At 74.7% G+C, this 56284-nt stretch carries 51 protein-coding genes and 1 tRNA gene (2 of these 52 running past the window's edge); 23 read left to right on the forward strand and 29 right to left on the reverse strand.

Annotated features, from left to right (window positions below; translation table 11 throughout):
• Window positions 1-595, forward strand: partial view of an enoyl-CoA hydratase/isomerase family protein gene (locus tag CHF16_RS11255; RefSeq protein WP_425427488.1) — the 3' portion only. The gene continues 197 nt to the left of window position 1, outside the view; the window shows 595 of its 792 coding nt (coding positions 198-792); its start codon lies off the left edge, out of view; it ends in the stop codon at window positions 593-595.
• 60 nt (window positions 596-655) lie between these two features.
• On the opposite strand, the gene CHF16_RS11260 is transcribed toward CHF16_RS11255, so the two are convergent.
• On the reverse strand, window positions 656-2587 hold the full coding sequence (locus tag CHF16_RS11260; protein WP_089325913.1) for a Xaa-Pro dipeptidyl-peptidase: 1932 nt from the start codon (window positions 2585-2587) through the stop codon (window positions 656-658).
• Between the two features lie 230 nt (window positions 2588-2817).
• Between CHF16_RS11260 and CHF16_RS11265 the strand changes: the two genes are divergently transcribed.
• Window positions 2818-4743: an ABC transporter ATP-binding protein gene (locus CHF16_RS11265; RefSeq protein ID WP_089325914.1), complete on the forward strand. Its 1926-nt coding sequence runs from the start codon at window positions 2818-2820 to the stop codon at window positions 4741-4743.
• A gap of 37 nt (window positions 4744-4780) precedes the next feature.
• On the opposite strand, the gene CHF16_RS11270 is transcribed toward CHF16_RS11265, so the two are convergent.
• Window positions 4781-5743 (reverse strand): sulfotransferase family protein, encoded by a 963-nt coding sequence (locus CHF16_RS11270; protein WP_089325915.1) that lies wholly within the window; start codon window positions 5741-5743, stop codon window positions 4781-4783.
• Between the two features lie 132 nt (window positions 5744-5875).
• Between CHF16_RS11270 and CHF16_RS11275 the strand changes: the two genes are divergently transcribed.
• From CHF16_RS11275 to CHF16_RS11290, 4 genes are all read left to right on the forward strand, one after another.
• Entirely contained in the window at window positions 5876-6112 is a 237-nt protein-coding gene (locus CHF16_RS11275) for a hypothetical protein (protein WP_089325916.1), read from the forward strand.
• 106 nt (window positions 6113-6218) lie between these two features.
• A complete protein-coding gene (locus CHF16_RS11280) occupies window positions 6219-7331 on the forward strand; it encodes a S66 peptidase family protein (RefSeq protein ID WP_245868364.1) in 1113 nt (370 codons plus the stop codon).
• Window positions 7328-8218 carry a hypothetical protein gene (locus CHF16_RS11285; RefSeq protein WP_089325917.1) on the forward strand — a complete coding sequence of 297 codons (891 nt, stop codon included), beginning with the start codon at window positions 7328-7330 and terminating at the stop codon, window positions 8216-8218. The genes CHF16_RS11280 and CHF16_RS11285 overlap by 4 nt, the downstream gene beginning before the upstream one ends.
• Window positions 8218-9345, forward strand: coding sequence for a glycerate kinase (locus CHF16_RS11290; RefSeq protein ID WP_089325918.1), 1128 nt, complete (start codon window positions 8218-8220; stop codon window positions 9343-9345). The genes CHF16_RS11285 and CHF16_RS11290 overlap by 1 nt, the downstream gene beginning before the upstream one ends.
• 10 nt (window positions 9346-9355) lie before the next feature.
• On the opposite strand, the gene yczE is transcribed toward CHF16_RS11290, so the two are convergent.
• Window positions 9356-9985, reverse strand: coding sequence for a membrane protein YczE (gene yczE / locus CHF16_RS11295; RefSeq protein WP_089325919.1), 630 nt, complete (start codon window positions 9983-9985; stop codon window positions 9356-9358).
• A 95-nt stretch (window positions 9986-10080) separates the two neighbouring features.
• Here yczE and yczR point away from each other — a divergent pair, with 95 nt between their 5' ends.
• Entirely contained in the window at window positions 10081-11550 is a 1470-nt protein-coding gene (gene yczR, locus CHF16_RS11300) for a MocR-like transcription factor YczR (protein ID WP_089325920.1), read from the forward strand.
• A gap of 49 nt (window positions 11551-11599) precedes the next feature.
• Here yczR and CHF16_RS11305 read toward each other — a convergent pair whose 3' ends face one another.
• The 8 genes from CHF16_RS11305 to CHF16_RS11340 all read right to left on the reverse strand — a co-directional run bounded on the left by CHF16_RS11305 (window position 11600) and on the right by CHF16_RS11340 (window position 19745).
• The gene (locus CHF16_RS11305; RefSeq protein ID WP_089325921.1) at window positions 11600-12034 is read right to left on the reverse strand and encodes a CBS domain-containing protein; all 435 of its coding nucleotides are present in this window, start codon (window positions 12032-12034) and stop codon (window positions 11600-11602) included.
• A gap of 101 nt (window positions 12035-12135) precedes the next feature.
• Window positions 12136-13749: a phytoene desaturase family protein gene (locus CHF16_RS11310; protein WP_089325922.1), complete on the reverse strand. Its 1614-nt coding sequence runs from the start codon at window positions 13747-13749 to the stop codon at window positions 12136-12138.
• Window positions 13750-13799: 50 nt separating this feature from the next.
• Window positions 13800-15488: an SDR family oxidoreductase gene (locus tag CHF16_RS11315; RefSeq protein ID WP_089325923.1), complete on the reverse strand. Its 1689-nt coding sequence runs from the start codon at window positions 15486-15488 to the stop codon at window positions 13800-13802.
• Between the two features lie 130 nt (window positions 15489-15618).
• Window positions 15619-16554: a metal-dependent hydrolase gene (locus tag CHF16_RS11320; protein WP_089325924.1), complete on the reverse strand. Its 936-nt coding sequence runs from the start codon at window positions 16552-16554 to the stop codon at window positions 15619-15621.
• A gap of 149 nt (window positions 16555-16703) precedes the next feature.
• Window positions 16704-17516 carry a formate dehydrogenase accessory sulfurtransferase FdhD gene (gene fdhD, locus CHF16_RS11325; protein ID WP_089325925.1) on the reverse strand — a complete coding sequence of 271 codons (813 nt, stop codon included), beginning with the start codon at window positions 17514-17516 and terminating at the stop codon, window positions 16704-16706.
• A 39-nt stretch (window positions 17517-17555) separates the two neighbouring features.
• On the reverse strand, window positions 17556-17738 hold the full coding sequence (locus tag CHF16_RS11330) for a DUF3099 domain-containing protein (protein ID WP_089325926.1): 183 nt from the start codon (window positions 17736-17738) through the stop codon (window positions 17556-17558).
• A gap of 59 nt (window positions 17739-17797) precedes the next feature.
• A tRNA-Sec gene (locus tag CHF16_RS11335) sits at window positions 17798-17893 on the reverse strand.
• A 10-nt stretch (window positions 17894-17903) separates the two neighbouring features.
• A complete protein-coding gene (locus tag CHF16_RS11340) occupies window positions 17904-19745 on the reverse strand; it encodes an AMP-dependent synthetase/ligase (RefSeq protein ID WP_089325927.1) in 1842 nt (613 codons plus the stop codon).
• A 181-nt stretch (window positions 19746-19926) separates the two neighbouring features.
• Between CHF16_RS11340 and selD the strand changes: the two genes are divergently transcribed.
• Window positions 19927-20919 (forward strand): selenide, water dikinase SelD, encoded by a 993-nt coding sequence (gene selD / locus CHF16_RS11345; RefSeq protein ID WP_089325928.1) that lies wholly within the window; start codon window positions 19927-19929, stop codon window positions 20917-20919.
• Window positions 20920-21015: 96 nt separating this feature from the next.
• A complete protein-coding gene (locus tag CHF16_RS11350) occupies window positions 21016-21294 on the forward strand; it encodes a hypothetical protein (protein ID WP_089325929.1) in 279 nt (92 codons plus the stop codon).
• 46 nt (window positions 21295-21340) lie between these two features.
• Here the strand turns inward: CHF16_RS11350 and CHF16_RS11355 are convergent, their stop codons facing one another.
• Window positions 21341-23245 carry a propionyl-CoA synthetase gene (locus CHF16_RS11355; protein ID WP_281259340.1) on the reverse strand — a complete coding sequence of 635 codons (1905 nt, stop codon included), beginning with the start codon at window positions 23243-23245 and terminating at the stop codon, window positions 21341-21343.
• Between the two features lie 165 nt (window positions 23246-23410).
• Window positions 23411-24841, reverse strand: coding sequence for an MFS transporter (locus tag CHF16_RS11360; protein ID WP_089325931.1), 1431 nt, complete (start codon window positions 24839-24841; stop codon window positions 23411-23413).
• 262 nt (window positions 24842-25103) lie between these two features.
• On the opposite strand from CHF16_RS11360, the gene CHF16_RS11365 reads away from it, so the two are divergent.
• Both CHF16_RS11365 and CHF16_RS11370 read left to right on the forward strand, forming a co-directional pair.
• Entirely contained in the window at window positions 25104-26897 is a 1794-nt protein-coding gene (locus tag CHF16_RS11365) for a SelB domain-containing protein (RefSeq protein WP_089325932.1), read from the forward strand.
• Between the two features lie 92 nt (window positions 26898-26989).
• A complete protein-coding gene (locus tag CHF16_RS11370) occupies window positions 26990-28183 on the forward strand; it encodes an RtcB family protein (protein ID WP_089325933.1) in 1194 nt (397 codons plus the stop codon).
• A 140-nt stretch (window positions 28184-28323) separates the two neighbouring features.
• Here CHF16_RS11370 and CHF16_RS11375 read toward each other — a convergent pair whose 3' ends face one another.
• Window positions 28324-29070: a GntR family transcriptional regulator gene (locus CHF16_RS11375; RefSeq protein ID WP_089326014.1), complete on the reverse strand. Its 747-nt coding sequence runs from the start codon at window positions 29068-29070 to the stop codon at window positions 28324-28326.
• Between the two features lie 164 nt (window positions 29071-29234).
• Here CHF16_RS11375 and CHF16_RS11380 point away from each other — a divergent pair, with 164 nt between their 5' ends.
• Both CHF16_RS11380 and CHF16_RS11385 read left to right on the forward strand, forming a co-directional pair.
• The gene (locus tag CHF16_RS11380) at window positions 29235-29585 is read left to right on the forward strand and encodes an ATP-binding protein (protein ID WP_143227945.1); all 351 of its coding nucleotides are present in this window, start codon (window positions 29235-29237) and stop codon (window positions 29583-29585) included.
• Between the two features lie 9 nt (window positions 29586-29594).
• Window positions 29595-29882 carry a DivIVA domain-containing protein gene (locus CHF16_RS11385; RefSeq protein WP_089325935.1) on the forward strand — a complete coding sequence of 96 codons (288 nt, stop codon included), beginning with the start codon at window positions 29595-29597 and terminating at the stop codon, window positions 29880-29882.
• Window positions 29883-29915: 33 nt separating this feature from the next.
• On the opposite strand, the gene CHF16_RS11390 is transcribed toward CHF16_RS11385, so the two are convergent.
• Window positions 29916-30734, reverse strand: a complete 819-nt coding sequence (locus CHF16_RS11390; protein ID WP_089325936.1) for an alpha/beta hydrolase — start codon at window positions 30732-30734, stop codon at window positions 29916-29918.
• A 142-nt stretch (window positions 30735-30876) separates the two neighbouring features.
• Here CHF16_RS11390 and moaA point away from each other — a divergent pair, with 142 nt between their 5' ends.
• From moaA to CHF16_RS11405, 3 genes are read left to right on the forward strand one after another with little or no spacing between them, the layout of a single operon-like run.
• Complete coding sequence (gene moaA / locus CHF16_RS11395) at window positions 30877-31866, forward strand: GTP 3',8-cyclase MoaA (RefSeq protein ID WP_218826632.1); 990 nt, start codon at window positions 30877-30879, stop codon at window positions 31864-31866.
• Window positions 31867-32421, forward strand: a complete 555-nt coding sequence (mobA, locus tag CHF16_RS11400; RefSeq protein ID WP_089325938.1) for a molybdenum cofactor guanylyltransferase — start codon at window positions 31867-31869, stop codon at window positions 32419-32421.
• A gap of 50 nt (window positions 32422-32471) precedes the next feature.
• Window positions 32472-32759, forward strand: coding sequence for a DUF6457 domain-containing protein (locus CHF16_RS11405; RefSeq protein WP_089325939.1), 288 nt, complete (start codon window positions 32472-32474; stop codon window positions 32757-32759).
• Here the strand turns inward: CHF16_RS11405 and CHF16_RS11410 are convergent.
• Entirely contained in the window at window positions 32756-33019 is a 264-nt protein-coding gene (locus tag CHF16_RS11410) for a hypothetical protein (protein ID WP_089325940.1), read from the reverse strand. The two genes, CHF16_RS11405 and CHF16_RS11410, sit on opposite strands and share 4 nt — an antisense overlap.
• Window positions 33020-33099: 80 nt before the next feature.
• On the opposite strand from CHF16_RS11410, the gene CHF16_RS11415 reads away from it, so the two are divergent.
• On the forward strand, window positions 33100-34533 hold the full coding sequence (locus CHF16_RS11415; protein WP_245868365.1) for a DHA2 family efflux MFS transporter permease subunit: 1434 nt from the start codon (window positions 33100-33102) through the stop codon (window positions 34531-34533).
• 28 nt (window positions 34534-34561) lie between these two features.
• Here CHF16_RS11415 and CHF16_RS11420 read toward each other — a convergent pair whose 3' ends face one another.
• Together CHF16_RS11420 and CHF16_RS11425 are read right to left on the reverse strand one after the other, a co-directional pair.
• The gene (locus tag CHF16_RS11420; protein WP_089325941.1) at window positions 34562-35881 is read right to left on the reverse strand and encodes an FAD-dependent oxidoreductase; all 1320 of its coding nucleotides are present in this window, start codon (window positions 35879-35881) and stop codon (window positions 34562-34564) included.
• On the reverse strand, window positions 35871-36671 hold the full coding sequence (locus CHF16_RS11425) for a tryptophan 2,3-dioxygenase (RefSeq protein ID WP_089326016.1): 801 nt from the start codon (window positions 36669-36671) through the stop codon (window positions 35871-35873). The genes CHF16_RS11420 and CHF16_RS11425 overlap by 11 nt, the downstream gene beginning before the upstream one ends.
• Before the next feature lie 135 nt (window positions 36672-36806).
• Here CHF16_RS11425 and CHF16_RS11430 point away from each other — a divergent pair, with 135 nt between their 5' ends.
• A complete protein-coding gene (locus CHF16_RS11430; protein ID WP_089325942.1) occupies window positions 36807-37910 on the forward strand; it encodes an alpha/beta hydrolase in 1104 nt (367 codons plus the stop codon).
• 29 nt (window positions 37911-37939) lie between these two features.
• Here the strand turns inward: CHF16_RS11430 and CHF16_RS11435 are convergent, their stop codons facing one another.
• The gene (locus CHF16_RS11435) at window positions 37940-38455 is read right to left on the reverse strand and encodes a MarR family winged helix-turn-helix transcriptional regulator (RefSeq protein WP_245868368.1); all 516 of its coding nucleotides are present in this window, start codon (window positions 38453-38455) and stop codon (window positions 37940-37942) included.
• Window positions 38456-38536: 81 nt separating this feature from the next.
• Here CHF16_RS11435 and icmF point away from each other — a divergent pair, with 81 nt between their 5' ends.
• A complete protein-coding gene (gene icmF / locus CHF16_RS11440; protein ID WP_245868370.1) occupies window positions 38537-41764 on the forward strand; it encodes a fused isobutyryl-CoA mutase/GTPase IcmF in 3228 nt (1075 codons plus the stop codon).
• Window positions 41761-42546 (forward strand): helical backbone metal receptor, encoded by a 786-nt coding sequence (locus CHF16_RS11445; protein ID WP_179271482.1) that lies wholly within the window; start codon window positions 41761-41763, stop codon window positions 42544-42546. Before icmF ends, CHF16_RS11445 begins: the two co-directional genes overlap by 4 nt.
• Here the strand turns inward: CHF16_RS11445 and CHF16_RS11450 are convergent.
• The 5 genes from CHF16_RS11450 to CHF16_RS11470 all read right to left on the reverse strand — a co-directional run bounded on the left by CHF16_RS11450 (window position 42543) and on the right by CHF16_RS11470 (window position 47859).
• Window positions 42543-43133 carry a TetR/AcrR family transcriptional regulator gene (locus CHF16_RS11450; RefSeq protein ID WP_089325945.1) on the reverse strand — a complete coding sequence of 197 codons (591 nt, stop codon included), beginning with the start codon at window positions 43131-43133 and terminating at the stop codon, window positions 42543-42545. The genes CHF16_RS11445 and CHF16_RS11450 overlap by 4 nt on opposite strands.
• Window positions 43117-43878 carry a 3-oxoacyl-ACP reductase FabG gene (gene fabG / locus CHF16_RS11455; RefSeq protein WP_089325946.1) on the reverse strand — a complete coding sequence of 254 codons (762 nt, stop codon included), beginning with the start codon at window positions 43876-43878 and terminating at the stop codon, window positions 43117-43119. Before fabG ends, CHF16_RS11450 begins: the two co-directional genes overlap by 17 nt.
• 7 nt (window positions 43879-43885) lie before the next feature.
• On the reverse strand, window positions 43886-45037 hold the full coding sequence (locus CHF16_RS11460) for an acyl-CoA dehydrogenase family protein (protein ID WP_089325947.1): 1152 nt from the start codon (window positions 45035-45037) through the stop codon (window positions 43886-43888).
• Between the two features lie 87 nt (window positions 45038-45124).
• On the reverse strand, window positions 45125-47005 hold the full coding sequence (locus tag CHF16_RS11465; protein ID WP_179271483.1) for a substrate-binding domain-containing protein: 1881 nt from the start codon (window positions 47003-47005) through the stop codon (window positions 45125-45127).
• A gap of 491 nt (window positions 47006-47496) precedes the next feature.
• On the reverse strand, window positions 47497-47859 hold the full coding sequence (locus CHF16_RS11470; protein ID WP_089325949.1) for a DUF3099 domain-containing protein: 363 nt from the start codon (window positions 47857-47859) through the stop codon (window positions 47497-47499).
• A gap of 68 nt (window positions 47860-47927) precedes the next feature.
• Between CHF16_RS11470 and CHF16_RS11475 the strand changes: the two genes are divergently transcribed.
• A complete protein-coding gene (locus CHF16_RS11475; RefSeq protein ID WP_089325950.1) occupies window positions 47928-48140 on the forward strand; it encodes a dodecin in 213 nt (70 codons plus the stop codon).
• A 189-nt stretch (window positions 48141-48329) separates the two neighbouring features.
• Here CHF16_RS11475 and CHF16_RS11480 read toward each other — a convergent pair whose 3' ends face one another.
• Together CHF16_RS11480 and CHF16_RS11485 are read right to left on the reverse strand one after the other, a co-directional pair.
• Window positions 48330-49709 (reverse strand): metallopeptidase TldD-related protein, encoded by a 1380-nt coding sequence (locus tag CHF16_RS11480; protein WP_089326019.1) that lies wholly within the window; start codon window positions 49707-49709, stop codon window positions 48330-48332.
• Window positions 49710-49714: 5 nt separating this feature from the next.
• Window positions 49715-51214: a TldD/PmbA family protein gene (locus tag CHF16_RS11485; RefSeq protein ID WP_089326018.1), complete on the reverse strand. Its 1500-nt coding sequence runs from the start codon at window positions 51212-51214 to the stop codon at window positions 49715-49717.
• 182 nt (window positions 51215-51396) lie between these two features.
• Here CHF16_RS11485 and CHF16_RS11490 point away from each other — a divergent pair, with 182 nt between their 5' ends.
• The gene (locus CHF16_RS11490; RefSeq protein ID WP_089326020.1) at window positions 51397-52101 is read left to right on the forward strand and encodes a beta-ketoacyl-ACP reductase; all 705 of its coding nucleotides are present in this window, start codon (window positions 51397-51399) and stop codon (window positions 52099-52101) included.
• A gap of 4 nt (window positions 52102-52105) precedes the next feature.
• Entirely contained in the window at window positions 52106-52891 is a 786-nt protein-coding gene (gene fabI, locus CHF16_RS11495) for an enoyl-ACP reductase FabI (protein WP_089325951.1), read from the forward strand.
• A 100-nt stretch (window positions 52892-52991) separates the two neighbouring features.
• Here the strand turns inward: fabI and CHF16_RS11500 are convergent, their stop codons facing one another.
• From CHF16_RS11500 to CHF16_RS11510, 3 genes are all read right to left on the reverse strand, one after another.
• Window positions 52992-53660, reverse strand: coding sequence for a hypothetical protein (locus CHF16_RS11500; protein ID WP_089325952.1), 669 nt, complete (start codon window positions 53658-53660; stop codon window positions 52992-52994).
• Window positions 53661-53814: 154 nt separating this feature from the next.
• Complete coding sequence (locus CHF16_RS11505) at window positions 53815-55767, reverse strand: helix-hairpin-helix domain-containing protein (RefSeq protein ID WP_245868372.1); 1953 nt, start codon at window positions 55765-55767, stop codon at window positions 53815-53817.
• Window positions 55764-56284, reverse strand: partial view of an aldo/keto reductase gene (locus CHF16_RS11510; RefSeq protein ID WP_089325953.1) — the 3' portion only. 433 nt of this gene lie beyond the right edge of the window; the window shows 521 of its 954 coding nt (coding positions 434-954); its start codon lies beyond the right edge, outside the window; the stop codon is at window positions 55764-55766. The genes CHF16_RS11505 and CHF16_RS11510 overlap by 4 nt, the downstream gene beginning before the upstream one ends.

Below are 56284 nucleotides of genomic sequence, written 5' to 3' on the forward strand. Positions count from 1 at the left end.
GCTGCGGGGCGAGGGCGCGTGCTTCTCCGCCGGGATCGACCTCGGCATGTTCTCCGGTGACGGCGAGGGCTTCACCGACGGCTCGGACGCGGAGGCGACCGACCGGTTCATCGCCGAGCTCCAGGAGGGCTACACCTGGCTGCGCCGCCCGGAGATCGTCTCGGTCGCGGCGGTGCACGGCCACGCCATCGGCGGCGGGTTCCAGCTCGCGCTGGCCTGCGACATCCGCGTCGCCGCCGACGACGTCAAGTTCTGCATGAAGGAGCCCGCGCTCGGGCTCGTCCCCGACCTGACCGGCACCAAGCCGCTGGTGGAGATCGTCGGCATCGGGCGGGCGCTGGAGCTGTGCCTGACGGCGCGGACGGTGCTCGCCGACGAGGCGGCCCGGCTCGGCCTCGCCGAGATCGTCGTTCCGCGCGACGGCCTGGACGGCGCGGTCCGCGAGCTGACCGAGGCGCTGCTCGCGGTGAACCCCGGCGCGGCCGTGGCGACCAAGCGGCTGCTGTGGGAGGCCGCGGAGAACACCCTCGAGCAGCAGTGCGCCGCCGAGCGCCGCGAGCAGATCGGGCGCCTGCGGGAGATGTTCGGTGGATGACCGGAGCCTGACAGCCGCGCGAGGGGCGGGCCGGGGGACGCCCGGCCCGCCCCGCCGCGGCTACTTCAGCGCCTCGCGGCCGCCGCGCGCCAGCGGCAGCAGCACCCGGCTGACGCCCGGCCGCACCGCGACCTCGGTGCCGGCCGGGTAGCGCAGCGTGAAGTCGTAGTCGGTGGACAGCAGGATCACGCCGAGCCGGTGGCCGGCCTTCACGGTGTAGTCGGTGGGTTCGAGGTCCCACTTGAACGTGTAGGGCTTCCCGGCCCGGACGGGCTCGCTGCGGGCGGCTCCGTGCCGGTTCCGGGCGTCCAGCCACCCCCGGGTGATGATCTTGTAGGGGGCGGTCCGGGTCGCCATCTCCTGCCGGTAGGTGCAGCCGGGGTCGCCCGGCACGCTCTCGCCGAAGCACACCTCCTCGGCCGTGGTGACGCGGGAGCCGGTCGGGCGGGCGTCGGTCCCGTAGTCGACCAGCAGCGCGGTCAGGTACGGCGACCGGCCGTCCAGGGAGGCCCGCAGCGACACCGACGGGATGCCGTCGACCCGGACGGCGCTCGGCAGGGGCCCGCTCAGGTAGGCGAGCCGGTTCGGATCGGCCCGGTCCTGGCCCTCCAGGAGCTGCTCTGCGGTGCGGGTCTTGCCCGCGTCCGTGAACGACTGCGGCGCCCCGGGACGGGCCAGCGGGCCGAGGGTGCCCGGTTGCCCGGACGGTCCGGCGTTCAAACTGATCGGGACGGTGCGGGTACCGGGGACGGGCCAGTCCTCGGCCGTCTCCCACGTCCCGTCCGCGTGCTCGACGTCGACGCGCGGCTCGTGCTCGATCCCGTTGCGGATCCCGTACAGGTAGCGGTCGAACCAGTGGTGGGTCTGCCGCAGCCACTCCTCGACCCGCCAGCGGAACGGCGTCGAGTGGTTGCCCTGGTGCAGCCACAGCTTGCGCGGGACGCCCGCCTCCTTGAGCGCGTTCCACCACTGCACGGAGTTCTTGACCTTGACGTTCCAGTCGTTGAGCCCGTGCACGACCATGACGGCGGCGCGCACCTTCCGCGCCTGCCCCACGTAGTCGCGCGCGGCCCACACCTTGGAGTAGTCGCCGGTCTCGCGGTCTTGCGTCGCCTCGATGTCCTCGATGACCTTCGCGCACGCCTCGGGGTTCTGGCGGGTCAGCACGGCCTTGGCCAGGACGTCGAGGTCCTCGCCCTGGTAGCCGCCGGGCGCGACGACGCCGCCGTTCGCGCGGTAGTAGTCGTACCAGCTGGAGATCCCGGCGATCGGGACGATGGCCTTCAGCCCGTCGACGCCGGTGGCGGCGGCCATGTTCGGCAGCGTCCCGTTGTACGACTGGCCGATCATCCCCACGTCGCCGGTGGACCAGGTCGCCTTCACCGGGGTGCCGTCCGGGGCCCAGCCGCGGGCGCGGCCGTTCAGCCAGTCCACCGCGGCCTTGGCGCCCGCCTGCTCGCTGCGGTCGCCGGACGTCGGGCAGCCGGTCGAGCCGCCCGTCCCGATGCTGTCGAGGTTCGCGACGGCGTACCCGCGCGGGAGGAAGTAGTTGTCGTAGTAGCCGGGGAAGACCTCGGCGAGGTCGCGCCGCGCGGTCGTCAGCGAGCGGGCCGACGCGTCGCCGATGTCGACGGGGTGGTTCGGGACGTTGTGGATCCCGGCCCAGTAGGGGCTGGCCTCCAGGATCGTCGGGACCTTCAGGCCGGCGGTGGCGGTCTCCTTCGGGCGCATGATCCGCATCTGGACGCGGTCGCGCACGCCGTCGCGGTCGCTGTCGGCCGTGGTCTCGATGGTCACGGTCTGGGTGACGGCGTCGGCGCGGGAGAACACCGGCTGCGTCTCGCCGTCGGCGACCGTGAGGCGGGGCGTCGTGCCCCGCGCCGCGGCGGGGTCCCCGGCGGGGGCGTCCGCCGCCGCCGGGAGGGCGGTCGCGGCGGCCAGCGCGGCCGCGAGGGCGAGCGCGCCGGCGGCGCCGTGGAGGCGTCGTTTCATCTGCGGGCTCCTGGGGGGTGTGAGCCTGGGGATCATGATCACGGTCGCACCGGCGGGGCGGGTTGTCCAGGGCCCGTTACGCCGAGAGCGGAGCCGGGAAGCCCGCCGGCCGGGGCGGCGTTGTGCCCGCCGGATACTGAGATGCTTACTTGATTACGCTGATCTTGATCGCGTCGGTGCCGGGGGCACCGAGGGCAGGGACGCCGGAGGCAGATGTGGGAATGCCGGGAATGCCGGGCAACGGCTGGCAGGTGATGGCCTCGTTCCGCAAGGACAGCTCCGTCACCCGGCAGAAGCTCAAGCCCGGCACCGTCGGGCGGATCGCGGGGTACGCCCGGCCCTACACGCGCGAGCTGGTGCTCTTCCTCGCGCTGAACTCGCTGGCCGCGCTGATCGTCGTGGCGAACCCGCTGCTGCTGAAGTCGATCATCGACAGCGGCATCCAGCCGGGCCGCCAGGACATCGTGATCTGGCTCGCCGTCGGCGTCGCGGCCCTGGCGCTGGTGGAGGCGGTGCTCGGGCTCGCCCAGCGCTGGTACTCGGCGCGCATCGGCGAGGGGCTCATCTACGACCTGCGCAGCCAGGTGTTCGCGCACGTCCAGCGGCAGCCCGTCGCGTTCTTCATGCGGGCGCAGACGGGATCGCTCGTCAGCCGCCTCAACAACGACGTCATCGGCGCGCAGCGCGCCCTCACCACCACCCTGTCGTCGGTGGTGTCCAACGTGATCAGCCTGGTCCTGGTGCTGGCGACCATGCTGTTCCTGTCCTGGCAGGTCACGCTGATCGCGCTGCTGCTGCTCCCGATCTTCATCCTGCCGGCCAAGTGGGTCGGCAAGCGGCTGCAGCGCGTCAGCCGCGAGCAGATGGTGCTGGACGCCGAGATGGGCTCGCTGATGACCGAGCGCTTCAACGTCGCCGGCGCCATGCTCGCCAAGCTGTACGGGCGCCCCGCCGAGGAGGAGGAGAACTTCTCCCGCCGCGCCGCCCGCGTCCGCGACATCGGGGTCGTCGCCGCGATGTACGGGCGGGTCTTCTTCACCGCGCTCACGCTCGTCGCGGCGCTCGCCACCGCCATGGTCTACGGCGTCGGCGGCTACCTCGTCGTGGGCGACACCCTGCAGCTGGGCACGCTGGTCGCGCTCGCGACGCTGCTCACCCGCATGTACGGGCCGCTGACCGCGCTGTCCAACGTCCACGTGGACGTCATGACCGCGCTCGTCAGCTTCGACCGGGTCTTCGAGGTGCTGGACCTCAAGCCGCTGATCCGCGACCGCGAGGACGCGCGCCCGCTCGCCGAGGCCGGGTCCGCCGCCGCGCGTCCCGAGAAGGCGCCGTCGATCGAGTTCGACCACGTCCGGTTCGCCTACCCGGCGGCGGACGAGGTGTCGCTGGCCTCGCTGGAGTCGATCGCCCGCACCGACACCTCGCCGAGCCGGGAGGTCCTGCACGACGTCCACTTCCGGGCCGAGCCGGGGCAGCTCGTCGCGCTCGTCGGGCCGTCCGGCGCGGGCAAGTCGACGATCACCCACCTGGTGTCGCGCCTGTACGACGTGTCCGGCGGCGCGGTGCGGATCGGCGGCGCCGACGTCCGCGACGTGACCCTGGAGTCGCTGCGCGCCGAGATCGGCGTGGTCAGCCAGGACGCGCACCTGTTCCACGACACCATCCGGGAGAACATGCGCTACGCCCGCCCGGACGCGACCGACGAGGAGATCCTCGCCGCGCTGGAGGCCGCGCACGTCGGCGGGCTCGTCGCCGAGATGCCCGACGGCCTGGACACCGTCGTCGGCGACCGCGGCTACCGGCTGTCGGGCGGCGAGAAGCAGCGCCTCGCGATCGCCCGGCTGCTGCTGAAGGCGCCGTCGGTGGTGGTGCTGGACGAGGCGACCGCGCACCTGGACTCCGAGTCCGAGGCGGCCGTGCAGCGGGCGCTGCGCACCGCGCTCGCCGGCCGCACCTCGCTGGTGATCGCGCACCGGCTGTCCACGATCCGGGAGGCCGACCAGATCCTGGTGATCGACGGCGGCCGGGTCGCCGAGCGCGGCCGGCACGAGGAGCTGCTGCTGGAGGGCGGCCTGTACGCCGAGCTGTACCGCACGCAGTTCGCCCACCAGCGGGACGCGGAGCGGCAGACCGAGCCGCTGGGCGCCGACTGACCGCGCCCGGCCCGGCCGGTGCCGGCCCCGGCCGGGGTCAGCCCTGCGGGCCGGTGCGGTAGCCGAGCCTGCGCAGCTCGGTCCCCGCGACCTTCTCGACCTGCGCGGCCTGCCGGGGGGTGAGCCGGTCGCGCCACGACCCGACCCCGCCGTCGGCGGGCTCCCCCGCCCGCACCAGGCCCGACAGCGCCGACCTGGGCACGCGCGCGTCGAGGTAGTCCGACAGGCCCGCCGCGATGGCGCGCGGTTTGGCCAGCAGGTCCTCGTAGCGGACGGTCAGCAGCTGCTCCTCGGGCACCTGCCGGCGGAGCTTCGCGCTCAGCCGCACCGAGCCGCGCCAGCGCAGCGCGCACTTGACCGCGGTGGCGGCGCGCGGCCAGCGGTTGCGGTCGGTGTGGTCCTCGACGCCGAAGAACGGGTTGGGGAACACCGTGTCGAGGTTGGCCAGGCCCGGCTTGAACCATGCGAGGCAGCGCTCATCGTCGAGCATGTCGGCGACCGCGTCCCGGCCGTCCCGGATCACCTGGACGAGCTGGGCGTCGGGGAAGGCGTCCAGCAGCACGTCGGCGCTGTAGATCAGGTCGGGAGAGGCGTCGGCGAACCGCTCCAGGCCCTGCGCGTCCGCGCACGGCTCCGCGGGCCCGGGCTCCGGCGGAGGCATGCCGGGCGGGGCCGGCGGCCGCGGCGGCAGCCCGCCCAGCTCGCGGCACTCGTCCGGGCACTGCGCACAGGCCCGCGCCGAGACCAGCCACGCCTCGGCGTAGGCGTCCCGCAGCACCCGCGCCGCGCCCTTTCCCCGGTCCGAGGCGATCGAGGGCTGCCGCGCGAACGCGTAGGTGACGCGCAGCACGCCGGGCCGGCCCGTGGTCAGGTGGAAGCCGGGGGTCCGCTTGACCGCGCGCGCCAGCAGCTCCGCACCCGAGTGCGGAGCCCCCAGGATGAACACCGGGCGGCGGACCTTGGTGCCGTTGACCACCAGGATGTGCGGCGTCGACCTCATACCAGGGCAAGTTTGTCACCTTTTGCGGACTGGCCGGTCCGTGACCCAGCGTAAGGGCCGGCCCGATACCCATCCGTTAACCGGCGTTAACCGGAGCGGACGCGGACCCGGCGCGGGACCTACCATGTCAGGGTGGACGGTCCCCCGACGCTCGCCGAGCTTCTGCCCAACGTCGGCGCGATCGCCGTGCCGGCCGGCGCCGGGATCTCCACCACGGCGGCGCGCCCGGCGCCCGCGGCCGGCGCCCGGCTGGTGATCATCGATACCGGGCCGACCCCGTACGATGGGCTGGCCGGCGCGGTCCCGCGGCGGCCGCTCGGCGAGGCGCCGCCGCGCCCCGCCGGCCTCGCGCTCGGCACGGGGCGATGATCTATCTGGTGGCGATGATCTGTTGGCGGGTCGTGACCGGGCGCCTCTTCCACTGGCGTCCGGATCCTGACAAGCTCTATCCGTCGCGGTGCGAGGAGGGATCGGGTTGAAAAGCGGGGGCGCCCGCGCGGGGGCGGCCGACGGGCCGCCGGCCGCGCCGGGCACCGGCATGCCCGGCGACCGCGGCCGGGCGCGGGAGGCCCGCAGGTACGGGCGGCTGCGCCCCGGCGACCGGGTCGCGGTGATCGCGCCCAGCGGCCCCGCCGAGCCCGCCCGGCTGGAGGCCGGCTGCGCGCTGCTGCGCGACCTCGGCCTTGACGCCGTCGTCGGCAAGCACGCCCTGGACCGAGTCAACCTCGGCGCGCCCGGCCCGGTCCGCGAGGACTGGCACCGGCTGGCGGGCGGCGACGCCGACCGGGCCGCCGACCTGCAGTCCGCCTGGTGCGACCCCCGCGTGCGCGGGGTGATCTGCGCGCGCGGCGGCTACGGCGCCACCCGCGTCCTCGACCACCTCGACTGGGACGCCCTGGCCTCGGCCGCGTCCGGAGCGCCCAAGGTACTGCACGGCTCCAGCGACATCACCGCACTGCACGCCGCCTTTGGAACGCGCCTGGGGGTCACGACGTCCTTCGGCCCCATGCCCGCGGGGCTCCTCGCCGACGACGAGCCCGACGCCGCCACCCTCGCCGCCCTCCGCGCCGCCCTGTTCGGCGGCCCCGTCACGCTGCCGGGCACGCACGCCCTGCGTCCGGGGCGCGCCGAGGGGCCGCTCACCGGCGGCACCCTGTCGCTCCTGGCGGCCCTCGCCGGCACGCCGTACGCGCCGCCGCCCGCGGCGGGCCGCATCGTCTTCCTGGAGGACGTCACCGAGGCGCCCTACCGGATCGACCGGATGCTCGTCCAGCTCCTGCAGTCCGGCTGGTTCGACGGCGCGGCGGGGGTGGCGCTCGGCACCTGGCGCGACTGCGGCGACCCCGCCGAGCTCGACGCGCTGTTCGCCGCCCGGCTCGGCCCGCTCGGCGTCCCGGTGCTGGCCGGGCTGCCCGCCGGGCACGGCCCCCGCCAGCTGACCCTCGAGCTCGGCGCCCCCGCCGTGCTCACCGCCTCCACCGCCTCCACCGCCGCCGCCGAGTCCCCGCAGTCCCCGCAAGATCCGCACCCCGCCGTGCCGGAACCCGGCGCGCTCACCCTCGAAGCGCCCCCGGGAGGTGCGCGATGAGCGGCCGCCATGCCCGTCCCGACCCCTGGGACGACGGGACCCTCGACTCGCTGCTGGTCCTGGTCGCCGAGAGCCTCGGCTACCGCTGCACGCCCGCGCCCGGCGAGGTGATGCTGCTGGAGGGCGCGAACCGGCTGCACGTCAGCCTGCGCGACCTGCGGCAGCTCGCCCGCCTCGTGCCGCGCGACGACTGGCCGGCGCTGGTCTCCGACCACGTCACCACGATCGTCACCGCGGTCGAGGAGCCCCTCGACCTCAGCGACTTCGACCTCGCCCAGCACCTGCTGCGCACCCGCATCTACCCGGCGGAGGCCGACAACGGCGCCCTCGCCGCCCGGCCCTTCGCGCCCGGCCTGATCGAAGCGGTCGTCGTCGACACGCCCACCACGGTGCGCACCGTCACGACCGACGAGATGAACGGCTGGCCGGTCTCCGGCGACGCGCTGTTCATGCTCGGCCGCGCCAACGTGCGCGCCGACGGGCCCCTCCAGCTCGACGAGCAGGACCTCGGCGGCGTCCGCGTCTCCGTCCTGCACGGCTGGACGTTCTACGCCGTCACGCACCTGGCGTGGCTGGAGGAGTACCTGCCGATCGGGCCCTACGGGGCGCTGGTGATCGCGCCGAACCGCAGCCTCATCGTCGCGCACCCGCTGCGCATCGCCGAGGGGCACCCGCGGGCGCGCTACCGCGCGGCCGTGGCGGCGGCGACCGAGCTCCAGGCGCAGGCCCACCGCGCCTACGAGGAGGGCCCCGGCTCGCTCAGCCCGCACCTGTACTGGTGGCGCGCGGGCGAGCTGACCTACCTGGAGACCCGCTACGAGGGCGACACGATGGTGCTGCCCGAGGAGTTCGCGTCCGTCCTGGCCACCCTGGCGGCCGAGCACTGATGCGGATCGTCGTCGCGCCCGACTCGTTCAAGGGCAGCCTGACCGCGGCGGAGGTGTGCGCCGCCGTCGCGGCGGGCGCGCGCCGGGCCGTCCCGTCCGCCGAGGTCGCCGCGGTGCCGATGGCCGACGGCGGCGAGGGCACCGTCGACTGCTTCCTGGCCGCCCGCGGCGGCGACGCGGTCGAGGTCGCCGCCACCGACCCGCTGGGCCGCCCGGTCAAGGCCCGCTACGCCCTGTCCGGCGACGGGCGCTCCGCGGTGGTGGAGCTGGCCGCCGCGTCGGGCCTGCCGCTGGTGGAGGACGTCCCGCCCGACCCGCTGAACGCCGGCACCGCCGGCACCGGCGAGCTGATCGCGGACGCGGTGCGGCGCGGCGCCCGGGAGGTGCTGGTGTGCGTCGGCGGCAGCGCCAGCACCGACGGCGGCACCGGCCTGCTGCGCGCCCTCGGGGTCCGCTTCCTGGACGCTGCCGGGGCGGAGCTGCCGCCGGGCGGCGCGGCCCTCGCCCGGCTCGCCGCGATCGACGACTCCGGGGTGCCGGACGCGGTCCGCGCCACCCGGTTCCGGGTCGCCTGCGACGTGACCAACCCGCTCACCGGCCCGGCCGGCGCCGCCGCCGTGTTCGGCCCGCAGAAGGGCGCCTCGCCCGCGCAGGTCGCCGAGCTCGACGCCGCCCTGGCCGTCTTCGCCGACGTGCTCGCCGCGCGCGGCGGGCCCCGCGTCCACGACCTGCCCGGAGCGGGCGCGGCCGGCGGCACCTGCGGCGGCCTCGTCGGGCTGCTCGGCGCCGAACCGGCCGCCGGGGCGTCGCTCGTCGCCGCGGCCGTCGGGCTCCCGGACGCCCTCGCGGGCGCCGACCTGGTCGTCACCGGCGAGGGCCGGGTGGACGGGCAGAGCGCGGACGGCAAGGTCGTCTCCGCCGTGGCCGCCCTCGCGCGCGAGCGCGGCGTCCCCTGCCTGGCCCTGGCCGGCGGCGTCGCCGGGCCGCTGGACGACCTGCACGCGCTCGGCCTCACCGCGGCCTTCAGCCTCGCCGACGGGCCCCGCACCCTGGCCGAGCTGAAGGCGGAGGCCGCGCCGCTGCTGGCCGCCGCGGCGGAGCAGGCCGTCCGCCTGTTCGCCCGCTAGGGCCGCCCGCTCAGGCGGGGGCGGGCTCCGGCTCGGGTTCCGGCGCCGGCTCGGCCGCCGGGGCCTTCACCGTCAGCATCGGCAGGAACACGTGGGTCAGCGGGCCGATCGCCAGCGCGTACAGCACCGTCCCGAGGCCGACGGTGCCGCCCAGGAGCCAGCCGGTGGCGAGCACGGCCAGCTCGATCCCGGTCCGGACCACGCGGATGGAGTGGCCGCGCGCGGCGATCCCGGTCATCAGCCCGTCGCGCGGGCCGGGGCCGAGGCCCGCGCCGATGTAGCAGCCGGTCGCGACGCCGCCCGCCAGGACTCCGACGACGAGGAAGGCCCAGCGCGCCGCGAGCGCGTCCGGGGCGGGCAGCAGCCACAGGAACAGGTCGGCGAACGCGCCGACGAGGACCACGTTGCTGATCGTCCCGATCCCGGGCCGCTGCCGCAGCGGGATCCAGGCGAGCATCACCACCGCGCCCGCGATGATGATCCACACGCCGATCGACAGGCCGAAGCGGCGGGAGAGCCCCTGATGGAAGACGTCCCATGGATCGTTCCCGAGGCCGGACGACACCTGGAGGGCGATCCCGAGCCCGTACAAGGCCAATCCAACGTAGAGCTGCACGAGTCGCCGCGCGAGCAGGGCCATTATCCGCCTCCAAGCCGAGAAGTGGCCGTGTACTGGACCCACTCTGGCGTTCAGTGGACTGGTCTTGTAGGGCCAATTATGCGAAAGTGGCTTGTATGAGCACCCGCTATGTGAGCGGCCCGCACCTGGCCCGGCTGCTGGGGGACGTCTCGCGGGACCGCCCCGTCTACGCCGCGCTGGCCCGGTCGGTGCGCGCGCTCGTCCTGGACGGGCGGCTGGCCCTGCGCACCCGGCTGCCCGCCGAACGCGACCTCGCCGCCGCCCTGGGCGTCAGCCGCACGACCGTGACGACCGCCTACGACCGGCTCCGCGAGGAGGGCTACGTGGAGAGCCGGCAGGGCGCGGGGAGCTGGACGGCGCTGCCGCCGGTGCGGATGTCGGCGGCGGGGCGGAGCGCCGACGCGCCCCCCGGCGGGCTGTACGGCAAGGCGTACCCGGTCCCGGACGACGGGTCCTTCATCGACCTCGGCTGCGCCACCCCCGCCGCCCCGGCGATCTTCGAGGAGGCCGTCGCCGCCGCCGTCGCCGACCTGCCCCGCTACAGCTCGGGGCCCGGCTACGAGCCCGCCGGGCTGGCGGAGCTGCGCGAGGTCATCGCCGCCGGGTACGCCGCGCGCGGCGTCCCGACCCGCGCCGACCAGATCGTGGTCACCACCGGCGCCCAGCACGCGTTCACGCTGCTGACCCAGCTGCTGGTGGAGCCGGGCGACGCCGTCATGGTCGAGCGCCCCACCTACCCGCACGCGCTCGGCGCGCTGCGCCGCCGCGGCGCCCGGCTCGTCCCGGTCGGCGTGAACGAGGGCTGGGACATCGAGCTCGCGGCGGGCGCGATGCGGCAGGCCGCCGTGCGGATGGCCTACACCGTCCCCGACTTCCACAACCCGACCGGGCACCTGATGGCGGCCGCGGACCGGGCCGCGCTCGTCGACGCCGCGCGCCGCGCCGACGCGTTCCTCGTCGCCGACGAGACGTTCGCCGACCTCGCCCACGACCTGGACGCCCCGCGCGAGGCGCCGCTGGCCGCCTACGACGGCGGCGGCCGCGTCATCACCGTCGGATCGGCGTCCAAGCTGCTGTGGGGCGGGCTGCGCATCGGCTGGATCCGCACGACCGCGCCGCTGGCGCGCCGCCTCGTGCTGGCCCGCGAGCCGTTCGACATGGCCAGCCCGGTGCTGGACCAGCTGATCGTCCGGGAGCTGCTGCTGCGGGTGGAGGAGGTCCGCGCCGAGCGCGCGGAGACCCTGCTGCGCGGCCGGGACGCGCTCGCCGGCGCGCTGCGGGAGTTGCTGCCGGGCTGGGAGTTCCGGCTGCCCGAGGGCGGCATGTCGCTGTGGGCGCGCATCGGCGCGCCCGTCGCGACCGCGGTGGCGGAGGCGGCCGAGCGGCTCGGCGTCCGTGTCGTCGCCGGGCCGGTGTTCGGCGCGGACGGCGTCCTGGAGGACTACGTCCGGCTGCCCTACGTGCTGCCGCCGGAGACGCTGCGCACCGCCGTCGAGCGGCTCGCCCTGGCGCACCGGGAGGCGCGGTCCGCCCCGGCGGCCCGCACGCTGCCCGCCTACGTGTGACCTCGGCCCGGGGGCGGCCGGGGCCCGCCCGCGGGGGACCCCGGCCGGGTCAGGGGACGTTCTGGATGTAGCCGACCAGGTGCTCGCGCTCGTTCTCCAGCTCGTCGATGGCGCTCTTGACGACGTCGCCGATGCTGACGATCCCGGCGAGCCGGCCGTCCTCGACGACGGGCGCGTGCCGGAAGCGGTGCTCGGTCATGGTGCGGCGCAGGTCCTCGACCTTGTCGCCGGGCCCGCAGCTGCGGACCTCCGCGGTCATGATCTCGGAGACGGGCCGGTCCAGCAGCGCCGCGCCGCGGTCGTGCAGCCTGCGCACGACGTCGCGCTCGGACACGATGCCGGAGATGGACGCGCCGTCGGGGGAGACGACGACCGCCCCGATGTTGTGCTCCGCCAGGACGGCGAGCAGCTGCCGCACGGTGGCGTCGGGCCGCACCGTGGCCACCGTGTCCCCTTTCCGCCGAAGGATGTCGCGAATCCGCATGCCTCACGCTCCGCTGCCGGTCGCCGGGTGGCCGCCACCCCGCGTCGTGCTGACAAGGTCGCATGTTCCGGCGCCGAGGAAAACCCCGCTCCGGTAAACACCTACGGCGCGAGGAGGCGGCCCAGGCCCCGGAGCGCCGGGGTCAGGACGCGGCCCGCGGGCCCGGCGTGGGCGAGCGCCGCACGGGCCGCGTTGGCTCCGCAGGCGCCGTGCACGCCGCCGCCGGGATGGGCCGACGCGGACGCCAGGTACAGGCCCGCGACGGGGGTCTCGGCCCGGCCGAGACCGGGCACGGGCCGGAACACGAGCTGCTGGTGGACCAGCGCGGTGCCGCCGTTGAGGGCGCCGTTCACGAGGTTGGCGTCGTGGCGGGCGAAGGCGGGCGGCGCGGTGACGCGGCGGGCGGTGATCCGGGCGCGGAAGCCTGGCGCGAAACGCTCCACGACGCCCTCCAGCCGGGCGGCCATGGCGTCCCGCTCGCGCTCGTCCCAGGCGCCGGTGATGCCGTCGGGGCCCGCGTCGGCCCGCACGCGGTGGGGGACGTGCGTGTACGCCCAGACCGACTCGGTCCCGGCGGGGGAGCGGGCCGGGTCCGCGGTCGTCATCTGGCCGAGCAGCGCGAACGGCTCGCCCGGCACCCGCCCGGTGGCGAGGTCGGCGCTGTAGTCGGTCAGCGCCTCCATGCCGGGGGACAGGTGGACGGTGCCGGCCCGCCCGGCGTCCGGGGAGGCCCACGGGATGGGGCCCGACAGCGCCCAGTCGACCTTGAAGGTGGCGTGGTCCCAGTCGAACCGGCGCATGTCGTCGCGCAGCGCGCCGGGCAGGTCGGACCAGCCGACCAGGCCGCCGTAGAGCGCGGGCGCCGACACGTCCGCGAGCACGGCCCTGGCGGCGCGCACCGGCTCGCCGGACGCGGTCCGCACGCCGAGCGCGCGCCCGCGGCGGACGACGACCGACGCGACCGGGACGCCGCAGCGGACGCGCCCGCCGCGCGACTCCAGCCGCCGCACGAGCGCGGCGGTCAGCTCGCCCGCGCCGCCCTCGGGGACCGGCCAGCCGTCCCGCTGGCCGATCATCGCGAGCAGCCAGCCGAACACCGAGCCCGCCGTCGACTCGGGGAACATGTCGGTGTGCAGCGCCGACCCGGCGAGCAGCAGCGGCCCGCCCGGCCCGGTGAACTCCTGCTCACCGAGGGTGCGGACGGGCGCGAGGAGCCGCCGCACGGCCCGCAGGCCGCCCGCGCGGCGCAGCGCCGCCGCCAGCGGCAGCGCCGCCCGGACGGGCGGGAACGGGGTGAACAGGGCGCGCAGGACGTCGTCCCCCGTCTCGTCCCACATGGCGCACAGCCGCAGCCACGCCTCGCCGTCGCCCGCGCCCAGCGCCTCCAGGTTCGCGGCGGTCGCGTCGCGGTCGCGCTCCAGGACGGCGGAGCGCCCGTCCGGCAGCGGGTGCGCCAGGACGGCCGGCGCGTGCCGCCAGCGCAGCCCGTGCCGTTCGAGCTCCAGCGCCCGCATGACCGGGGACGCCGCGCCGAGCGGGTAGAACGCGCTGCACAGGTCGCTGACGTAGTCGGGGTGGACGCCCCGGTCGCTGCGCACGGCGCCGCCCGGCTCGGGCTGCGCCTCCAGGACCTCGACGTCCCAGCCCGCGTCGGCGAGCATGTTGGCCGCGACGAGGCCGTTGTGCCCCGCCCCGACGACCACGGCGTCCGCCATGCGGCATCCCTCCCGGTGATCACCCTACGGGGTGCCGGTGCGGGCGGCGGTCAGCCCCGCGCGCCGCCCGGTTCGCGGCGGGCGAGCAGGCGCACCGCCCCCGGCGCCGCGCGGGCGGCCAGCCGGGCGGGCCGCGCCGCCGGTGTCACGGCGACGGCACGGTCGGCGCGGACGGCCGCGACGATCCGCTCGGCGACCCGCTCCGGCCGCGACCGCGGCCCGGCGCAGGCGGCGGTGACCCCGATGCCCTTGCCCTTCAGCTCGGCGCGCAGGCATTCCGACAGCATCAGCACGGCCGCCTTGCTCGTCGCGTACCCGGGCCGGGCGCGGGACGGTGTGAACGCGGCCGCCGAGGCGGTGTTGACGATGTGGCCGCCGAGCCCCTGCTCGGCCATCTGCCGGGCGAAGAGCCGCGAACCGTGGGCGGCGCCCCCCAGGTTGACGTCGAGGAGCCTGCGCCAGTCATCGGTGGAGTGGTCGAAGAACGAGCCGGCCAGGGCCGCGTCCGAGCCGTTGACGACGACGTCCGGCACCCCGTGCTCGTGCAGGACGGCCTTGGCGAAGTCCTCCATCGCGGCGGGGTCGGACGCGTCGACCCGGTAGGCGTGCGCGCGGCGCCCGCTCAGCCCGGCGAGCTCGGCGGTGCGCCGGGCGGCCGCGAGGTCGGGGTCGGCGGCGACGATCTCGGCGCCGCGCTCGGCGAACGCCAGCGCCGTGGCGCGGGCGACGTCGCCGCCCGCGCCCGTGACGACGACCAGGGAGCCGCCGAACGCCGACCGGCCCGCCCGGACCCGCGCCCGCTCCAGGGCACGGGTCTCGGCGGCGGTGAGCGAGCCGCCCTCGACGGACGTGACGTGCTCGGCGACGCAGCGCGCGACCAGGCCGGGATGGCTGCGCGGTACCCAGTGCCCGGCCGCGACGGGCCGCAGCGACAGGTTCGGAACGCGTTCGCCGAGGCCGCCCACCAGGTGCGGCGAGACGAACAGGTCTCTGGTCGGCACGACGACCTGCGTGGGGACGTCCGTGCGCCGCTCGCGCGGGCCGCGCAGCCGCCGCAGCATGTTCGCCCGGTACAGCGAGACGCCGGCCGCGGCGTCGCGCGCCATCGTCCGCGCGGGATGCCCGGGGCGCGGCGGGACGCCCTCCCCGAGGGCCAGGGCCCGGTTGAACGGCCGGGTCATCCCGGCCAGCCACAGCAGCTCCGGCAGCACCGGAGTCTGGAAGGCGTAGATGTACCAGGACCGCAGGCCCTGGCCCATGGCGCGGCGCAGGTTGGCCGGGGTGGGGCGGGCGAGGTTGCGCCGCATCCAGTGCCCGGCGTGGTCCAGGGAGGGGCCGGAGATCGAGGTGAAGGAGGCGAAGCGGTCCGGCATGGTGCACACCGCCTCCCACCCCTGGATCGACCCCCAGTCGTGCCCGACGAGGTGCACCTTGCGCTCGGGCGCGGTGGCGTCCAGCACGGCGCTCATGTCGGACATCAGGTAGTCGAAGGTGTAGCGCTTGCGGCCGAACGGCCGCGAGGAGGCGCCCGCGCCGCGCACGTCGTAGCGGACGACGTGGAACCGCCCGGCGAGCAGCCCGGCCACCTCGTCCCACACCGCGTGGGTGTCGGGGTAGCCGTGGACGAGCAGGACCGTCGGGAGCGAGGGATCGCCCTGCTCGTAGACGGCGAGGTCGACGCCGTCGCCGCGGACCCGGCGCCTGCGGGCCGCGGGACCGCCGGCCGCTTTATTAGACATCCTGGTAATAAATCGCCGAACCGTGCCCCGGGTCAAGGGGACGCGGAGTGAGGCCCGCCACGCGCGGAACGAGGGCCCGTACGGCGCGGAGTACGGGCCCTCGTTCCAGGGGGCGTGGCTCTGGTAGGGATCAGTACGGGTCGTAGCCCGCGGCCTTCGCCGCCGGCGACTGCATCAGGTACTCGAGCGCCCTGGGGGTCGAGCAGACCTTGGACGGGTGGTGGTTCGGCCGGAGGTAGACGGGCGCCTCGCCGAGCAGCAGCTTGAAGATGCCCGGCACGTGCCCCAGCCGGACCGACCGCCGGTACGACCGGTAGACCCGCAGCGGCGTCACCCGCTTGGTGACGGTCGGGTCCTGCTTGAGCAGGTACAGCGACCCGCCGATCAGCGCCCAGTACAGGAAGAACAGCGACACCACCCAGGCCGCGACGCGCGTCGGGTAGCGGCCGCCCACGGCCTTGTAGACGTCGAACACCACCGACCTGTGCTCGACCTCCTCGGCCCCGTGCCAGCGCAGCAGGTCCAGCATGGTCGGGTCCACGCCGGCCTTCTCGAACCGCTCGTTGTCCATGATCCACTGGCCGAGGACGGCGGTGTAGTGCTCGATCGAGGCGACCGCGGCCAGCTCGAACCGGAGCCGGCGCCGCCAGGCCCGCGGGTTCTTCTCCTTCAGCGCGGCCATCTGCGCGGGGCGCTCGGCGTTGCCCTTCGCCGCCGCGTCCGTGATCTTGGAGACGTCGATGCCGTTCGCCTCCAGGATCTGGTCCAGCACCCCTTGGTGGGAGCGGGCGTGCACCATCTCCTGGCCGATGAACCCCTTGATCTCCTCCAGGAGCCGCTCGTCCTTGATGTAGGGGCGGGCGTCCTTGACGCACTGGATGAACCACTTCTCGCCCTCGGGCAGGACGATGTGGAAGGAGTTGATGATGTGCGTGGCGACGGGATCGCCCGGCACCCAGTGCAGGGGCGTCTTCGACCAGTCGAAGGACACGCGCCGAGGCTTGATCGGCGGGTGGCGCTCATCGATGCCGGTCGCCGGTGCGCCGCCTGTCAGGGGCCTCGTCATGCCGTCCTCGCTCTCCGCGCGCGCGTGTGTGTGCGTTGGGGCGACAGTCAACTCTTGCGGGACGGGTGGTTTCTTGGGCCCGGACCAACAAGTTACTGCTTGGTTTTAGGTCCGTGATGACAAGTGGCGCCCATCACAGGCCGATCCGCTCACAAGACGATCCGCTCGGCCCCCGCGTAGACGTTCATGGTCTCGCCGCGCAGGAAGCCGACGAGCGTCATGCCGGCGTCCTCGGCCAGCTCGACCGCCAGCGACGACGGCGCCGAGACCGCCGCGAGCACCGGCACGCCCGCGGCCATCGCCTTCTGCGTCAGCTCGAACGACGCGCGCCCGCTCACCATCAGGACCGTGCCGGCCAGCGGCAGCCGCCCCTGCCGCAGCGCCCACCCGACGACCTTGTCGACCGCGTTGTGCCGCCCGACGTCCTCGCGCACGGCGAGCAGCTCGCCGCCGGGGCCGAACAGCCCGGCCGCGTGCAGCCCGCCCGTCCGGTCGAACGCCCGCTGCGCCGCGCGCAGCCGCTCGGGCAGCACCGCCAGCACCTCCGGCGCGATGCGCAGCGGATCGGCCGCCACGTCGTACGGCCGGTCGGCGCGCAGCGCCTCGATGCTGGACTTCCCGCACACGCCGCACGCGCTCGTCGTGGTGAACGCCCGGGTCATCGAGTCGTCCGGCGGCGGCACGCCGGGCGCCAGCGCGACATCGAGGGTGTTCTGCTCGGCGGTGTCGGCGCAGTAGCGCATGGCGGCGAGGTCGCGGGCGTCCCCGATGACGCCCTCGGCGGCCAGGAACCCGGCGGCCAGGTCGAAGTCGTGGCCCGGGGTGCGCATCGTGATCGTGAGCGGCTTGCCGGCGACGCGGATCTCCAGCGGCTCCTCCACCGCGAGCGTGTCCGGCCGGCGGCCGCGCGCGCCGGTGGTGCTCACCCGCAGCACGGGCTTGCGCACGGTGATCCGCCCCATGCCGTGACGGTACCCCGGATACCCGCGGGTAACGAAACGTCAGTCGCGGCGGTCGATGTTCCAGTTCGCGACGATCGCCGCGAACGGCGGGATGACCAGCGCCGCGACCGACATCGCGATCGCCGCGGCGTGCGACCAGTGCCGGACGACGGCCCACGCCAGCACGAACAGGATGAGGCAGGTCCCCATCATGATCATGTAAGCGATCCTGCGGCGCCGCATGCCTCCACGCTACGTCGCGGCCCCCGGAAACCGGGGCCGCGACGGAGCGGGACGTCGTGTGGCGGAGGCGTACGGGAATCGAACCCGCCGTCCCGAGATCCTCGGGACCGTCGGCTTTGAAGGCCGGGGAGGCCACCAGGCGCTCACACGCCTCCGCCGATGATCTTAGCCCGCGTAGAGGGCGTCGATGTCGGGCGAGTACTTGGTGTGCACGACGCGGCGCTTGAGCTTGAGGGTCGGGGTGAGCTCCTCGCTCTCGGCGGTCCACTCGGCGGGCAGCAGGCGCCACTTCTTCACCTGCTGGACGCGGGCGAGGCGGGCGTTGGCGTCCTGGACGGCCCGCGCGACCTCCTCCAGCACGAGGGGGTGCTCGGCGAGGGCGGCGAGGTCGGTGGTGTCGATGCCGTGGGCGGCGGCCCAGACGGGGGCGACCTCGCCGTCCAGGGTGATGAGGGCGACGACGTAGGGGCGCCGGTCGCCGAAGGCGAGGGCCTGCCCGATGAGCGGGTGCTCCTTCAGGTGGTTCTCGATCAGCGAGGGGGCGATGTTCTCGCCGCCCGCGGTGATGATGAGCTCCTTCTTGCGGTCCACGACGGTGAGGAAGCCGTCGTCGTCCAGGCGGCCGATGTCGCCGGTGCGCACCCAGCCGTCGGCGTCGATGAGGTCGGCGGTGGCGTCCGGGCGGTTCAGGTAGCCGGGGGTGCAGGTGGCGCCGCGGACGAGGATCTCGCCGTCCTCGGCGAGCTTCAGCTCCACGCCGTCGAAGGGGCGGCCGACGGTGCCGAGCTTGAAGTCGTCGGCGAGGTTGGCGGTGACGGCGCCGGTCGTCTCCGTCATCCCGTAGGCGTCGAAGATCTTCAGGCCGAGGCCGGAGAAGAACCGGGCGACCTCCACCGGCAGCGGCGCGGCGGCGCTGGAGGCCTGCCCGACCCGGTCCAGGCCGAGCAGCCCGCGCATCGGGGTGAGGACGGCCTTGTCCGCCCGCTCGAACGCCGCGGTGATCTCGGGGGTGAGGGTGTTGCCGAACTCCTGGGCGGTGACGTAGGCGCGGCCGGCCTCCAGGGCGGCGGCGACCGCCTGCTTCTTGGCCTCGTCCTGCTCGGCGGACAGGACCGCCTGGATGCCCGCCATGATCTTCTCCCAGACGCGGGGCACGCCGAAGAAGGAGTGCGGCCGCACCTCGGCCAGGACCGTGGTGAGCTGCGCGGGGTCGGGGCAGAAGTGGATGTGGGACGCCAGCCGGATCGGCAGGTAGTAGCTGAGGACGCGGTCGGCGATGTGCGCGAACGGCAGGTAGGACACCCCGGCCGGGTGCTCGGGCAGCACCGAGCTGCGCTGCACCATCTCGGCCTCGTGCAGCACCATCGAGTGGGTGATCAGCACGCCCTTGGGGTCGCCGGTGGTGCCGGAGGTGTACAGGAGGGTGACGGTGTCCTCCGGCTTGACCGCCCGCCAGCGCCGGTCGACGTCGGCGGGGTCGGCGGCCCGCCGCTCCCGGCCGAGCGCGGTGAAGGCGTCCCAGCTGAGGTAGCGGTCGCCGGCCGGGCAGGCGGCGGCGTCCACCACGATGACCTTGCGCAGGTGGGGGAGCTTGTCGAGGACGGGCTGCCACCGGTCGAGCTGGTCCCTGCCGTCCAGGACGGCGTACCTGGCGGCGCAGTCCCCGGCCACGAACGCGATCTGGTCGGGCGCGAGCGTCGCGTACACGGTGGTGGGGACGCCGCCGGCGTGCACGGCGCCGAGGTCGGCGAGGACGTGCTCGGAGCGGTTCGGCATCATCAGCGCGACCACGTCGCCGGACTCCAGCCCGAGCGCGGCGAACCCGGCCGCCGCCTCCAGCGCCCGGCTCCGGGTGTCGGCCCAGGTCAGGGTCCGCCACTCGCCGTCGATCCGGTCGGCGTAGGCGGGCCTGCCGCCGTGCCGCTCGGCGGTCGCCGCGAGGTTCGTGCAGACCGTCTGTCCCGCGACGGCCTGGTCGAGTTCGGCCTGCTGTTCCCGGATCCCCATGTCGCCCCTTGCAGAAGTAAGTGATGACTTGCAGAGGGGAAATCGCATCATGCCGAACAGCGTTCGGACAAGGGGTTCGCGGATTTCCGCGCTGGTCGGGCGGGATGTTCGCCGCTCGGTGACCGCCCCCGTACTGTCCGTTTCTTGATCATTTGAGGTAGTTGTGCGTTAAATCGTGCGGGTGACCAGCCTCGCCCCCGCCGCACGCCTGACGCAGTACGCGCACGGCGGCGGCTGCGCCTGCAAGATCCCGCCCGGGGTGCTGGAGCGGGTCGTGACCGGCCTCACCGGCGGGGACGACGCCCTGCTGGTCGGCGGCCCGGACGGCGACGACGCGGCCGTGCTGCGCATCGGCGGCGGCCGGGCCGTGGTATCCACCGCCGACTTCTTCACCCCCGTCGTCGACGACGCCTACGACTGGGGCCGCATCGCCGCCGCCGACGCCCTCTCCGACGTCTACGCGGTCGGCGGCGAGCCGCTGATGGCGGTCAACCTGCTCGGCTGGCCCGTCGACGCGCTGCCCGCCGAACTGGCCCGCGAGGTCCTGCGGGGCGGCCGGGACGCCGCGGCGCTCGCCGGCTGCGCGATCGCGGGCGGGCACAGCATCGACGACCCCGAACCCAAGTACGGGCTCGCCGTCACCGGGCTCGCCGACCCCGACCGGCTGCTGCGGCTGGACGCCGGGCGCTCCGGCGTCCCGCTGTCGCTGACCAAGCCGCTCGGCCTCGGCGTCCTCAACGCCCGGCACAAGGCGACCGGCGAGGTGTTCCCGGAGGCGGTGGAGACGATGGCGGCGCTCAACGCGGGCGCGGCGGTCGCCGCGCTGGAGCGCGGCGCCGCGTGCGCCACCGACGTCTCCGGGTTCGGGCTGCTCGGCCACCTGTACAAGGTGGCGCGGGCGAGCGGCGTGACCGCCGTCGTCGACGCCGCCGCCGTCCCCTACCTGGACGGGGCGCGCGCCGCCGTCCGGGACGGGTTCGTGCCCGGCGCGACGCGGCGCAACCTGGCGTGGGTGTCCCCGCACACCGACTTCCGCCGCATCGGCGAGGAGGAGCGGCTGCTGCTGGCCGACGCGCAGACCTCCGGCGGGCTGCTGGTCGCCGGGGAGGTCCCGGGCGCCCCGGTGATCGGCGAACTGGTGCCGCGCGAGCGGCGCACGCTCGTCGTCCGCTGACGTCCCCGCGGCCCGTGTCGCCGCCCGCGACGCGGGTAGGGGAGGGGCTACCGCTCCGGCGGGGGCGGGGCGGGGGAGCGAAGGAGCGCACGCCACATGACCATCACCGGGCTCGCGGCGGCCGTCGTCCTCGGCGCGGTGATCGGGATCCTCGGGCGGCTGGTCGCGCCCGGCAGGCCGGGCCTGCCGGTCTGGCTGCTGATGGCGACCGGGGTCGTCGCGGCGTTCGCCGGTACGGGCCTGGCCCACGTGTTCGGCCTCGCCTCCGGGGGAGGCTGGAGCGTCTGGGAGACCGTTCTGCAGATCCTGCTGGCCGCGGCCGGCGTCTGCCTGGTCGCGGCCCTGTGGCCCAAGAGGACCGGCCACCGGCCCTAGCGCCCTCCCGGTCCGCGCGCGCCGCACGAACCCGCCGGGCCGCCGGTCACGGCCGGCGCAGGACGGAGCGCAGGTCCTCCAGCACGCCGGGGTCCTCGATCGTGGACGGGACGGTCACCTCCCGGCCGTCGGCGATGCCCCGCATCACGCCCCGCAGGATCTTGCCCGAGCGGGTCTTCGGCAGCGCCGGGACGACCGCGACCTCCTTGAGCGCGGCGACGGGCCCGACCTGCTCGCGCACCATCGCGACCAGCTCGGCGGCCAGCTCGCCCGGCTCGGCGAGGACGCCGCTCTTGAGCACGACCAGCCCGCGCGGGACCTGCCCCTTCAGCGCGTCCTCGACGCCGATGACCGCGCACTCGGCGACGGCCGGATGGGAGGAGATGACCTCCTCCATCGTCCCGGTGGACAGCCGGTGCCCGGCGACGTTGATGACGTCGTCGGTGCGGCCCATCACCCACACGTAGCCGTCCTCGTCGATGTGGCCGCCGTCGCCGGTCAGGTAGTGCCCGGGGAACTTCGTCAGGTACGACTCGACGAACCGCTCGTCGTCCTGCCACAGCGTCGGCAGCGTGCCGGGCGGCAGCGGCAGCCGGATCGCGATGTCGCCGTCGGCGCCGGGCGGCACCGGATCGCCGTCCGGGCCGAGGATCCGCACGTCGTAGCCGGGCACCGGCACCGACGGCGAGCCCGCCTTGACCGGCATCGGCTCCAGCCCGCGCAGGTTCGCCACGATCGGCCAGCCCGTCTCGGTCTGCCACCAGTGGTCGATGACCGGCCGGTCCAGCACGCGCGACGCCCACCGGTAGGTGTCGGGGTCGAGCCGCTCCCCGGCGAGGAACAGGGTGTCCAGCGCCGACAGGTCGTGCCCGGCGAGCAGCGCGCCCTCCGGGTCCTCCTTCTTGATCGCCCGGATCGCGGTCGGCGCGGTGAACAGCGCCTTCACCCGGTGCTGCGCCGCGACCCGCCAGAAGGCGCCCGCGTCCGGCGTCCCCACCGGCTTGCCCTCGTACAGGACGGTCGCGCAGCCGGTGAGCAGCGGCGCGTACACGATGTAGGAGTGCCCGACGACCCAGCCGACGTCGGACGCGGCCCAGAACACGTCGCCGGGCCCGACGCCGAACACGTTCTCCATCGACCAGCGCAGCGCCACCGCGTGCCCGCCGTTGTCGCGGACGACGCCCTTCGGCCGCCCGGTCGTCCCCGAGGTGTAGAGGATGTACAGCGGGTCGGTGGCGGCGACGGGCACGCACTCGACGGGCTCGGCGCCGGCGACCGCCTCGTCCCACTCCACGTCCCGGGGCCGGACGAGGTCGGCGTGCAGCTGCTCGCGCTGCCGGATCACGCACCGCTCGACCTTGTGCCGCGCCATCTCCAGCGCCTGGTCCAGCAGCGGCTTGTAGGCGACGACCCGGCCCGCCTCGATGCCGCAGGACGCCGACACGACCGCCTTGGGCCGGGCGTCGTCGATGCGGACCGCGAGCTCCCGCGCCGCGAACCCGCCGAACACGACCGAGTGCACCGCGCCGAGCCGGGCGCACGCCAGCATCGCGATGACCGCCTCGGGCACCATCGGCAGGTAGATGACGACCCGGTCGCCGCGGTCGACGCCCTGCGCGCGCAGCGCCCCGGCGAACCGCGCGACCAGGTCGGTCAGCTCCCGGTAGCTGTAGGTCCGGACCGTCCCGGTGACCGGGCTGTCGTAGATCAGCGCGGCCTGGTCGCCGCGGCCCTCCTCCACATGCCGGTCCAGCGCGTTGTCGCAGGTGTTCAGCTCGCCGCCGGTGAACCAGCGGTAGAACGGCGGCGCCCCGTCGTCCAGCACCCGGTCCGGCGGGACGAGCCAGCGGACGTCGCGCGCCGCCAGCCCCCAGAAGCGGGTCGGGTCGGCGATGCTGCGTTCGTACGCGGCCGCGTAGGCGCCCATGTCGTCCTCCCGGTGGCGGGCCACCGGCCGGTTGCTCCGTGGCCCTGTGCTCCGTCGCCCAGGTCTGCGCTGAGGCCCGGTCGCGAAACCGGGCCGCACCCCTATAGGGCATGCCCCGGGGCCGGTTCGTCAAGAGCCCGCGCCGCCCGGCCCGCGTCCCGGGCCCGCCACGGGCCCGCCACCGGTCCGTCAGTCGGGGTGGCGCAGGCCGTGCGCGAGGGCGACGAGCGCGGCCGCGAACGCGCCCGCCGCGACGATCCAGAAGCACAGCTCGTAGGCGCCGAGCGTCGGCACGTCCGTCCCGCCGATCACCCGCCCGGCCAGGATCGACGCGGTGACCGCGCCGGCCACCCCGCCGCCGGTGGTGCGGACGAGCGAGTTGATGCCGCTGGCGATGCCGCTCTGGTCCATCGGCACGTGCTGGACGGCGAGCGTCCCGAGCGCCGCGTAGGCGATCCCGAAGCCGACGCCCTGGATGGCGCTGAACGCGAGCATGTCGTACACGTGCGAGTTGGACACCGCCAGCCACGCGTAGCACAGCCCGGCGAACGCCGACCCCGTCGCGAGCGTGTAGGCGGGGCCGATCCGCGCCGCGATCCGCCCGGCCAGCGCCGAGAACACCAGCATCGTGACCGTGCTCGGCAGCATGTAGAGGCCGACGTCCAGGACCGAGCCGTCCAGCCCGTACCCGACCGCGTCAGGCCGCGCCTGCACGAACCCGGCGATCAGCGTGAACGCGGCGAACATTGAGAACCCGAGCAGCGCCGAGGCGACGTTGGCCGACAGCGACCGCGCCCCGACCAGCAGGTTCAGCCGCACCAGCGGTGCCCGGACCCGCAGCTGCACAACGACCCACACCGCGCACAGCGCGGCGGCCGCGCCGAACAGGGCCAGGACGCCGCCGGACGTCCAGCCCCACGCGTTGCCCTCGCTGATGCCGAGCAGCAGGCACACCAGCCATGCGGCGAGCAGGACCGCGCCGGCGAAGTCGGGCCGGCCGCCGGCCCGGACGCCGGCGTCGCGGGCGAGCACCGCGACGAGCGCCAGCGCCCCGGCGGCCAGCGCCGCGGCGATCCAGAAGACCGGGTGGTGGCTGTCGGTGCGGGCCGCGATCAGCCCCGTCACGATCATGCCGGCGCTGCCGCCGACGCCCATGGTGGCGCTGACGATGCCGATCGCGGTGGTGATCCGCTCGCGCGGGAACGCGTCCCGGATCATGCCGATGGCGAGCGGGATCATCGAGGACGACACGCCCTGCATCGCGCGGCCGGCGATGAGGACCGGCAGCGACGCCGACACCGCGCAGACCACCGAGCCGGTCACCAGCAGCACGAGCGCGAGCAGGATCATCCGCTTCTTGCCGTACATGTCGCCGAACCGCGCCAGCAGCGGGGTGGCGACCGCGCCGGTCAGCAGCGAGGCGGTGAACACCCACGTCACGTCGGTGATCGGGGCGTCGAAGCGGGCCATGAGCTGCGGCAGCAGCGGCAGGACGAGGGTCTGCTGCACCGAGACGACCATCCCGGCCGCCGCGAGGGCGAGCAGGATGCGGCCGGTGCGCGCGGAGTCCGCGTGCGGCGGTCCGGCCGCGGTGCGCGCCGTGGCCGGGGCGCCGGTCATGCGAACCTCCCGAGGGGCGATCGTGCGTCCGGTCGGCGGCGGCCCGGCCGCCCGGCGTGGCCCCGTCCGCTCTGTACTTACTTAGGGAAAGTAAGTGTAGATCGGCCGGTCTGTGAGCGTTCCATTGCGGGTGCCCGTTCCGGCCGGACCGGGTTCGACGCCGGGCCCCGGCGTCCCTAGGGTTGCCTTCCGTGGACCTCCGTCTGCGCGACCCCCGCGATGCATTCACGGCCTTCCGCGTCCCGGCCCGGAGGGGACGCTGATGCAGGTCGTCACCACCGCCGGCCACGGTGGGCACGGCAAGTCGGCGCTCGTGCGCGCCCTCACCGGCCGGGAGCCGGGCGAGACGGGCGCCTGGACCGAGCTGCCCTCAGGGCGGCGCGTCGCGTTCGTCGACGTCCCCGGCGCCGCGGAGTCGCTCCCGGCCATGCTCGCGGGCGCCGCGCCGGCGCCCGCGGCGCTGCTCGCCGTCGCCGCCGACGAGGGGTGGATGCCGCAGACCGGCGAGCACCTCGATGCCCTCGGCGCGCTCGGGGTCCGGTTCGGCGTCCTCGCGGTCACCAAGGCCGACTCCGCCGACGCCCGGCTCGCGCTGCGCCAGGTCCGCGAGCGGCTCGCGGGCACCCCGCTGAAGGGCGTGGAGGCCGTCGCCGTCAGCGCCGCCACCGGCGCCGGCGTGGCGGACCTGGCCGCCGCCCTCGACCGGCTCGCCGGCCGGCTGCCCGTCCCCGACCCGGCCGCCCCGGTGCGTTTGTGGGTGGACCACGCCATCACCGCCGGGCGGCAGACCGCCGTCACCGGCACCCTCGCCGCCGGGACCGTCGCCGTCGGCGACGAGCTGCTGCTCATGCCGGCCGGGGAGCGCGTCCGCGTCCGCACGATCGGCTGCGCGGGCGAGCCGCGCGAGTCCGTGGCCGGGGTCTCCCGGGTCGTGCTGACGCTCCGCGACGCCGGCCGCGTCGACCCCGGCATGGCCCTCGTCACGCCCGGCGCCTGGACCCACACCACCTGCGTCGACGTCCGCACCCGGTTCGGCGCGGCGTCGGGGCGGCTCGCCCGCCGGATGACGCTGCACCTCGGCACCGCGGCCGTCCCCGTCCAGCTGCGCCCGCTCGGCCCCGACACCGCCCGGCTGACCCTGAACACCCGGCTCGCCCTGCACCTCGGCGACACCGGCGTCCTGCGCGACCCGGCGAGCCGCTCGATGGCCGGGGTGAGCGTGCTGGACGTCCGGCCGCCGACCCTGGTGCGGCGCGGCGCCGGCGCGGCCCGCGCCCGCGAGCTGGCGTCTTGGCCGGACCGGCCGGACGGCGCGGTCGTCCTGCGCCGGCACGGCGTGCTGCGGCGCTCGGAGCTGTCGCTGATGGGCTGCGCGCCGCCGCCGGACGCCGTCGCGCTGAACGGCGAGTGGGTCGCCGACCCGGCGCACTGGTCGGCGCTGTCCGACCGGCTCGCGGAGGAGGCGTCCCGGCACGCCGCGAGCAGCCCGCACGCGCCCGGGATCCCGCTGGAGACCGTCCGGCTGCGGCTCGGCCTGCCGGCCCGGCAGCTCGTCGCCGCGCTGGTCCGGCCGCCGCTGCGGGTGGACGCGGGGCGCGTCTACGGCCCGGCGCCCGAGCCGCCCGCGCAGGCCGCCGCGGGGCCGTCCGCCGGCCCGGCGGCGATCGCCGCGGAGCCCCCGCCGCCGTGGGCGGGCGCCGTCGACCGGCTCCGCGCCGACCTCGCCGGCGCCCCCTTCGCGCCGCCGCCGGCCGAGCGCCTGCGCGAGCTCGGCCTCACCGGGGAGCTGCTCGACGCCGCCGAGCGGGCGGGCGCGGTCCTGCGCATCCCTCTCGGCGCGGGCGGGGACGCGGCGGGGGAGGAACCCGCCGAGGAGATCGTCCTCGCACCCGGGGCCGACCTGGCGGCGCTGCGGGTCCTGGACGGCCTCCCGCAGCCGTTCACGCCCGGCCAGGCCGCCGAGGCGCTCGGCACGGACCGCCGCGTCGCGGTGGCGCTGCTGCGCCACCTCGACCGGCGCGGGCTCACCGAACGCCGCGGCGCCGAACGGTCGTAAGCCCCTCCAGAGCGGGAAAAACCGGTTGTACCGGGGCCGGTGGTTCTGGCGTCATGGATCGCGGTCCGGTTCCCGACGATCAAGGAGATGGCGTGCCGTACCAGACGCTCAAGGGCGGCCGTGTGCCCATCCGGATGTGGACCGCCCCCGAAACGGTCGAGGACGTCGCCCTCGACCAGCTCCGCAACGTCTCCGCCCTGCCGTGGGTCGAGGGCCTCGCGGTCATGCCCGACGTCCACTACGGCAAGGGCGCGACCGTCGGCTCGGTCATCGCGATGAAGGACGCGGTGTCCCCGGCGGCGGTCGGCGTCGACATCGGCTGCGGGATGACCGCGGTCAAGTCGTCCCTGATGGTGGAGGACATGCCGGACGACCTGGCCGGCATCCGCCACCGGCTGGAGAAGGCGATCCCGGTCGGGCGCGGCTCCCACAAGGAGGCCGTCGACCCGTCCGCGCTGCCGAACCTGAAGGAGCGCGGCTGGTACGCGTTCTGGAAGCAGTTCGACGACCTGCACCCGGCGGTCCGGGCCCGCCTCGGCCGCGCGCGCCAGCAGATGGGCACGCTCGGCGGCGGCAACCACTTCCTGGAGCTGTGCGCCGACGACAAGGGCGCGATCTGGCTCGTCCTGCACTCGGGGTCGCGCAACATCGGCAACGAGCTGGCCGAGCACCACATCGAGGCGGCCCGCAAGCTGCCCCACAACCAGGACCTGCCGGACCCCGACCTCGCGGTGTTCCTGTCCGGCACCGCGAAGATGGACGCCTACCGCCACGACCTGTTCTGGGCGCAGGAGTACGCGCGCCGCAACCGCGCCGTCATGATGGCGCTCGCGCAGAACGTCGTGACCCGCCGCTTCGGCGAGAAGCGCTGCCGGTGGGGCGAGGTCATCTCCTGCCACCACAACTACGTGGCGGAGGAGGAGTACGGCGGCGAGGAACTGCTCGTCACCCGCAAGGGCGCGATCCGGGCCGGCCGCGGCGACCTCGGCATCATCCCGGGCTCGATGGCGACCGGCACCTACATCGTGCGCGGCCTCGGCAACGAGACCGCCTACAACTCCGCCTCGCACGGCGCGGGCCGCCGGATGAGCCGCAACAAGGCCCGCAAGCGCTTCACCGTGGACGACCTGGTCGAGCAGACCCGGGGCGTCGAGTGCCGCAAGGACGGCGGCGTCGTCGACGAGATCCCCGGCGCCTACAAGGACCTCGAAGAGGTCATCGAGGCGCAGTCCGACCTGGTCGAGGTCGTCGCGCGCCTGCGCCAGCTCATCTGCGTGAAGGGCTGACGCCCTGTAGGTGACCTCGAGCGAGACCGAGAAAAGCCAGTGCGACCTGGTGAAACGGTTCCCTGAGAGTTCCCGGCCGTTCCCGGGCACTTCCGGGGGGCACGTCCCCTCGATGTGCCCAGCCGGGAACTCTTGGGGAGTCACTCGACGGGGATGACGTACGCCAGTTCGTAGCGGTCGACCGGCACCACGATGTCCGCAGTCTCCACCGGCCGGTCGCCGGCGTAGGTCCTCTGGATCACCATCACGATCGCGCCGACCGACTCGTTGAGCAGTTCGGCCTCCGCGGCGAGGATGGCCCGCGCCGTGACGACCTCGGTCACAAGAGTGACCTCGTGCCCGGCCGCGCGCATCCGGGCGACCACACCGGCACCCGCGTACGGGCCCTCCTCCGGCAGGGTCACCGGCGTGTCCTGGGTCAACGCCAGCGGCTCCCACGAGGTGGACAGCATGACGGGCTGATCGTCGGAGAGGAAGGTATAGCCCGTCCGCATCACCGGGTCGCCCTCGGCGATGTCCAGCCGCTGCGCGATGGCCGGCGGCGCCGTGGTGGTCTCCGAGGACCACCGCCACGAGCCCGCCCGCCCCTGGGCCTCCATGTCCGCTCGGAAGGGGCTCGATGCCCGGCCGCGGGCCTCCCGGTACCAGGACCGGGTGAGGCGCTTGACCGCGGGTCGCTCGCGCACGTACGTACCCGATCCGGCCCGGGCGGTCAGGTAGCCCTCGGTGACCAGCAGCCGGACGGCCTGGAGGGCGACCGCGTCCGAGACGCGGTACTTCTCGCGTAGCTGGGGACGGGATGGGATCTTCTGGCCCGGCGCGAGCACGCCGTCAACGATCTGTTTGCGCAGATCATCCGCTATGCGCTGATAGGCGGGCTGCGTCACGGCGTCTCCGATGAACGGGGGCAAAACATTTCCTTGGACCACCTTGACAAGCTGTGCGCACTGGTTACAAGCTGTGCGCACAGCTTCACGTGATTCAGCTTACAAGATCTCGGCGCGGAGGTGCTCCAGTGGAATGGTCCCAGACCTACCCCGGCCTACCCGCCATGGTGCCAGCGGTCCGTGCCTTCGTGCGCGGCCTCCTCGACGGCACTCCGCGTGTCCACGACGCCGAACTCGTCATCGCCGAGCTTGCAGCCAACGCGCTCCAGCACACCCCGTCCGGCGACCCTGGCGGCGCCTTCAGGGTGCCCGGCCACATCCGGATGCGCGTCCGTTACAAGGCATGGACGTCGGACTGGTTCGACCGGCTCATGTTGTCGCCGGATGAGTTGCGCGACCTGCTCCCCGGCAGCGGCTGGCGGCTCGACGGCGCCACTTACTCCGGACCGGTCGGGTTCTGGCTCGCCGAGATGTCCCGCGTCGAAAGCCCGGTCTCTGGGCCGGGGTCGTGCTAGGAGGGGACCATGACCGATCCTGAAGTGCACGCCAAGCTCGACGCCCTCACCGATCAGGTCACCGCGCCCGCCGGCGTCCTCGGCGGCTCCGCCGAACCGGTTGAGGCCCGCCGAGCGGCCATGCCGGACCGGCTCACTGCGGCCGACGTCACACGCGCCGGGTTCGCCATGACGAGGCTTGCCTCGGGTTACAGCGTCGAGCAGGTGGACGCCTTCCTCGACCGCGTCGCCGAGGAGATCGCGACGCTTACGGCCGAGCGCGACGAGGCCCGCCGCGAGCGGGACGCGCTCAGCTAGCAGGAACGCACAGGCACTCGCCTGGCCGCGCCCTCAGGCCCCGGCGGGGCCGAGGGCGCGGTCGATGAAGGCGGTGACGTCGGCGAGGACCTCGTCGCGGTTGGTCTCGTTGAACACCTCGTGGCGGGCGCCCGGGTAGATCCGCTCCGTCAGGTCGTCCCCGCGGATCGCCTCGATGCCGGTGCGGGTGTCGGCGGGCCGGACGAGCTCGTCGGCGCCGCCGTGCACGTACAGGACCGGCAGCCTCCCGAGCGATCCGTGCTCGTCGACGCGGCGCAGGGCCGCGTCGAGGGCCTCGACGGTCGCCTTCTTGAAGGGGCCGTGCCACACCAGCGGGTCGGCGCCGTACGCCTCGCCCACGGCGGGGTCGCGCGACAGCGTGGCGGTGTCGATGGGCGCGTCCGGCATCTCCGCGAGGGGGAGCAGCTCGTCGACGGCGTGCCAGCGGCCGAGCACCGGCCCCGACAGCACCAGCGCGGCGAGTCCGGCGCCGTGCAGCTGCGCGTACCGGGCCGCGATCAGCCCGCCCATCGAGTGCCCGATCATGACGGCGGGCAGGCCGGGGTGGTCGCCGCGCGCCGACTCCACGACCGTGCGCAGGTCGGCGACGACGTCCTCGTAGTCCTCGATCAGCACGCGCTCGCCGGCGGACCGGCCGTGGCCCATGTGGTCGGGCCCGCACACGACCGCGCCGTGCCGGACGAGGACGTCCGCGACGTGGTCGTAGCGGCCGAGGTGCTCGCCGTACCCGTGCACGAGCACCGCGATGTAGCGCGGCTCGCCGCCCGCCCAGATCCGGGCGGTGACCGCGCCCCGCGTCCCCGCGAACTCCCACTCGCGTACCGCCGTCACTCCGGCCTCCCTGATGCTCGACGCAACGTCACAGTCCAACGCGATGCGCCGGATCGTCAACCACCGCAATAGTCTGGTGGAACCGACCGCAAACTCCGGCGGGCCGCGAACCCCGGCCGCCGGCCAGCAGGAAGGGGCGCCCGTGCTGGTCGACACCTTCGGCCGTACCGCGACGGACCTGCGGGTCTCGCTCACCGACCGCTGCAACCTGAGGTGCTCCTACTGCATGCCCCCGGAGGGGCTGGACTGGCTGCCCAAGCCGGAACTGCTCACCGACGACGAGGTGGTCCGGCTGGTCGGCCTCGCCGTCCGGGACCTCGGCGTCACCGAGGTCCGCTACACCGGCGGCGAGCCGCTGCTGCGCCGCGGCCTGCCCGGCATCGTCGCGCGGACGGCGGAGCTGTCCCCGCGCCCGCAGATCTCCCTCACCACCAACGGCATCGGCCTCGACCGGCTGGCGGGGCCGCTGGCCGAGGCGGGCCTGGACCGGGTGAACGTCTCCCTCGACACCCTCGACCGCGCCACGTTCCGGCGGCTCGCGCACCGCGACCGGCTCGGCGACGTCCTGGCGGGCCTCGCCGCCGCGCGCGGCGCCGGGCTGGAACCGGTGAAGATCAACGCGGTGCTGATGCGCGGGGTCAACGACCACGAGGCCGTGCCGCTGCTGCGGTTCTGCCTGGAGCACGGCTACCGGCTGCGGTTCATCGAGCAGATGCCGCTGGACGCCCAGCACGGCTGGACCCGGGAGAACATGGTCACCGCGGACGAGATCCTGGACCGGCTGTCGGCCGAGTTCGACCTCGCCCCCGACGAGGCCCACGACCGGGGCAGCGCCCCCGCCGAGACGTTCCTGGTCGGCGGCGGCCCGGAGACGGTCGGGGTGATCGGCTCGGTGACCCGGCCGTTCTGCGGCGCCTGCGACCGGGTGCGGCTCACCGCCGACGGGCAGGTCCGCAACTGCCTGTTCGCGACCGAGGAGTCCAACCTGCGGGACGCGCTGCGCGGCGGCGCCACCGACACCGAGCTGGCCGACCGGTGGCGCAAGGCCGTCTGGGCCAAGCGCGCCGGGCACGGCATCGACGACCCGTCGTTCCTGCAGCCCGCCCGGCCCATGTCGGCGATCGGCGGCTGAGTGGAGTTCGACGCGGTCCTCCTCGCCGGGGGCCGGGCCCGCCGGTTCGGCGCCGACAAGCCCGCCGCCCGGGTCGGCGGACGCGCGCTCATCGAGTGGACGGCCGCCGCGGCGTCCGGCGCGTCCCGGCTGATCGTGGTCGGGCCCCCGCGCGACGTCCTGCCGGGCGCCGTCGTCGTCCGGGAGGACCCGCCCGGCGCCGGCCCGGTGCCCGCGCTGCGCGCCGGCCTCGCCGAGGTCCGCGCGCCGCGGCTGGCGCTGCTGGCCGCCGACCTGCCGTTCCTGCGCCCCGGGCACCTCGACCGGCTGCTGGCGGCGACGGCGGACCGGCCCGGCGCCCTGCTGCTGGACGGCGACGGCCGCGAGCAGTGGCTCGCGGGCTGCTGGCGCGCCGCCGACCTGCGCACCGCCCTGGACGGCTACGAGGGCGCGTCCCTGCGCGGCCTCCTCGGCCCGCTCGGCCCGGCCGGGATCGCGCTGCCGGCGGGCGAGCGCCCCGCCTGGTACGACTGCGACACCCCCGAGGAGCTGGCCGCCGCCGAGCGGCTGCTTTGATCGTGCGAGAGTGGGCAGGTGACGTCCCGACCACGCGTGAAGGGGGAGCCATGTCGGTGCTGGAGGACTGGATCAACGCGGCGTGCCTCGAACTGGGCCTGGAGCGCGGCGACATCGACCAGAGCCTGATCCTGGACCTCGCCCGCGACGTCGCGCACGGCGTCGCGCGGCCCGGCGCGCCGCTGACGGCGTACCTGCTGGGCCTCGCGGTCGGGCGCGGCACGCCCGCCCGGGACGCCGCGGCCCGGCTCACCGAGATGGCCGAGGCGTGGCGCGAGCGCGCGCCGGAGCCGGAGGTGCCCGGCCCGGCGGGGGAGCCCGTCCTCGACGACGCCTAGCCTCCGGCCCGGCCGTCCCCGTCCCCGGCCGGCGGCGCGTCGCGGTCGGCGACCGGCACGACGTCCTTGAGGAAGTCGCGGCGGGACAGGAACGCCGACAGGCTCTCGCGGTGCTCGTCGCAGGCCAGCCAGATCTTCCGCCGGTCCGGCGTGTGGATCTTCGGGTTGTTCCAGCGGAGCGCCCACACGGCGCCCGCTCGGCAGCCCTTGGCTGAGCACAGCAGTTCGTCGGGGCCGGTCCCCGGGGCCGAGTCGGTCATCCCGCCACTGTGGCACAGCCGGGCGGGAGGGCCGCCCCCGCCCCGTGTTTCACCCGGTGATCTCCGGATAGGACGCCGCAGTGCCGACACAGCCCGCGCAGGCCCCGCGACAGGGCGGTGACGGCGCCCGCCGGTGGCGGGCGCTGTCGGTGTGCCTGGTCGCGGCGTTCATGACCCTGCTGGACGTCAGCATCGTCAACGTGGCGCTGCCGTCGATCCGGTCGGGCCTGGACGCCTCCGACGCGCAGCTCCAGTGGATCCTGTCGGGGTACGCGCTGACGTTCGGGCTCGTCCTGGTCCCGGCGGGGCGGATCGGCGACGCCCGCAGCCGCCGCGCGGTGTTCATGGCGGGCCTCGCGCTGTTCACGCTGGCGAGCGCGGGCGCGGGGATGGCGCCGACGATCCTGCTGCTCGTCCTCGCCCGGCTCGTGCAGGGCGTCGCGGGCGGCATCCTCAACCCGCAGGTCGCGGGCCTCATCCAGCAGCTGTTCCAGGGCGCCGAGCGGGGCCGCGCGTTCGGCGCCCTCGGCGCCGTCATCGGGATCGCGACGGCCGTCGGGCCGCTGCTCGGCGGCGCGCTGATCGCCCTCGGCGGCGACGCCGAGGGCTGGCGGTGGGTGTTCTACGTCAACGTCCCCGTCGGCGTCGCGGCCCTGTTCCTGGCGTGGCGGCTGCTGCCCGCCCCCGTCTACGGCGAGCGGCAGGGGCTCGACCCGCTCGGCGTCCTGCTGCTCGGCGCGGGCGTCGTGTCCGTGCTGCTGCCGTTCGTGCAGGAGCGGCAGTGGCACGGCGGGCCGACATGGCTGCTCGTCCTCGCCGGCGCCGCGCTGATCGCCGTGTTCGCCTGGTGGGAGCGGCGGGCGCGGACGCCGATGGTGGACCTGCACCTGTTCCGGCTGCGCTCCTACGCGCTCGGCTCGGCGATCGCGCTGCTGTACTTCGCCGGGTTCACCGCCGTCTTCTTCATCTTCACCCTCTACCTGCAGAACGGCCTCGGGTACAGCGCGCTCGGCGCGGGCCTCGCGATCACGCCGTTCGCGGTCGGGTCGGGGCTCGCCTCGGCGGCGGGCGGCCGGGTCGTGACCCGCTACGGCCGGCCGCTCGTGGCGGCCGGGCTGGTCGTCGTGCTGGTCGGCCTCGGCGCCGCGTGGCTGGCCGTCGAGCTGCGCCCCGGCTCGGGCGTGGCGTGGGCCACGGCGGCGCCGCTGCTGGTCGCCGGGCTCGGCAGCGGCCTGGTCATCGCCCCCAACCAGACGCTGACGCTGTCGGAGGTCGACTACACCGAGGGCGGCAGCGCGGCGGGCGTCCTGCAGACCGGCCAGCGGGTCGGCACCGCGATGGGCGTCGCGGCCGTCGGCGCGGTGTTCTTCGCCACCCTGGCGACCACGGACGGGGAGTGGGCGACCGCCTTCCGGCACGGTCTCCTCGTCGTCCTGGGGTTCGTGGCGGCGGCGCTGGCGGCGGCCGTCGCCGACCTGGCCGCCGGCCGCCGCCGGCGCCGCCCCGCAAGCTGACGGACTCGGCCCGGCCGGCCGGCCGGGGTCAGCCGCGCCGCCGCCGGACGGACCGTGCGGCGCGCAGCGCCAGCCCGAGCCCAGCGGCGCCGGCCGCGACGGCGGCGCCGAGGGCCAGGTTCTGGCGCCTGATGCGGGCCGGGATGTCGGCGTACGGCATCGTCGAGAACGACACCAGCTCGTAGCGGGACACGTAGCGCCCGGCGAGGCGCCGCTCGAGCGCGTGCGTCGCGGCCTGCTTCGCCCGGTACACCGGGGACGACACCCGGTCGCGCATCTCGATGAAGTTGTCCAGGGCCATCTCGGCGATCGCGTCGGTGTTGGCCTTGCGCCGCTCCTGGTAGAGCGACAGCGCGCGCCGCCAGTCGCCGCCCGCCTCGGTGAGGCACCGGTCGATCTCGATGCAGTCCTCGAACGCGCAGTTGGCGCCCTGCCCGAAGAACGGGACGATCGCGTGGGCGGCGTCGCCGAGCAGACCGACGACCGCGCCGTCGCCGTACCGGGTCCACGGCCAGCACCGCACGGTCACCAGCGACCCGACCGGGTTCTGCGCGTAGTCGTCGGCCAGGCCCGGCATCAGCCCGGCGACGTCCGGGTAGTGCTCGGCGAAGTGGGCGGTGATCTCGGCCGGGGACGTGAGCGCGTCGAAGTCGCCCTTCGGCCAGAACAGCGTGCAGGTGAACGACCGGTCCAGGTTCGGCAGCGCGATCATCATCGAGGTGCCGCGGGGCCAGATGTGCAGGGCGTCGGGGTCGAGCGCGAACTCCCCGTCGCGCGGCGGGACCGTCAGCTCCTTGTAGCCGTGCTCCAGGAAGTCGGCGTCGTGGTCGAACCCCAGCGACCGGCGGACGGCGCTGTACGCCCCGTCCCCGGCCAGCACGACATCGGCGGGCTCAGGGTCGGCGCCCTCGAACAGCAGCGCCCCCGCGTCGACGTCCACGCCGGTGACGCGCTGGGAGAACCGCAGGGTCACCCCCGGCGTGGCCTCGGCGGCGTCCAGCAGCGACCGGTTCAGCTCGGCGCGGCTGATGGAGTTGATGGCGCGCTCGCGGTCGGCGCTGTAGGGCTGGAAGTTCTGCGCGCCCGGCAGCGGGTGCACCATCCGCCCGTGCATGGGCAGCGCCTGCTTGAGGGACCGGTCGCGCAGCCCGACCTGCTCCAGCGCGGCGAGGCCGCGGGCGGAGACCGCCAGGTTGATCGAGCGGCCCCGCTCGGCGCCCGCGACGCGCGGGTCGGGGCGCCGCTCGTACACCGTGACGGGGAGGCCGCGCCGGCCCAGCAGCACCGCCAGCAGCGCCCCCGCCAGGCCCGCCCCGACGATCGCGACCCGCTCCGCGTCACCCGCCATGGACGGGGGCCTCCTCGATCTGCGAGCGGACCTCCCACAGGTCGGGGAAGGCGGGCGCGAACAGCGTGCGGCGCAGGTAGTCGGCGCCGGCCGAGCCGCCGGTGCCGAGCTTGGCGCCGATCGTCCGCTCGACCATCTTCAGGTGCCGGTACCGCCACTCCTGGACGCCCTCGTCGACGTCGACCAGCGCCTCGCAGACCTCGGCGGCCGCGCCGGACTCGTCGGCGTAGGCGGCGAGGAGGGCCTTCTGGACGCCGGGGTGCGGCTCCCAGGCGGCCGAGGTGTCCCGGTCGAGGGCCTCGCGCGGGACGGGGAACCCCTGGCCGTCGAGGTAGCGCAGCAGCGAGTCGAACAGCGACGGGCGGGCCACCGCGGCGCGCAGCCGCTCGTCGTCGCGCAGCACCGACGCGGGGAACGCGCGGCGCCCGAGGACGGCCTCGATCTCGCGGAACTGCTCGCTCTGGAAGCCGCTGGAGCTGCCGAGCACGTCGCGGAAGGCGGCGAACTGCCGGGGCGTCATCGTCTCCAGGACGTCCAGCTGCCCGACGACCGTCTTGAGGATCTTGGCGATGCGGCGCGCGGTGTGCAGCGATCCGCCGCTGTTGCCCTCCTCCAGCCGGCGTTGCAGCAGTGCGGCCTCGTGCAGTATCTGCTTGAACCACAGCTCGTAGACCTGGTGGATGATCACGAACAGCAGCTCGTCGTGCGCCCGGGTCTTCGGCTCCTGGCAGGAGAGAAGATCGTCGAGCCGCAGGTAGCCGCCGTACGTCATTGTCGGCGAATCCGCCATCATGCCTCCTCGCGACATAACGGGTGTGAGCCGCAGCATAGGGGATCGTTCCCGGCGACCCCGGAAACGGGTGCCGCCGCCGGACGCCGCCCCCTACGATCAGAACCCGGTTCGGTATCGCGGAGAGGGTCCCGGATGGGCGAGATCGTCAGGGAGTTCGTGGGGCTGCCGTCGCCCCTGGCCGGCCGGGCGGGCGCGGGCGGCCACCCGTGCCAGGGCGTCTACCACCGGCCCGCGGGCGAGCCGCCGCGGACGGCGTTCATCGCCGCGCACTACAACGTCGACTTCTCCGAGCACTACCTCGCCGAGCACCTCGCCGCCCGCGGCTACGGCTTCCTCGGCTGGAACACCCGCTTCCGCGGCAACGAGGCGTACTTCTTGCTCGACCACGCCCTGGCCGAGATCGGCGAGGGCGTGCGGTGGCTGCGCGAGCGGGCCGGCGCCGAGCGGGTCGTCCTGCTCGGCAACTCCGGCGGCGGCTCCCTGATGGCCGCCTACCAGTCTCAGGCCGTGGAGCCGAACGTCGTGCCGGTCGCGGGGATGCGCCCGGTCGCCGCCATCGAAGACCTGCCCGCCGGGGACCTGTTCGTCGCTCTCGCCGCGCACTCCGGCCGCCCCGAGGTCCTCACCGCCTGGATGGACCCGTCGGTCACCGACGAGACCGACCCGCTGTCGGCCGACCCGTCCCTCGACCCGTTCGACCCCGCGAACGGCCCGCCCTACAGCCCCGAGTTCCAGGCCCGCTACCGCGCCGCCCAGCGCGCCCGCAACGAGCGCATCACCGACTGGGTCCTCGACAGGCTGGACGCCCTGAAGGGGACCCGGGCCCGCGACGCCCTGTTCAACGTGCACCGCACCTGGGCGGACCTGCGCATGATCGACCCCTCGATCGAGCCGTCCGACCGGGAGCCCAACCGCTGCTACCTCGGCGAGCCCGCCAAGGCCAACTACGGGGTGTTCGGCATCGGCTCCACGTGCACGCTGCGCACCTGGCTGTCGATGTGGAGCCTGCGCACCTCCCAGTGCACGGCCGCGCCGCACCTGGCGCGCGTGAGCGTCCCGTCCCTGGTGATCCACGCCACCGCCGACGAGTGCGTCTACGAGAGCGACGCCCGCGCGATCTTCGATGCCCTCGCGGCGCCCGACAAGACCCTCGACCACATCAAGGACACCCACTACCTGCCCGACTCGCGCCCGCGCGCCGCCTACCTGATCGACGCCTGGGTCCGCGACCACTGACCCCGCCGGGCGTCACCGGCCGCCGGCCGTCACCGCGGCGGGCCCTCGCCCTCGGGCAGGTCGCCGGCGCAGACGCGGACCGGCCGCAGCACCGCGGTGATCTCGGCGGCCTGGGCCGCGGGAAGGTCGGCGATGCCGAAGTCGGACTCGTTGAGCGCCGCGGTGGCCTCCTCGGCGAGCTCGCGGCCGGCCGGGGTGATGGTGGCCAGGACGACCCGGCGGTCGCCGGGGGAGGGGGCCCGGCCGACGAGGCCGCGCCGCTCCAGGCGCCCGATCACGTTGGTGACCGACGCCGGGTGCACCATGAGGCGTGTGCCCATCTTCCCCATGGGAAGGGTCCCGGTGCGGGCGAAGGCGAGCAGGCGCAGGGCCTCGTAGGCGGCGAACGTCAGCCCGTAGGGCTTGAGGACGGCCTCGATGCGGCTCAGCAGGAGCTGCTGGGCGCGCATCACGGAGGTCACGGCCGCCATGTGGTCGGCGTGCTCGGGCCAGCGCGCGCTCCACTGGCGGTGGGCCTCGGCGATGGGGTCGGGGGTGTCGGGCACCGCAACACCGTATGCCGTCTTGACGTGATCGCGCACGGAAACTATTTTAACTTCCAAATATTGGAAGTCCAAGGTTTGGTGGTGGGGTCGGTGACGGGGGAGCTGCACGCGCCGGTGCACCCGGTGCGGTTCGTGACCGCGGCGGCGCTGTTCGACGGCCATGACGCGGCCATCAACATCATGCGGCGCATCCTGCAGTCCCAGGGCGCCGAGGTGGTGCACCTCGGCCACGACCGCTCGGTCCGCGAGGTCGTCGACGCCGTGCTGGAGGAGGACGCGCAGGGCGTGGCGGTCAGCTCCTACCAGGGCGGCCACGTCGAGTACTTCGAGTACCTGTCGCGGAGCCTGAAGGAGGCCGGCGCCGAGCACGTGAAGGTGTTCGGCGGGGGCGGCGGGGTGATCGTCCACGAGGAGATCGCGCGGCTGTCCGGGGCGGGCGTGCGGATCTTCTCGCCGGAGGACGGGCAGCGCCTCGGCCTGCCCGGCATGATCAACGAGCTGGTGCGCGACTGCGACACCGACCTCGCGGCCGAGCCGCTCCCGGTGGCGGACGTCCTGGCGGGGGAGCGGCGCGCCCTCGCGCGGACCATCACCTGCCTGCAGGGCGGGCGGCTGCCGGACGCCGACCGGGCGCGGCTGGCCGAGGCGGCGGCCGCCCGGCGGGTGCCGGTGCTCGGCATCACCGGCACCGGCGGCTCGGGCAAGTCGTCGCTGACCGACGAGCTGGTGCGCCGGTTCCGCGCCGACCAGGGCGACCGGCTGCGCGTCGCGGTGCTGGCCGTCGACCCGACCCGGCGCCGCGGCGGCGGCGCGCTGCTCGGCGACCGGATCAGGATGAACTCCCTGGACGGCGACCGCGTGTACTTCCGCTCCCTGGCGACCCGCGGCGCGCGGGAGCTGCCCGGCGGCATCGAGGACATCGTCACCGCCTGCAAGGCCGCCGGCTACGACCTGGTGGTCCTGGAGACCCCCGGCATCGGGCAGGGCGACGCCGCGATCGTGCCGCTGGTGGACGTCTCGCTGTACGTGATGACGCCGGAGTTCGGCGCCGCGTCCCAGCTGGAGAAGATCGACATGCTCGACTTCGCGGACGTGGTGGCGATCAACAAGTTCGAGCGGCGCGGCGCGGCCGACGCGCTGCGGGACGTGTCGCGGCAGCTCGTCCGCAACCGGGAGGCGTTCGGGCAGCGGCCCGAGGACATGCCGGTCTTCGGCACCAGCGCCGCCACCTTCAACGACGACGGCGTCACCGCGCTGTACCGGCACCTCGGCGGGCTCCTCGCCGAGCACGGCCTGGAGCTGGCGGACGGCGCCCTGCCGGAGGTCGCCACGAAGGTGTCCACCGGCGCCGCGACCGTGATCCCGCCCGGCCGGGTGCGGTACCTGTCCGACATCGCCGAGACCGTCCGCGGCTACCACGCCGCCACCGAGCGGCAGGTCGAGGCGGTGCGGCGCGTCCAGCGGCTGGACGAGGTGCGCGCCGAGCTGACCGACGCGGCCGAGGTCGAGGCGCTGCTGGAGAAGGCCCGCCGGGACGTCGAGCCGGGCAGCGCCGAGCTGGTGGAGTCCTGGCCGGCCGTCGTGGAGTCCTACTCCGGCGACGAGCAGGTGGTGCGGATCCGCGACAGGGAGCTGCGCACGGCGCTGACCCGCGAGTCGCTGTCGGGCAGCCGCATCCCGCGCGTCGCGCTGCCCCGCTACACCGACCACGGCGAGCTGCTGCGGTTCCTGCGCCGGGAGAACCTGCCCGGCAGGTTCCCGTTCACCGCCGGGGTGTTCCCGTTCAAGCGCGACAACGAGGACCCGGCCCGCATGTTCGCGGGCGAGGGCGACCCGTTCCGCACCAACCGCCGCTTCAAGCTGCTGTCGGAGGGCCAGCCCGCGACCCGGCTGTCCACCGCGTTCGACTCGGTCACCCTGTACGGCCGCGACCCCGACGAGCGCCCCGACGTGTACGGCAAGGTCGGCACGTCCGGGGTGTCGATCGCGACGCTGGACGACATGAAGGCGCTCTACGACGGCTTCGACCTGTCGGCGCCCACCACGTCGGTGTCGATGACGATCAACGGCCCCGCGCCGACGATCCTGGCGTTCTTCCTCAACACCGCCATCGACCAGGGCCTGGACGCCTTCCGCGGGGAGCACGGGCGCGAGCCGTCCAGGGAGGAGGCCGAGGCGGTCCGCGCGCGCGTGCTGTCGACCGTGCGCGGCACCGTGCAGGCCGACATCCTCAAGGAGGACCAGGGGCAGAACACCTGCATCTTCTCCACCGAGTTCTCGCTGCGGATGATGGGCGACATCCAGGAGTGGTTCATCGCCAACGGCGTCCGCAACTTCTACTCGGTGTCGATCTCCGGCTACCACATCGCCGAGGCCGGGGCGAACCCCATCAGCCAGCTCGCGTTCACCCTCGCCAACGGGTTCACCTACGTCGAGTCCTACCTGGCGCGGGGCATGGACATCGACGACTTCGCGCCCAACCTGTCGTTCTTCTTCTCCAACGGCATGGACCCCGAGTACAACGTCCTCGGGCGCGTGGCCCGCCGCATCTGGGCCGTCGCCATGCGCGAGCGGTACGGCGCCAACGAGCGCAGCCAGAAGCTGAAGTACCACGTGCAGACGTCGGGGCGCTCCCTGCACGCGCAGGAGATGCACTTCAACGACATCCGCACCACCCTGCAGGCCCTCATGGCCGTCTACGACAACTGCAACAGCCTGCACACCAACGCCTACGACGAGGCGGTGACCACCCCGACGGAGGAGTCGGTCCGGCGGGCCCTGGCCATCCAGATGATCATCAACCGGGAGTGGGGCCTGGCGATGAACGAGAACCCGCTGCAGGGCTCGTTCATCATCGACGAGCTGACCGACCTCGTCGAGGAGGCGGTGCTCGCCGAGTTCGACCGGATCAGCGAGCGCGGCGGCGTCCTCGGCGCGATGGAGACCGGCTACCAGCGCGGCCGCATCCAGGACGAGTCGATGCTGTACGAGCAGCGCAAGCACGACGGCTCGCTGCCGATCATCGGGGTGAACACCTTCCGCCCCGCCGAGGGCGGCGACGGCACCCCGCAGAAGATCGAGCTGGCCCGCGCGACCGAGGAGGAGAAGCGCTCCCAGCTGGAGCGCGTCCACTCCTTCCAGGAAGCGCACCGCGGCGAGGCCGAGGCCGCCCTCGCCGCGCTCAAGGACGCGGCGCGCGCGGGCGAGAACGTCTTCGCCGTCCTGATGGACGCGGCGCGCGTGTGCAGCCTCCAGCAGATCACCGACGCGTTCTTCGAGGTCGGCGGCCAGTACCGCCGCAACATATGACGGGTCGACGGGCGGTCCCGCGCGACGACACCGGCCACCCGGTCCCGGTACCGGACCGGGTGCGCCGCGTGGTGTCGATCGTCCCGTCCCTGACGGAGACGGTCGCGGTGAGCGCCCCCGGCCTGCTCGCGGGCGCCACCGACTGGTGCACCCGCCCCGAGGGCCTGGACGTCCCGCGCGTGCGGGGCACGAAGAACCCCGACCTGGGCCGGATCGCGGAGCTGCGTCCCGACGTCGTGCTCGGCAACACCGAGGAGAACCGGCCCGCCGACGTCGCCGCGCTGCGCGCGGCGGGCGTCCCGGTCTGGATGACGGAGATCCGCACGGTGGACGAGGCGCTGGCGTCGCTGCGCCGGATGCTCGCCGAGGCGTGCCGGGTGCCGGTGCCGGGCTGGCTGGACGAGGCGTCGCGGGTCTGGTCGGCGGTGGTCCCGCGGCGGCGGCGCGCGGCCGTCGTCCCGATCTGGCGGCGGCCGTGGATGGTCGTCGGCCGCGACACCTTCACCGGCGACGTCCTGTCGCGGCTCGGCGTGTCCAACGTCTACGCCGCGCACCCCGACCGCTACCCCAAGATCCCCTTGGACGAGCTGAACGCCGCGGGCGCCGACCTCGTCGTGCTGCCCGACGAGCCCTACCGGTTCACCGCCGAGGACGGGCCCGAGGCGTTCCCCGGCCTGGACGTCGCGCTCGTCGACGGGCGGCACCTCACCTGGTACGGCCCGTCGCTCGTCGACGCTCCGGGGGCTCTCGCACGGCAGCTCGACGGGGCCAGGACGTACTAGCCGTCCCGCCGCGCGAACATCGCCTCCACGCAGTCGGCCATGCGCTTGTCCAGCTCCTCGGCGGGCAGGCCGATCTCGCGGGCGAGGTGCTCGCGCAGCAGCGTGTACCCGTAGATCGTGGACGCGATCGCCGCCTGCACGGCCTCCACGTCGGCCACGGGCAGCTCGCCCCGCCCGGCCTCGGCGGCGAGGTCGGCGCGGCCCGCCCCCCGGTTCAGCAGGACGCGGGGCCGGTCGTCGCCGTCCAGCACCAGCAGCGTCGCCAGCCGCACCGGCTCGGGGTTGCGCAGGCTCGTCCAGAACAGCCGGGCGAGGCGCTCGCGCAGCGGCAGCCCGGCGGCGTCCACCGCGTCCTCGGCGTTCGGCCGCGACCGGTGGAACAGCGCCGAGCGCAGCAGCGCCCGCCGCGACCCGAAGTACTGGTAGACCAGCCCGCGGTTGACCCGGGCCTCGTCGGCGACCTGCCGCAGGTTCAGCCCGGCGAGGACGCCGCCGCGGCGCAGCAGTGCGACCGCCGCCGCCCGCAGCGACTCCTCGGTGGCCTCCCGGTCCCGGCCGCGGGCCGCCCCCTCACCCGCGGGGACCACCCGCCACGTAGATCACCTGGCCGGACACGAACGAGGCGTCGTCGCTCACCAGGAACGCGACCGTCCCGGCGATGTCCTCGGGGACGCCGACGCGCCGCACCGGGATCTCCTTGGCGGCGGCGGCCTTGAAGTCCTCGAAGTCGACGCCGACGCGCGCGGCGGTCGCCGCGGTCATCTCCGTGGCGATGAACCCGGGCGCGATCGCGTTGGCGGTCACGCCGAACTTGCCCAGCTCGATCGCCAGCGTCTTGGTGAACCCCTGGAGGCCCGCCTTGGCGGCCGAGTAGTTGACCTGGCCGCGGTTGCCGAGCGCCGACACCGACGACAGGTTCACGATCCGGCCCCATCCGGCCTTCGTCATGTGCTCCTGCGCGGCGCGGCTCATCAGGAACGAGCCGCGCAGGTGCACCGACATGACCGAGTCCCAGTCGTCGTCGGACATCTTGAACAGCAGGTTGTCGCGGGTGATGCCGGCGTTGTTCACCAGCACCACGGGCGGGCCCAGTTCGGCGGCGACGCGGGCGACGGCGGCGGACACCGCCGCGGAGTCCGCGACGTCCACGCCGACGGCGAGGGCCGTCCCGCCCTCCTTCGCGATCGTCTCGACGGTCCCGGCGCACGCGGCCTCGTCCAGGTCGCAGACCGCGACGGCGAAACCCTCCCGCGCCAGCCGCACGGCGGTGGCGGCGCCGATGCCGCGCGCCGCGCCCGTGACGATGGCGACCCTGGTGGCTGTCATCTGCATGCCTCCGTCAGACCTGGATGTCCTTGGCGATGATGGTCTTCAGCACCTCGCTGGTGCCGCCGTAGATGCGGGCGACGCGGGCGTCGGTGTACAGGCGGGCGATCGGGTACTCGAGGATGTAGCCGTAGCCGCCGTGCAGCTGCAGGCACTTGTCGACGACGCGGCCCTGCACCTCGGTGCAGAACAGCTTGCAGACGGCGGCGTCGGCGGGGGTGAGCTCGCCGGCGTCCAGCGCCTCGATGCAGCGGTCGACCAGCGAGCGGGCCGCCTCGACCTCGGTGGCGCACTCGGCGAGGACGAACTTGGTGTTCTGGAACGACGACACCGTCTTGCCGAAGACCGTGCGCTCCTGCACGTACCTGCGGGCGAACTCGACCGCCGCGGCCGCCGAGGCGTAGGAGCTGGTGGCGATGCCGAGCCGCTCCTCGGCCAGGTTGTGGGTGAGGTATTCGAAGCCGCGCCCCTCCTCGCCGAGGAGGTCCTCGACGGGCACCCGGACGTCGGTGAACGACAGCTCGGCGGTGTCGGAGCTGCGCAGCCCGATCTTCTCCAGCTTGCGGCCGACCGAGTAGCCCTCGCTCTTGGTGTCCACCGCCAGGATCGACAGGCCCGCGCGCCGGTTCTCCGGCGTCGCCGGGGAGGTCCGCGCGACCACGAGCACCCGGTCGGCGAGGACGCCGCCGGTGATGAACGTCTTGGCGCCGTTCAGCACGTAGTGGTCGCCGTCCCGCTTCGCCGTGGTCTGCATGCCGGCGAGGTCGGAGCCGGTGCCGGGCTCGGTCATGGCGATGGCCGTCATCATCTCGCCGGACACGAACGGCGGCAGCCAGCGCTTCTTCTGCTCCTCGCTGGCGTACTTCAGCAGGTACGGCAGGACGAGGTTGACGTGCACGCCGTAGCCGCCGAAGCTCACCCCGGCGCGGGCGCACTCCTCCGACACCACGGCCTGGTACTTGAAGCTGGTCTCGCCGGCGCCGCCGTACTCCTCGGGCACCTGGATGCCGAAGACGCCGAGCTCGCCGAGCTTGTTGTAGAACTCGCGCGGCGGGTGGCCGGCGTTCTCCCACTCCTCGTAGACGGGGGCGACCTCCGCCTCGATGAAGGCCCGGATCGTGTCCCGGAACGCCTCGTGGTCCTCGTTGAATACGGTGCGGCGCACGCCGTGGCCCCTCTCCTGTGCCGGGGTGCAACTAACGGAACGCTAACTTAACTCGAATACAGTTCTAGAATCAAATACGGGAGAGGGTCAGCAGTCCGGTTCGCAGACGCGCCGCGAGACGGCCTTGAGGAAGATGGCCTGGATCTGCCCCGGCGTGTCGGCCACGTAGGCGTCGCCATGCGTGACCTGCGCGATCTGCCGCAGCTCGTTGACGTCCACGTCGCGCCCGTACCCGAGCATGTTGACCTGGACGGGCCGCTCCGGGTCGTACTCGCGGCGCATGTGCTCGAGGGTCTCCTTCAGGGACGGGCCGTCCGGGTCCTCGTTGCGGCCGTCGGTCCACAGCAGCACCGAGTTCACGTACTCGGGCTTGTAGGTGCGCTTCATGTAGTCGAAGGCGGCCATGACCGTGTCGTACAGGCCGGTGTCGCCGTGGGGCTTGACGCGGATCCGCGCGAACGCGCTCAGCACGAGCTGGCGGCGGGTCGCCGAGCCGAGCCGCTCGTTCAGCGGCCCCACGCTCACCAGCTCGCGCCAGTCCCGGGTGCCCTCCAGCTCGGTGGAGAAGATCCACTGGCCGAGCTCGCTGTCGTCCGGCAGCAGCGACAGCCCGCCCTGCGCGGTCCGCACGGTGGACTGGAGCCGCGTCACGCCCGGCGCGACCCGCTCGTCCATCGACCCGGACACGTCGATGATGCTGAGCATCCGGATGCTGAGCGACAGCTGCGCCCACGACTGCATGATCCGCCGCACCTCGGCGGCCGGCACCGCCGGCAGCGCGTCCGGCGGCCGCGCGTCGAGCCCGACGGCGGGGGTGAACGCGCCGGGCGCCGCACCGCCCGGCGCCCGGAACCCGAGCCGCTGGACGTCGTCGCGGACCGCGGTGCCCGACAGCTCCCGCCACAGGAGCCGCGCCGCGGCCGCCTTGCCCGGCGACAGCACGGCGACGGGATGGTCGAGGTACACCGTCCCCTCCGCCGGATGCACCGCGACGACCGGGGCGGCGGGACGGCGGGAGTTGTAGGCGTACACCGCCTGCTCGGGGGCGAGCGCGACGGGGTAGCGGTCGGCGGCGCCGGTGCGGAACGCGTCGAACTCGGCCTTGACCGAGACCGCGACGCCCTCCCGGATCGTCCGCACCACGCCGGTGAACCCGGCGTCGCCGCTCGGGGACCGCTCCAGCAGGGCGTTCGCGAGCACGAGCGTGCCCATCCCGGTGGCGCTGCGGTCGGGGTCGGGGACCTGGAGCCGCAGCAGCCGCGGCGGGATGACCGAGTCGCCGGGAGCGTTCTCGGCGGTCCCGGCCGAGGCGAGCAGCTCGGTCCAGGAGGGCCGCGCCGGCGCGCCCAGGTTCCGCAGCTGCGCGGCGAGGCCGCGCGGCATCGCCACGACGATCGGCGTGGTGGCGACGCTCCCGAGCACGGTGCGCCCCCCGCCGGCGAGCCCGAGCCACAGCGAGGAGTCGGGGATCCATACGTCGGGCCGCTCGGTGACCCCGGCGACGCCCTTGCCGGACAGCAGCGTCGCGACGGCGGCCGGGTCGGTGGCGCGCACCCGCGCGCTGACGCAGCGCCCGCCCACCTCGTGCCGGGCGTCGTTGAACCGCCCAGCCGCCCGCACGACCGCGGGCGCGACGTCCGGCGCGGCGGCCACGCTGATCGCGACGTCGTCCCCCGAGCACCCGCCGCTCCGCGCCCCGAACGCGTAGACGGCCGCACCGGTGAGCAGCACCAGCCCGACGGCCCCGGCCAGCGGCCCGAGCAGCACCCCGCCGATCCGCCGCGGCCCCGGAGGGCGCCGCCGCCGCGGCCTGGCGGCGGCGTGCGCGGGCCCGGCCGGGCGCGGCCGTTCGGCGCGGACGGGGGGAGGCCCGCCCGGCTCCGAGAGGCCGAGGAACACGTGGGGGGCGCCGCCCGGCTCCGTCGAACTCCGGGGCGCCCACTCGGGTACGTCGTCGTGTCCGCTCATCGCCGACCTCCGTCTCCCGGCCACCGCGCCGCACCGGATGAGACACATCACCCGTCTGTCTCACGACCAGCTGTGATGTTCGTCTCATCGAGGTCGTCCGTCAAGGGGGCCGTCCAGGAGTACGCATCCGGTGGCGGAACGGATCGGCCCGAACACACCCACTACGGGCGAAAAGTTCGGACGATGCGGGTTTCGGCCGCTGGCCGGACCAGGTCAGCGCGGGCTCTTGCCCTTCTCAGCCGGATGTGCGGGGCCCGCCGTTCGCGGGCAAAGGCGAACTCATGTCAGCGTCTGCCACGAACCGGGGAAGTCCCAGGAGAAACCCCGGACATTGAAAAGCGGCGCCGGGTGGATACGGGGGCAATCCACCCGGCGCCGCATCATCGGTGTTCCGACGGGGGCCCGGAACACCGGCACGGGCGCTCCGACGGGGGACCAGAGCGCCGGTACAAATCGTACACCGAAACCCCCCGCGGTTAGTCAAGAGAATGTCACGACCCGATTTCCGGTCGCTGTCCGGAATCCGGCTTCTGTCCCCGCCTCGTGTCCGCCGGACCGAGCTCCGGCCGCGTCCGGTCCTGGAAGGACGCCGACGCGGTGGGCTCGCGCCCGCCGTTGGCGAAGACGACCGCGACGTAGGGGAGCAGCAGGGCGCCGACGACCATCAGCACCGCCAGCCACCACGGCGCGCCCGCGACCGCGGCGACGACGGCGCCGACGAAGCAGGCGGTGCGCACGCCCATGGAGATCAGATACCGGCGCTGCCGGTACCCGATGTCCTCCGACATGGGACGGGGAGCGTCGGTGACCGTGTAGACCGCCGGCTCCCGGTGGTGGCGGGGATTGACCTTCACATTTCCACGGTAAGCCCATGGAGTCCGACCTGCGACGGCAGTATGGGTCAAATCATGGGAGGAACGAGATGACCGATCGCACGTACCGGGTGACGGAGATCGTGGGGACCTCCCCGGATTCCGTGGAGACCGCCATCCGCAACGGCGTCCGCCGCGCCGCGCAGACCCTGCGCCACCTGGACTGGTTCGAGGTGAGCGAGGTCCGCGGCCAGATCGAGGACGGCGAAGTGGCGCATTTCCAGGTGACGATGAAGGTCGGCTTCCGCCTGGAGGACACCTGAGAACCCGGACCAGGCTCGCACGCCCGCACCGACATGGGGCCAAAGGCCCCGGGGGTGTAGGGGGAACCCCACCGGGGGGCGTGGGGGGCTGGCCCCCCACCGGGGTGGCCGGAGCCTGGAGCGAGCGCCAGCGAGCGCAAGGCACCGGCCACCCCGCACCGGGGGGCGTGGGGGGTCGCCCCCCCACACTCAGGACGCCTGGGAGACGGTCGACATGTTGAAGTCGCCGACCCGCACCGCCGGCATCGCGGCCCTGGTGAAGTAGTCCGACCATTCCCGCGGCAGCGTGGCCGTGGTCTCGCCGATCTCGGTGAGCCGGGACAGCAGGTCGACGGGGCTCTCGTTGAACCGGAAGTTGTTGACGGCTCCGACGACTTCGCCGTTCTCGACGAGGTAGACGCCGTCGCGGGTGAGGCCGGTGAGCAGGAGGCTCTGCGGGTCGACTTCGCGGATGTACCAGAGGCAGGTGAGCAGCAGTCCGCGTTCGGTGCGGGCGATCATCTCCTCGAGGGTGGCGCCGCCGGCGGGGCCGGTGAGGGCGAGGTTGTCGATGGCCGGGGTGACGGGGAGCCCGGTGCGGGCGGCGGAGTGCCGGGTCTGGGTGAGGGCGGTGAGTTCGCCGTCGCGGATCCAGTCGGTGGCGGTGAGCGGGAGCCCGTTGTCGAAGACCGACGATTCGCGGCCGGAGGCGTGCGCGACGACGAACGGGGCGCTTTCCATGCCGGGCGCGGCGGGGTCGCTGGACAGGGTGAGGGGGAGGCTGGCGAGGCGTTCGCCGACGCGGGTGCCGCCGCCGGGGGCGCTGAAGACGGTGCGGCCGTCGTGGGCGTCCTGCGCGCCCGCGGACCAGTACAGGTAGACCATCAGGTCGGCGACGGCGGACGGCGGGAGGATGGTCTCGTACCGTCCGGCGGGCAGGTCGACGCGCCGTTCGCCCCAGTCGAGCCGCCGGCCGAGGTCGGCGGTGAGGGCGGGGAGGTCGATGCCGGTGAAGTCGCGGGTGCCGGTGCCGGCCCAGGCGGAGCCGCCGGAGCCCTTGGCGTTGAGTTCGAGCAGCCCGGTGGGCTGGTCGTGGCGGAGCCGCAGGCCGGTGGAGCTGCCGAGGAACGTCGAGGTGAGGACGTGGTTGGCGAATCCGTAGAGGCGGCGTCCGGCGGTCTGGGCCTCGGTGAACGCCTCGCCGAGCGCGGGCGCGAGGCCTTCGAACACGCCGATGCCGGTTTCGGCGGGGTCGTCGTCCCAGCCGGCGGCGCCGGCGGGCGCGGCGGTGACGAGGGGCGCGGCGTCTTCGGCGGGTTCGTTGCCGGCGGCGTCGGCTTCGGCGGCGCGGACGAGGTCCTCGATGCCGCCGGCGCCGACGGCGGAGCGGGACACGACTCCGGCGGCGACTCCGCCGGCGGTCTCGCGCAGGGCGATGACGGTGAGCCGGCTGGAGCGGGTGACGCCGTTGGTGGTGAGGGTGTTGCCGGCCCACCGCAGGTTCGCGGTGCTGGTCTCGTCGGCGATGACGATGCAGTCGTCGGAGCGGGACAGCGCGAGGGCCCGCTCGACGGCTTCCTGCGGCCGCAGGGTGGTCACTGTCCGGCCTCCTTCAGCGTGTTGAGGATGTTGACGCCGCGGAACAGCGCCGACGGGCAGCCGTGGCTGACGGGCGCGATCTGCCCGGGCTGGCCCTTGCCGCAGTTGAACGCGCCGCCGAGGACGTAGGTCTGGGGGCCGCCGACGGCTTCCATGGAGTTCCAGAAGTCGGTGGTGGTGGCCTGGTAGGCGACGTCGCGGAGCTGCCCGGCGAGCCGCCCGTTCTCGATCTTGTAGAAGCGCTGCCCGGTGAACTGGAAGTTGTACCGCTGCATGTCGATCGACCAGCTCTTGTCGCCGACGATGTAGATGCCGCGGTCGACGCCGGAGATCAGCTCGTCGGTGGAGGGGCCGCCGTCGGCGGGCTTGAGGGAGACGTTCGCCATCCGCTGGATCGGCATGCTGGACGCCGCGTCGGCGAAGGCGCAGCCGTTGGAGCGTTCGGCGCCGGTGAGGCGGGCGATGCGCCGGTCGGTCTGGTAGCCGGTGAACAGGCCCTCGGAGACGATGTCGAACGACTGGGTCCGCACGCCTTCGTCGTCGTAGCCGATGGTGGCGAGGCCGTGCTCGGTGGTGCGGTCCCCGGTGATGTTCATGACCTTGGACCCGTACTGGAGGGCGCCGAGCTTGTCGGGGGTGGCGAAGGAGGTGCCGGCGTAGGCGGCCTCGTAGCCGAGGGCCCGGTCGAGCTCGGTGGCGTGCCCGATGGACTCGTGGATGGTCAGCCACAGGTTGGACGGGTCGACGACGACGTCGTAGGCGCCGGGGTCGACGGTCGGCGCGGCGAGCTTCTCGGCGAGCAGCTCGGGGATGCGGGCGAGTTCGCCGTCCCAGTCCCAGTGCTCCCCGGACAGCCACTCCCACCCGTATCCGGCGGGCGGCGCGAGCGTGCGCATGGTGTCGAACAGCCCGCCGGCGATGCCGACGGCCTCGACGACGGGGTGCAGGCGGACGCGCTGCTGGGTGGTGACGGTCCCGGCGAGGTCGGCGAAGAACTTGTTCTCCTTGACCTGCAGGAGGGTCGCGTCGACGTGGTCGACGCGGTCGTCGCCGAGCAGCCGGCGGCTCCAGCCGGCCAGCAGCGCGACCTTGTCGCCGGCCGGCACGTCGAACGGGTCGGTCTCGTAGGACGACACCCAGGTCCGCTCGCCGTGGACGGGTTCGGGGGCGAGTTCGATGGGCTCGCGGTTGACGGGCCGTGCCACGGCGGCGACCTCGACGGCCTGCGCGGCGACGCGCGCGGCGCCGTCGGGGGTGAGGTCGATGCCGGCGGCGAAGCCCCAGGTGCCGTCCTTGACGACCCGGACGGACAGGCCGACGTCGTCGGCGTCCAGCGCGGTCTCCAGGGCGGCGTCGTGGAGCCGGAGGGTCTGGCTGCGGATGCGTTCGAGGCGGAAGTCGGCGTGCTCGGCGCCCAGCTCCCGGGCCCGGGTGAGGGCGGCGTCGGCCAGCGCGCGGAGCGGCAGCGCCGTGAAGGCGGGATCGATGTCATGCACCTTCCGCAACCTACCCGCCGCGCCCGCGCGGGGCCCGGAACAAATGCGGGTCGCGGGTTCTTGTCGGTTCGGCACATCCGCAGGGCGCGGTGCGGGCCGCTAGGGTCGTGCCCAGTCTTCCGAGCACGGCGTCCGCGGAGTGCGGGCGCCGTCCGAGCACGCAAGTCGACGAGAGGGTCATGATGAGTCGCTCTGTCCTCGTGACCGGCGGTAACCGGGGCATCGGCCTGGCGATCGCCCGCGAGCTGGCCGCGGCGGGCGACGCGGTCGCCGTCACCTACCGGTCGGGGGAGCCCCCCGAGGGGCTGTTCGGCGTCCGCTGCGACGTGACGGACGCCGAGGACGTCGACGCGGCGTTCGGCAAGGTCGAGGCGGAGCAGGGCCCGGTGGAGGTGGTGGTCGCCAACGCGGGCATCACCAAGGACACGCTGCTGGCCATCATGAGCGAGGACACGTTCACCTCGGTGCTCGACACGAACCTGACGGGGTCGTTCCGGGTCGCGAAGCGGGCCGTGAAGGGCATGATGCGCAAGCGGTCCGGCCGGATCGTGCTGGTGTCGTCGGTCGTCGGGCTGATGGGGTCGCCGGGGCAGTCGAACTACGCGGCGTCCAAGGCGGGCATGGTCGGGTTCGCCCGGTCCCTGGCCCGCGAGCTCGGCTCCCGCAACATCACGGTGAACGTGGTGGCGCCCGGGTTCGTCGACACCGACATGACGGCCGTGCTCAGCGAGGACCAGCAGAAGGCCATCACCGCGGCGGTGCCGCTCGGGCGGATCGCGCGGCCGGAGGAGATCGCGAAGGCGGTGCGGTTCGTCGCGAGCGAGGACGCCGCCTACATCACCGGGGCCGTGATCCCGGTCGACGGCGGACTGGGAATGGGGCACTGACGGCATGGGCATTCTCGAAGGCAAGCGGATCCTGGTCACCGGCGTCCTCACCGACGCCTCGATCGGCTTCCACATCGCGCGGGTGGCGCAGGAGCAGGGCGCCGAGGTCGTCCTGACCGCCTACCCGCGCCCGACGCTGACGGCGCGGACCGCGAAGCGGCTGCCGACGGGGCCGGACAACCCGCCGCCGGTGATCGAGCTGGACGCGACGAGCGCCGAGCAGCTGGACGCCTTGGCCGGGAACCTGCGCGAGCAGGGCTTCGACCACCTCGACGGCGTCGTCCACGCGATCGCGTTCGCGCCGCAGACCGCGCTCGGCGGCGCGTTCCTGGAGACGCCGTGGGAGGACGTGGCGACCGCCGTGCACGCCTCGGCGTACTCGCTGAAGTCGCTGACGATGGCGTGCCTGCCGCTGATGAAGGACGGCGGTTCGGTCGTCGGCCTGGACTTCGACGCCACCAAGGCGTGGCCGGTGTACGACTGGATGGGCGTGGCGAAGGCCGGGCTGGAGTCGTGCGCCCGCTACCTGGCCAAGTACCTGGGCCCGCAGGGCATCCGGGTGAACCTGGTCGCCGCGGGGCCGCTGGCGACGATGGCCGCCAAGAGCATCCCCGGCTTCGAGGGCATGACGGACATGTGGCCGAAGGCGGCCCCGCTCGGCTGGGACATCAAGGACAGCGAGCCGACGGCCCGCGCCTGCGCGGCGCTGCTGTCGGACTGGTTCCCCGCCACCACGGGCGAGATCGTCCACGTCGACGGCGGCATCCACGCCATCGGCGGCGCGTACTAGCCGCGCACGCACGCGAAAGCCGGCGCCGGTGCTCACGCACCGGCGCCGGCTCTTCTTCGTCCGCTCCGCGGGCCGGGCCCGCGCCCGGCGTGACGGGATGTCAGCGCTCGGCGCGGCGGCGGCGCAGGGCGCGTCCGGCGACGCTGAGGTTCAGGGCCCCGGCGGCTCCGGCGGCGCCGGCCGCGGCGGCGACCAGCAGCAGCCGGCCGTCGTCCTGCCCGGTGCCGGAGCCGGCGGCGACGGGGGAGATCAGCCGGGTCTGCGGCAGGGCGGCGGTGCCGCCGGCGCCGGTGCGGTAGGCGCTCGGGTCGGCGGCGATCTCCGGGGTCGGCAGGACGCCGGGCAGCCCCGCCCGCGGGAGCTCGCCGTTGTAGGGGCGCAGGCCCGCGCCGCCGGTCATGGGGGCCGGCCCGGACGGGTCCGCGGCGCGCCCGCCGCTCGGCGGCGCGGCGGGCCGGCGCGGCTTGGCCTTCGCCTTCCCGCCCGTGGTCTTCTTGCCGCTCTGCGCGGCGGTCTTCTTCGGCGCCGGCTTCGCGGTGGTCTTCGTCGGCGTGGGAGTCGGGGTGGGCGTCGGCGTCTTCGGGGTGAGGGCCTCGCGCAGGTTGCCGAGGTTGCACTTCCAGTTCTCGATGGTGCTCTCGGGGTCGGTGCCCTTCTTGCACTCCTGCGCCGCCGCGGCTCCGGCGGGCGGGGCGGCGAGCACGAGGACGAGCGCCCCTGCCGAGAACGCCGCCGAAGCCGTACCGAGCCGCCTGAGCCCCTGGGGCATGTCGCTCCTCCACCCGTCCACCCGATGCCGTGCCTGAAACCGGTACGGTGCCCGGCATTCACGCACCTGACCCTGTTGACATCGTGTCCCATACGGACCCGCCCGTAAACCGCGACACGGGGGTTTCTTTACCTCGCGCCGACCCCGGTGGGCCTCACTGGACGACGAGCGACGCGAGCCGGGTGCGCCGCGGCCGCGGGACCCCGTCGCGCACGGCCGCGGCCAGCGCCGGCCCGGCCGCCTGCACGACGGACAGGTGCCGCGTCGCGAGCCCGAACGCGGTGGCCACCAGCGGCCGCGAGAGGCCCTCGGCGGGCAGCACCGCCACGACGGCGGGGCGGCGCGTCCCGCGCGCCAGCGCGACCGGCACGGCCCAGCCGTGCCGCAGCCGGGCGGCGTCCGCCGGGGCGACGGTGGCCGGGCCGGCGGGGAAGTCGACGTCGAGGCCGTGCGGGCCGCCGCCGGCCACCGTGCCGGTCTCGCCGACCGCGGCCTGGGCGAGCGGCGCGGCGACGACGACCCGGTCGCCGGGGTCCATCCCGCCGAACGCGCCGGGCCCGGGGTTCAGCCGGGCCTTCAGCGCCGCGTTGAGCGCGCCCGCGCCCGCCGGGCCGCCCGCCGCGGGCGCGACGGCCTGCACGTCCCCGGCCGGGATGCCGAGCGCGCGGGGGATCGAGTCGGTGACGAGCTGCACGGCACGGTGCACGGCCTCGCCCGGGTCGGCGGCGGGCACGATGACGACCTCCCGGTCCGGCGCGTCCACGGCGGGCAGGTCGCCGCCGCGGACCGCCGCCGTGAGCACGCCGAGCGGGCCGTCCGGCGGCGCCGCGTCCAGCGTGACGACGGGGACGGTCTCCGACGCCTCCAGGTCGTCCAGGGGCCGTCCCGGCCCGGCGGGCGGCGCGGCGCCCGGCTCGGCGCACAGCACCAGGTGGGCGCCGTCGGGGCACGCCTCCGCCAGCGCGGCGCATAGCTCCACGTCGAGCGCGGACGCGTCCGACACGACGAGCAGGTCGAGGTCGAGCGGGTGCTGCTCGCCGCGCCCGTAGACGACGCCGCCGGGCGCCTCCCGCGGTTCGAGGAGCCGGTGCAGGCCGGTGACCGCCACGCCCTCGGGCGCGGGCAGGGCCGCGGCGGCGAGGTCGGTCGGCGCCGCGACGGCGGCCCGCAGGCCGGCGCCCGCGGCGGCGCCGGCGATCCCGGCGGCGGCCGCGGCGATCCCGTCCGGGTCGCCGCGCAGGACGCTGACGCCGGTGCGCAGCGCGGCGGTGAGCGCGAGCGAGCGGTCCTCGGGCAGCCCGCCGCGCAGCTCCTTGAGGGCGGCGTCCTCCACCAGCGGCGCGGCGGTGAGCGTGAGCCGCTGGAACCCCTCGGCGGCGGCCTCCTCCGCGAGCGCCCACCGCGCGGCGCCGAGCATCTCCTCGGGCTCCTCCGGCTCGGCGTCCTCCTCGAAGGACTCCTCGCCGAACTCGGGCTCCTCGGTGAGGGAGAGGACCTCGGCCTCGTCCAGCGCGGCCTCCACGGCGGCGCGCGGGTCGGGGACGCGGGCGCGCTCCAATGCCTCCACCACGTCGGCGGCGGGCGTGACGGTGTGCCCGGCGCGGGCGGCCTCGGTGAGCAGGTGCAGCACCAGCGCCCGGCCGCGGCGCGGGTCGCCCGGGCCGGCCGCGTCGCCGAGGACGGCGCGGGCGAAGTGGTCGGCCTGCGCGGGCCGGACGCCGGGGACGCCCAGCAGCCGCCACGGGTCGGCGCGCAGCCGGTCCGCGGCGTCCGGGCCGAGCCGGGCGAGGGCGCCGCGCGCGAGCCGCTCCGGCGCACCCGTCGCGGCGAAGAGCTCGGCGAGGGCGGCCGCCCCCTCGCGCGCGTCCCGGCCGGACGCGGCGGGCGGTGCGGGCGGCGAGGACGAGGGTGGTGCTCCCGGCTCCCGGCGGCCGGGCTCCTCGCGGCCCGGGTCGCGCCCGCCGGCCGGTCCGGGCGGTGCGCTCGCGGGCGCGCGGTCGTCCAGGGCCGCGGCGGCGGCCTCGGCCGCGCGCAGCACCGCGGCGGCGCGGGCGGCCCGCTCGGCGGGAGCGGGCCGGTCGGATGCGGGTTCGGGGTTGTCGGTCACGGGCTTCCCGTCGCGGTGTCGGAGACGTCGTCGAGCGCCCCCCGGATCTCGGCCGGCAGCGTCAGGTCCTCGCTCTCCAGGATCGCGCCGAGCTGCGCGGCGGTCCGCGCGCCGACGATCGGCGCGGCGACGCCCTCCCGGTCGCGGACCCACGCCAGCGCCACCGCGAGCGGGGACCGGCCGAGGCCCTCGGCGGCGGTCACCACCGACTCCACGATCCGGGCGCACTCCTCGTCCAGGTAGGGCGAGACGAACTCGGCGAAGTGCGGGGCGGCGGCGCGGGACCCGGCGGGGATGCCGGTGCGGTACTTGCCGGTGAGGACGCCGCGGCCGAGCGGCGACCACGGCAGCAGCCCCGCCCCGGCGTCCAGCACGGCCGGCACGACCTCCCGCTCGGCGTCGCGGGCCAGCAGCGAGTACTCCACCTGCGCCGACACCACCGGGGCGCGGCCCGGCCAGGCGCGCTGCCACGCGGCGGCCTTGGCGACCTGCCAGCCGGCGTAGTTGGCCACCCCGA

It is taken from the genome of Actinomadura meyerae (genome assembly GCF_900188445.1).
GTDB lineage: Bacteria > Actinomycetota > Actinomycetes > Streptosporangiales > Streptosporangiaceae > Spirillospora > Spirillospora meyerae.

Excerpts from the sequence above, each read along its gene's own strand:
- CHF16_RS11265 (WP_089325914.1), top strand. The coding sequence starts at position 2,818 with ATGCCGGGCAACGGCTGGCAGGTGATGGCCTCGTTCCGCAAGGACAGC.
- CHF16_RS11285 (WP_089325917.1), top strand. The coding sequence starts at position 7,328 with ATGAGCGGCCGCCATGCCCGTCCCGACCCCTGGGACGACGGGACCCTC.
- CHF16_RS11260 (WP_089325913.1), bottom strand. The coding sequence starts at position 2,587 with ATGAAACGACGCCTCCACGGCGCCGCCGGCGCGCTCGCCCTCGCGGCC.
- CHF16_RS11385 (WP_089325935.1), top strand. The coding sequence starts at position 29,595 with ATGACCGATCCTGAAGTGCACGCCAAGCTCGACGCCCTCACCGATCAG.
- yczR (WP_089325920.1), top strand. The coding sequence starts at position 10,081 with ATGAGCACCCGCTATGTGAGCGGCCCGCACCTGGCCCGGCTGCTGGGG.
- CHF16_RS11430 (WP_089325942.1), top strand. The coding sequence starts at position 36,807 with ATGGGCGAGATCGTCAGGGAGTTCGTGGGGCTGCCGTCGCCCCTGGCC.
- CHF16_RS11465 (WP_179271483.1), bottom strand. The coding sequence starts at position 47,005 with ATGAGCGGACACGACGACGTACCCGAGTGGGCGCCCCGGAGTTCGACG.
- CHF16_RS11380 (WP_143227945.1), top strand. The coding sequence starts at position 29,235 with ATGGTGCCAGCGGTCCGTGCCTTCGTGCGCGGCCTCCTCGACGGCACT.
- CHF16_RS11445 (WP_179271482.1), top strand. The coding sequence starts at position 41,761 with ATGACGGGTCGACGGGCGGTCCCGCGCGACGACACCGGCCACCCGGTC.
- CHF16_RS11320 (WP_089325924.1), bottom strand. The coding sequence starts at position 16,554 with ATGACGAGGCCCCTGACAGGCGGCGCACCGGCGACCGGCATCGATGAG.
- CHF16_RS11310 (WP_089325922.1), bottom strand. The coding sequence starts at position 13,749 with ATGGCGGACGCCGTGGTCGTCGGGGCGGGGCACAACGGCCTCGTCGCG.
- CHF16_RS11475 (WP_089325950.1), top strand. The coding sequence starts at position 47,928 with ATGACCGATCGCACGTACCGGGTGACGGAGATCGTGGGGACCTCCCCG.
- CHF16_RS11410 (WP_089325940.1), bottom strand. The coding sequence starts at position 33,019 with ATGACCGACTCGGCCCCGGGGACCGGCCCCGACGAACTGCTGTGCTCA.
- CHF16_RS11500 (WP_089325952.1), bottom strand. The coding sequence starts at position 53,660 with ATGCCCCAGGGGCTCAGGCGGCTCGGTACGGCTTCGGCGGCGTTCTCG.
- CHF16_RS11340 (WP_089325927.1), bottom strand. The coding sequence starts at position 19,745 with ATGGGGATCCGGGAACAGCAGGCCGAACTCGACCAGGCCGTCGCGGGA.
- fdhD (WP_089325925.1), bottom strand. The coding sequence starts at position 17,516 with ATGGGGCGGATCACCGTGCGCAAGCCCGTGCTGCGGGTGAGCACCACC.
- CHF16_RS11290 (WP_089325918.1), top strand. The coding sequence starts at position 8,218 with ATGCGGATCGTCGTCGCGCCCGACTCGTTCAAGGGCAGCCTGACCGCG.
- CHF16_RS11365 (WP_089325932.1), top strand. The coding sequence starts at position 25,104 with ATGCAGGTCGTCACCACCGCCGGCCACGGTGGGCACGGCAAGTCGGCG.
- CHF16_RS11360 (WP_089325931.1), bottom strand. The coding sequence starts at position 24,841 with ATGACCGGCGCCCCGGCCACGGCGCGCACCGCGGCCGGACCGCCGCAC.
- yczE (WP_089325919.1), bottom strand. The coding sequence starts at position 9,985 with ATGGCCCTGCTCGCGCGGCGACTCGTGCAGCTCTACGTTGGATTGGCC.
- CHF16_RS11425 (WP_089326016.1), bottom strand. The coding sequence starts at position 36,671 with ATGGCGGATTCGCCGACAATGACGTACGGCGGCTACCTGCGGCTCGAC.
- CHF16_RS11315 (WP_089325923.1), bottom strand. The coding sequence starts at position 15,488 with ATGTCTAATAAAGCGGCCGGCGGTCCCGCGGCCCGCAGGCGCCGGGTC.
- CHF16_RS11350 (WP_089325929.1), top strand. The coding sequence starts at position 21,016 with ATGACCATCACCGGGCTCGCGGCGGCCGTCGTCCTCGGCGCGGTGATC.
- CHF16_RS11490 (WP_089326020.1), top strand. The coding sequence starts at position 51,397 with ATGAGTCGCTCTGTCCTCGTGACCGGCGGTAACCGGGGCATCGGCCTG.
- CHF16_RS11305 (WP_089325921.1), bottom strand. The coding sequence starts at position 12,034 with ATGCGGATTCGCGACATCCTTCGGCGGAAAGGGGACACGGTGGCCACG.
- CHF16_RS11405 (WP_089325939.1), top strand. The coding sequence starts at position 32,472 with ATGTCGGTGCTGGAGGACTGGATCAACGCGGCGTGCCTCGAACTGGGC.
- fabI (WP_089325951.1), top strand. The coding sequence starts at position 52,106 with ATGGGCATTCTCGAAGGCAAGCGGATCCTGGTCACCGGCGTCCTCACC.
- CHF16_RS11270 (WP_089325915.1), bottom strand. The coding sequence starts at position 5,743 with ATGAGGTCGACGCCGCACATCCTGGTGGTCAACGGCACCAAGGTCCGC.
- fabG (WP_089325946.1), bottom strand. The coding sequence starts at position 43,878 with ATGCAGATGACAGCCACCAGGGTCGCCATCGTCACGGGCGCGGCGCGC.
- CHF16_RS11330 (WP_089325926.1), bottom strand. The coding sequence starts at position 17,738 with ATGCGGCGCCGCAGGATCGCTTACATGATCATGATGGGGACCTGCCTC.
- CHF16_RS11420 (WP_089325941.1), bottom strand. The coding sequence starts at position 35,881 with ATGGCGGGTGACGCGGAGCGGGTCGCGATCGTCGGGGCGGGCCTGGCG.